We start from the raw sequence: 57,276 nt of genomic DNA, 5'->3' as shown, positions 1-57,276 counted from the left end.
GGTTCCTGGACGGCTTTGCGCCTGCCAAAAACCCGGATATGTGGAGTCAGCATCTGTTCACCGCGATGGCGCGGCTGGCGCGCCCGGGTGCAACGCTCGCTACCTTTACCTCGGCAGGATTTGTCCGCCGGGGGTTGCAGGAAGCGGGCTTTACCATGCAGAAGACCAAAGGTTTTGGCCGCAAGCGCGACATGCTGGTCGGCAGGATGGATCAGACGCTGGACATTCCCGCTCAGGCGCCCTGGTTTGCACGCCGCGCCAGCGCATCGCGCGAAGTGGCGATAGTCGGCGGAGGGATCGCCAGCGCCCTGCTTTCTCTCGCCCTTCTCCACCGGGGCTGGCAGGTGGCACTCTACTGTGCTGACGAGACGCCAGCAAAGGGGGCTTCCGGCAACCGTCAGGGGGCGCTCTATCCCCTTTTAAGCGCTCACGATCCCGCACTGAGTCAGTTTTTCCCGGCAGCCTTTATCTTCGCTCGTCATCTGTATGACGCCCTGCCAGTGGCATTCGACCATGACTGGTGCGGCGTGACGCAGCTCGGCTGGGATGAAAAGAGCCAGCAAAAAATCACGCAGATGCTGTCGCTGGGTCTGCCTGACGAAATTGCCCGCGAGGTAAGTACGCAAGAGGTGGCAGACACCGCTGGCGTGGACACCGGCTGTGGAGGCATTCAGTATCCGCTCGGCGGCTGGCTGTGCCCGGCGGAACTGACCGCGGCGGTCATTGCTCTGGCACAATCACACGGGCTGACGGCACATTATGCTCACAAGGTTGAATCGCTGAGCCGCACAGATCGCTGGAATCTCCGTTTTGCCGATGGCAAAGAGGCAAGCCATGCCAGCGTTGTGCTGGCAAACGGACATAACATCAGCCAGTTTATCCAGACAGAGACGTTGCCGGTTTATCCGGTCGGCGGCCAGGTGAGCCATATCCCGACCGCGCCCGAACTGAGCAAGCTGCGTCAGGTGCTGTGCTATGACGGTTATCTGACGCCACAAAACCCGTCTAACGGCCATCACTGCATCGGCGCCAGCTACCATCGTGGCGAAACGGATATGGACTACAGCGATGCAGATCAGCAGCAAAACCGCCAGCGACTGATTGACTGTTTCCCGGATGCTGCGTGGGCGAAAGAGGTTGACATCAGCGAGGGGGAAGCGCGTTGCGGCGTGCGCTGCGCCACCCGCGACCATCTGCCTATGGCGGGTAACGTACCGGACTATGAAGCAACACTGGAGGCTTATCAGGATCTTGCGGAAAACAAAGATACTGCAGTGAGTGCACCGGTGTATCCGGACCTGTTTATGCTGGGTGGGCTAGGCTCGCGGGGATTATGTTCAGCGCCATTGCTGGCTGAAGTACTGGCCGCGCAAATGAGCGAAGAGCCGATTCCGCTGGACAGGGTTACGCTTGCAGGGCTTAATCCAAACCGACTGTGGGTGCGGAAACTGCTGAAGGGGAAAAAGGTTAAGTAGGCTGTGGTCTGGAGCCCTCTCCCTGCGGGAGAGGGCTGAAAACAATTACTTCGCTTTCGCCTGCTGGAACAAATTGTCCCACATACCCAGCACCAGTGACTGATCGCGCGGAGAGAGTTCTCCTGCCTGAATAGCTTTCTCCAGGCTGCGGGTCACTTCATCATGAACGGCCTCGGCAGTGTGATCGTCCCCGGCCTCCAGCTCAGCAACGGCTAACGTCAGGTGACCACGCAGATAACCGCTGGCGAACAGCTCATCATCACTGGCGTGTTCCACCATGTCATCAATTAACGCCAGAATGCGTGATTCAAATTCTGCGATCATCTTCTTTCCTCAGTTAAAGATCTTCCGGCCAGGGGAAGCATTCCGCCGCGATCGCCGGCGTGTGGTAATAATTCTGTAAAGCCTCGATCAGACGCGCCGGACGTTCCGGAATGCCTTTCTCAAGATATTCCATCACCTGCGCATGAACGCGGCGCTGGAACACGATACGGTCTGGCTCGAAGTCGCCTTCGAGGTTGTCACAGCTCACGTTGAACGGGAAACCCGCCGCGATGCAGAATAACCATTCCAGCGCCTGCGGTTTAACCTCAACATCTTCAAACTGCCCCTGCGTTGCGGCGTCACGTCCGTCCGGGCAGTACCAGTAGCCGAAGTCCACCAGCTCGCGACGCGCTTTTCCGGCGATGCACCAGTGCGAAATCTCGTGCAACCCGCTGGCGTAAAAACCGTGAGCAAAGACGATGCGGTTATACGGCACGTCAGCATCAGCGGGAAGATAGATCGGTTCGTCGTCGCCTTTAATCAGACGGGTATTAAAATCGTCAGCAAAACAGCCGTCAAAAATCTCAATCAGCTGTTCGTATTTATGCGTACTGTTCATGAGTGCATCCCCAGCCAGGTGAGGATCTCCTGTCCATGGCTGTCATAAAGAAGTTTGGCGCTCATTACCGCCGAGACGATAACAATCATTGGGCGGATAAGTTTTTGTCCTTTGCTTAACACCAGACGCGAGCCTGCACGCGCGCCCAGGAACTGCCCCGCCATCATCACAAACCCGGTTGCCCAGATAACCTTGCCCCCGATGATAAACAGCAACAGGCCACCAAGGTTTGAGGTCGCGTTGAGCACTTTGGCATGGGCAGTGGATTTGGCAAGGTTAAACCCGGCTAGCGTCACGAACGCCAGCGCATAAAATGAACCGGCGCCCGGGCCGAAGAAACCGTCGTAAAAACCCACACAGCCACCGGCAATCAGAGCAAATGGCAGACCGTGCAGACGACGCTGGCGATCTTCTTCACCGAGTTTTGGCATCAGCAAGAAGTAAAGCCCGATGCAGATGACCAGAATCGGTAGGATCTGGCGCAAAATATCGGACTGCACGTGCTGGACCAGCAGCGCGCCCGACGTCGAGCCGATAAAGGTCATCAGGATATTGAGCTTCTGATCGGCAAGGCTCACCACCTTACGGCGGATAAAATAGAGCGATGCCGAGAGTGAACCGCCGCAAGCCTGCAGCTTATTCGTGGCCAGAGCCTGAGCCGGGCTCATGCCCGCCGCCAGTAGCGCGGGTACGGTTAACAGCCCGCCGCCGCCCGCAAGAGCATCGATAAAACCGGCCAGCATGGCCACAAAGAACAACACCACCAGCAGCAGCGGCGACACCATAAACAGATCGACGAAATTATCCATTAAAGTACATGCTCATCCAGTAGCGCCTGGCAGGAAGGCGGCAACGGAGGCGGTGTCTTCTTCTCAGGCTTAGAGGTTCCAGGTTTGGCTGGCTCAAACCAGCTTTGCAGTTCATATCCGCAGCCATCGCCCGACGGCGGTAGCGGCTGATCTTCACATTCCAGGCTGTTCGCCGGGCAGCGCAGACGCACGTGCATGTGCGCACGGTGCTGGAACCACGGGCGGACTTTGCGCAGCCAGTCGCGATCGGTTCCGGCATCCAGGCAGAGCTGCTGTTTGATAGCCGGGTTGACGAAAATCCGCGTGACGTCGTTATCTTTTGCCGCCAGCTTGATCAAACTGAACACATCCTGCGACCACAGCGAAGGCACAACGTTTTTTCCGTCGCTTGCCACCAGATCCAGCGCCTGCGGTTTTAGCAGTTGGGCAGAACTCCAGCGCGCCTTCGGAAGTTGCAGGAAGATATCGACATCCAGCCCGGTCTGGTGACTGGCGTGCCCACTGTTAAAACGACCGCCGGCAGGCATCCCCATATCGCCAATCAGCATCGTGCCCAACCCCAGGTTATGCACCTGGTTTCCCAGACGCTGGATGAACAACACCAGATCCGGGTGACCGAAATAACGACGCTGATCGGTACGCATCACCTGGTAGGTATCGGACTGCAGCGGAAGCTCCTGGGCACCGACGATACAGCCGTTCGAAAAGGCACCAATGGACTGCGCGCTCCCCGCCACCGGGTGGGTGATTTTTTGCCATGGCGTCGCGGCCAGACTGGCTCCACTGGCGAGCAGCGCCAGCAGAGCAATTGCGGTCTTTTTCATGTTTACCAGCGTGGAATGGTGGTCGTCACATCCGCATTCTGCGCGCGCTGGCGCAGGAAGTGATCCATCAGCACGATAGCCAGCATCGCCTCGGCGATCGGCACCGCGCGGATCCCCACGCACGGATCGTGACGTCCTTTGGTGATCATCTCAACTTCTTCGCCATCGCGGTTAATCGTATGGCCCGGCACGGTGATGCTGGAGGTCGGCTTCAGTGCGATGTTGGCAACAATCTGCTGCCCGCTGCTGATCCCACCGAGAATGCCACCCGCATGGTTGCTCTGGAAACCAGCTTTCGTAATTTCGTCGCGGTTCTGACTGCCACGAAGCTGAACCACGTCAAAACCGTCGCCAATCTCTACACCCTTCACCGCGTTAATGCTCATCAGCGCGTGGGCGATGTCGGCGTCGAGACGGTCAAATACCGGCTCACCCCAGCCAGCCGGGACGCCGTCCGCCACCACGGTGACTTTCGCACCAATGGAGTCGCCCTCTTTTTTCAGGCCGCGCATCAGTTCGTCCAGCGCCTCCAGCTTGTCGGCATCAGCACAGAAGAACGGGTTCTGTTCAACCTGCTCCCAGTCCTTGATGGCCAGCGGAATGTCGCCCATCTGGGTCAGACAGCCACGGATCACAATGCCAAATTTCTGCTGCAGATATTTCTTGGCAATCGCCCCTGCGGCCACGCGCATCGCGGTTTCACGCGCGGAAGAACGTCCACCGCCGCGATAGTCACGGAAGCCGTATTTTTGCTCGTAGGTGTAGTCGGCATGGCCTGGGCGGAACACGTCCTTGATAGCACCGTAGTCCTGAGAACGCTGATCGGTGTTTTCGATCAGCAGACCAATGCTGGTCCCAGTGGTACGGCCTTCAAAGACGCCGGAGAGAATTTTAACCTGGTCCGGCTCGCGACGCTGCGTGGTGTAGCGAGAAGTGCCCGGACGACGACGGTCGAGGTCGTGCTGTAAATCGGCTTCGGTCAGTTCGATGCCTGGCGGGACGCCGTCAACGATACAACCCAATGCCAGCCCGTGCGATTCACCAAAAGTGGTCACACGGAATAACTGTCCAATACTGTTTCCTGCCATCACGGCTCCGATGTTGTTGTTTGTGTTTGAGCGTTGTGAAACGGGCCGAAGCCCGCTGGATTAATCTTTATAGATACTGAAGTGTTCACGCGCGTCGAGCAGCTGCGCTTTGGTCAGCATAAAGACGCCGTCACCGCCGTTGTCGAACTCAAGCCAAGTGAACGGCACATCCGGGTACTGCTCTATCAGATGTACCATGCTGTTGCCTACTTCACAAATCAGAACACCGTCGTCGGTCAGATAATCCGGCGCGCAGGCCAGGATGCGACGCGTCAGCTTCAGGCCGTCAGAACCTGAAGCCAGACCCAGTTCCGGCTCATGGCGATATTCGTTCGGCAGATCGGACATGTCTTCCGCATCAACGTACGGCGGGTTAGTGACAATGAGATCGTATTGCAACGTTGGCAGGTCGCGGAACAGATCGGAGCGAATTGGCGTAACGTGGTGAATCAAACCATGTTCTTCAATGTTGTGCTCGGTGACAGCCAGCGCGTCGGTGGAGATATCAACTGCGTCCACTTCCGCTTCCGGGAAAGCATACGCGCAGGCGATGGCGATGCAGCCACTGCCGGTACACATATCCAGAATGTGTTGCGGCTGATGGCCGATCAGACCTTCAAAGTGGTTATTAATCAGCTCGCCAATTGGCGAGCGCGGCACCAGCACGCGCTCATCGACATAAAACTCGTGGCCGCAGAACCAGGCTTTGTTAGTCAGGTAGGCGACCGGAATACGCTCGTTCACGCGGCGGATCACACGTTCAACAATGCGGTGTTTTTCGCTTGAGGTCAGGCGCGCGGTGCGCATGTCTTCAGGAATATCCAGCGGCAGATAGAGAGACGGCAGCACCAGCTGAACAGCCTCATCCCACGGGTTATCGGTACCGTGACCGTACCAGATATTGGCGGCGCTGAAGCGGCTAACCGACCAGCGCAACATGTCCTGTATGGTATGCAGCTCGTTTACTGCTTCATCGACAAAAATTTTATCCACTCTTTCCTCCAGGGCATGCTCGCATAATTTTCGGCGGCTAGTTTGCCATGAAGACGGCGATAAATCAGCAATGACGCGTGCCGCTTGAGGTTAAAAAATGCGTTTAGTCGGGTACACTATCGGAAATACGAGATGAGAATGACAAATGAAAAAGAAAACATCGCTCAGCGAGGAGGATCAGGCGCTCTTCCGACAGCTGATGACCGGGACGCGTAAAATCGCGCAGGACACTATTGTCCATCGCCCGCATCGTAAAAAAATCAGCGAAGTACCGGTCAAACGGCTGCTGCAGGAGCAGGCGGATAACAGCCACTATTTTTCAGATGAATTTCAGCCGCTGCTCAATACACAAGGGGCGGTGAAGTATGTACGTGAAGACGTCAGCCATTTTGAGCTGAAGAAATTACGCCGTGGGGATTATTCACCCGAGCTGTTTCTCGATCTGCATGGTTTGACGCAGATGCAGGCGAAGCAAGAGCTGGGAGCTTTAATTGCGGCCTGTCGCCGTGAACATGTTTTTTGCACTTGCGTGATGCACGGCCACGGCAAACATATTCTCAAGCAACAAACACCCCTGTGGCTGGCTCAACATCCGCACGTGATGGCTTTTCATCAGGCACCGAAAGAGTACGGCGGAGATGCCGCATTGCTGGTGTTGATTGAAGTAGAAGAGTGGCAGCCGCCAGAATTGCCCTGACAGAACAGCGGGAAGCATGCTCTGCTCCCCGCTATAGCACACGTCACATCAGATCGCTTTTGCCATCTTCAGGTTGCACGGACTCATCTGCCAGTTGAAGGTACCTCTGCCCGTTTCGTCGAGAGTGACATTGGCAATGGCGGATGTCGTGAACATCGGCGGGGTCTCGCCCGGGCAAAGCTCAGATACCAGATAACCAACCAGTGGCAGGTGGGAAATGACCAGCGCGGAAGCGACACCTTCATTGTACAGCGCCTGAAGATAAGCGCTGACAAGGCCTACATCGCCACACGGGGTGAGTTCAGGGAGAACGTCCACACTGGCAGGCAGGTTCATACACTCCCCTACCACGTCCAGCGTCTGTTCAGCACGCAGGAACGGACTCACCAGAACGCGTTCGATGTCCACTTTTTGACCTTTAAGCCAGGTCGCCATCAGACGAGATTCGTCGCAGCCACAGACGGTCAAAGGACGTACTGAGTCACTGGCGGCATCGAGTGCCGCGTCGCCGTGACGCATGATAAAAACTTGCATATTGCACCGCTTTTGTTAACCAGAATCACCGGCGTTAACTACCCGCGATAACTGCTGAGAGGTAGAAAACCCGATGGCCGGGCATTGTGCCTGATCCATTCGGTGAATGAAACGCTGTTTTTTACCTTAATGGCGTAAGTATAGTCAATCTCTGTTTACAAAATCGCCAGAACAGGTTCATTCACTTCAGGATTTACCCTTCTTTGACCTCAACTTACGAGGACAGTTTCCCTTACAGGCCAAAATGTCTGGCCCTGTTCCGCCATCTGCAATAATTCGTCACACGGTGTAAACCGTGGACCATACTGCGAGGCCAAACGTTGCAGGATAGCAACCACTTCACCCGCACCAAGCGTATCCATGTAACGGAACGGGCCGCCAAGGAACGGCGGGAAACCAATGCCGAATACCGCGCCGATGTCACCATCACGCGCGCTCCTGATAACCTGTTCACCAAAGCAGCGCGCCGCTTCATTGAGCATCATCATCACACACCGTTCAGCACACTGAACGGCAGACAGTTTTCCCTGACCGGCGGTCGAAATAAGCCCATAAACAGAAGGGTCGACCTGTTTCTTGCTTTTACGCCCTTTCGCGCCGTAAAGATAGAAACCGCGTTCATTTTTTCTGCCTTTGCGATCGTCCTTCAAAATTGCAGAAACAATATTTGCAGGCGGGGTAAAACGATCGCCATAAGCGGCTTCCAGCACAGGTATAATTTTAGTTCCGGTGTCTATTCCCACCTCATCCAAAAGTTGGATTGGCCCAACAGGGAAACCAAACTTGACGAGCGCCTCGTCGACGTGCTCGATTTTCTCGCCTTCTGTCAGCAACCGCATGGCTTCATTAATATAGGGAGCCAGAATGCGGTTAACGTAAAAACCGGCTTTGTCCGCCACAACGATCGGTGTCTTACCCTGCATTTTGGCCAGTTTCACCACGGTTGCGATGGTTTGCGGGCTGGTTGTGGCATGCGGGATCACTTCCACCAGCGGCATTTTTTCTACCGGGCTAAAGAAGTGCAGGCCAATCACCTGCTCCGGACGCACGGCTTTCGCCGCGATATCGCCAATCGGCAATGACGACGTGTTTGAGGCAAAAATGGTGTGCGGGGCGCAATGTAGCTCAACGTCTGCCACCATCTGCTGCTTAAGCGCCAGATCCTCAAACACGGCTTCAATCACCAGATCGCGATGCGCAAAACCACTGTAATCCGTCGTACCGGAGATCATCGCCAGGGTTTTATCACGCTCGCTTGCCCTGATATGGCGGCGTTTGACCTTCTGATCAAGGTTCTGCCAGCTATACTGCAGCGCGTGGTTGATCCCTTTCGCAGCGATGTCTTTGATACGTACAGGCAATTTACCTTTGCTTGCGGTAACAAAAGATATTCCGCCGCCCATTAGCCCACCACCCAGTACGCCAACGGCGCGTAGCGGAGCAGGTTTAGCCTCACTGCCCGGATCTTTTTTCACCTCAGTGCTGGCAAAGAAAATGCTGCGTAGTGCCTGCGACTGCGGCGTCATCGCCAGTTCACCGAAGGCTTTTGCCTCAGCGGCATAGCCGCTACTGCTGCCCTGTGATAACCCTGTTTCAATAACCTCAAGAATTCGCTTCGCCGCCGGGTAGTTGCCTTTGGTTTTCTGCTCAGTCTTTTTACCCACCATACTGAACAGCAAAGCACGTCCCAACGGCCCGGCCAGAACGCGTTCACGAACGGGTAGAGGACGTTTAGCCTGGCGTCCTTTCAGAGCCAGTTCGACGGCAGCCTCCAGCAAAATGGAATGAGGAACCACTTCATCAACCAGGCCGGCTTTCAGGGCCTGGCGGGCACGCAGTTGCTTACCCGTCAGGATCATTTCGAGTGCAGTGCTGACCCCCACAAGGCGTGGCAGACGCTGCGTTCCGCCGGAGCCTGGCAGAAGTCCTAACTGCACTTCCGGCAGACCCATAATGGTTTTTGCGTCATCGGTACAGATACGGCTATGACAGGCCAGCGCCAGCTCCAGTCCTCCGCCCAGACATGCGCCGTGGATCGCGGCAATCACCGGGATTGGCAGAGCGTTGATCTCCGCCATCACCTGCTGGCCCTGACGCGCCAGCTCTTCGGCTTCCAGAGCACTTTGCGCACGGGCGATCATGTTAATGTCGGCTCCGGCAATAAAGTTGTCCGGCTTAGCAGAGATAAACACCAGGCCACGAATGGCCTTGTTTTCACGGATCTGCTTTAGCATCGCGCGAACCTGAACACCAAATTCAGCCTTCAGGGTATTCATCTTTTCATCAGGCACATCAATAGTGATAACGGCGACGTTATCGAGGCGAACCGTCAGATTAAATGCGGATGGCATATCCATTATTCGGCCTCCAGAACCATTGCTGCACCAAGGCCACCCGCCGCACAGGCGGTAACAAGGCCAAACCCGCCGCCACGGCGACGTAGCTCGTGTAATGTTTGCGTGATCATCCTCGCCCCTGTGGCGGCAAACGGATGACCATAGGCGATAGAGCCGCCCAGCACGTTGAATTTGCTTTGATCCACTTCACCAGTGGCATGGGCACGGCCCAGCACATCTCGCGCAAAACGCTCGCTTGCCAGTAACTGCACGTTTGCCAGGGTTTGTGCGGCAAAGGCTTCGTGCATATCAATCAGGGTTAAATCAGCCAGCGTCAGCCCTGCGCGATCCAGTGCCAGCGGCGTGGACCAGGCAGGTCCTAACAGCATGTCCTGCCAGACATCAATGGCGGTAAAAGCATAGCTGCGCAAATAGCCCAGGGGGGTGATACCCAGCTCTTTCGCGCGGGATTCGGTCATCAGGATCACCGCAGCAGCGCCGTCCGTCAGTGGCGTACTGTTAGCCGCGGTTACCGTGCCATGTTTGCGGTCAAACGCAGGGCGCAGTTTTGCATAATCCGCCAGCGTCGAGGTGCCGCGGATATTGTTATCTTCCGCAAGCGGTTCTCGATATGGCGGGATATAAGCGGTCATCACTTCATCAGCCAGTTTACCTTCAGACCAGGCTTTCGCTGCCAGCTGATGTGAACGGTGGGCCAGCGCATCCTGCTGCTCGCGGGTAATGCCATAGGTCTTCGCCATCTGCTCGGCGGTATCACCCATGCGTAGACCCGTGGAATATTCCGCAACGGCAGGAGGTACAGGCATGAGATCCCTCAGGCGTAAACGAGAGAAGAGTTTGAGCTTCTGTCCGGTTGTGCGGGCTTTGTTGGCGTCAACCAGGATACGCGCCAGCTTTTTGCTGACCCCGATCGGCAGTACCGAAGAGGAGTCCGCTCCGCCAGCAATACCGGCACGAATAGTGCCCGCCATCAGGCTTTCAGCCACGTTAGCTACAGCCTGGAAGCTGGTCGCGCACGCGCGGCTGACGCTGTAGGCATCAGTATGGACATTCATTCCGGTACCGAGGACGATTTCCCGCGCAATATTGGGTGCTTCAGGCATCTGCACGACCTGACCGAAAACCAGCTGTTCGATGACCTCTGGCGGAATTTCGCTGCGAGCCAGCATCTCCCCCACCACCATTTTCCCCAGGTCAACAGCCGGTATGCCATGAAATGCCGTTGCCTGACGTGCAAATGGCGTACGCAATCCACTGACAATGGCAATGCGATCGCCCTGACGGGTAATAAGCGGTAATGCCTGACTCATAACACTCCCCTGTAAAATTTTTTGCGCAAACATAAAGTGGTCTGACCTGATAATAGTCTTAACCATTTTTTTACATTCAGCCAATCAGGGAAACGAAAAAGTGCGAGCTAAAACACAGAGAAGAAAAAGAAAATGCCCCTGCATGGCAGAGGCATTTGTGAGGAATGACACCGGGCAAAAAAGATTAACGCAGACCCAACTGGAAAATCAGCGTTTCTGCTTCGCAGGCGAACACAAAGTCGATATCCAGCTTCACGCCGCCTTCCACTTCGGTGAGGGTAGACTTAATGTCGCACGGTTCGGATTCCACATCACGCGCACGTTTGCTCAGCGCGGTCAGTGTCTCTTCCGCTTCGGCACGGTTGGTGAATACACGGCTGTAAGAGGCGGTGCAATCGGAGTTGTCCATGATGGTACCAACATCCATACAGCAGCAAACCGGGGTTTCATCAGCACTGCATTTACTCATAGCTCAATTTCCTCTGTATTCGCGCAGGACGCGAGATAAACACGATGCTGATATTTTACGCCCCGACGCTGGCTCTCTCCAGCCGTTAATGGCGTAAAATCGGATAAGTGACCAATATCACACTAAAAAATGATCTAAAACAAAAACCACCCTTTTGGGTGAGTCGCGATGGTCACATTTTTGCCAAGCAGATCTCGTTTCAAGAAACATGTTTGAAAATATTAATAAACAAACTTGCAACATTCTGGCTGGTCAGACCTATACTCTGGCCACTGGTCTGATTTGTCTGTCATACCTCAGACCCTACACTTCGCGCTCCTGTTACGGTATGTAACAATTATTGAATAAAAATAACTCAATGAGGTTATGGTCATGAGCCAGAAAACCCTGTTCAACAAGACTGCGCTGGCAGTCGCAGTGGCACTCGTATCCACTTCCGCATGGTCAGCGGGCTTTCAGTTAAACGAATTTTCTTCCTCTGGCCTTGGCCGCGCATATTCCGGGGAAGGCGCCATCGCTGATGATGCGGGTAACGCGAGCCGTAACCCGGCACTGATTATGATGTTTGACCGCCCAACGTTTTCTGCTGGTGCCGTCTATATTGACCCGGATGTTAATATCTCTGGTAAATCGCCGTCCGGTAAGAGCCTGAATGCGGACAACATCGCCCCAAGCGCCTGGGTTCCAAACGTACATTTTGTTGCACCTATTAACGACCAGTTTGGTTGGGGGGCATCAGTGACCTCTAACTTTGGTCTGGCGACTGAATATGGCGATAACTATGCAGCGGGCACAATGGGCGGTAAAACTGACCTGAAAACCGTAAACCTGAACCTGAGCGGCGCTTATCGCCTGAACGACAACTGGAGCTTTGGTCTTGGTTTTGATGCGGTTTACGCCGATGCTAAAATCGAGCGCTATGCAGGTGACGCCGGTATGCTGGCTGCCGGTCAGATTCTCTCTCAGGTACCAAACCTGCCTGCGGCAGCACGCCCGGCCGCCATCGCCAAAGCCAAACAACTGGCCGCCATCCCTGCCGACACCCAAATTGCACGCCTGAAAGGCAGCGAGTGGGGTTATGGCTGGAACGCGGGTATTCTGTATGAGCTGGATAAAAACAACCGTTGGGGTTTGACCTACCGTTCTGAAGTTAAAATCGACTTCGACGGAGATTACAACAGCAACATGAACACCGCCGTCCCAGGTTTCCCGTATCCAACTGGTGGCAGAACTATTCCGGGATCTCTGACGCTTAACCTGCCAGAAATGTGGGAAGTTTCAGGTTACAACAAGGTTGCGCCACAATGGGCAATTCACTACAGCATGGCTTATACCAGCTGGAGTCAGTTCCAGGAGCTGAAAGCGACCGGCTCTAATGGCCAGACGCTTTTCTATAAGGATGAGAGCTTCAAAGACTCTTATCGTATCGCGCTGGGTACCACCTACTACTACGATACTAACTGGACCTTCCGTACCGGTATTGCCTTTGATGATAGCCCGGTTCCGGCTCAGACCCGTTCCATTTCTATCCCGGATCAGGACCGCTTCTGGCTGAGCGCAGGTGCGACTTATGCGTTCAATAAAGATGCTTCTGTTGACGTAGGTGCCTCTTACATGCACGGTCAGTCCGTGACCATCAAAGAAGGTCCGTACGAGTTCCGTTCTGAAGGTAAAGCCTGGCTGTTCGGTACTAACTTCAACTACGCGTTCTAATCGCGCGGGATCAAAAAAGGTGAGCATCGCTCACCTTTTTTATTTACTGCGAATCAATGTCTTTTAATTCGTTTTCGATGGCCTTCGCGTTTGGATTCTCTTCCGGCTTCAGCTTACCGCCGTTGGCAATAAAGTCATGATTCTGGAAGTACGCTTCACGCACCATAATATACGGGTCAGAAGACTGACGCAGCAGACCATCAGAGTCGAGCAGTTGCGCACGTGTTTCAATCCCTTCCACCGTCCATTTACCAATCGACAGCGGCCAGGTTAGCCACGACAGAACCGGATACAGCGTATCCACCATATCACCGCCATCATCACGGACGGTGAAACTGCCATAGAACGGCAGATGGACATACGGGCCGTAACCTACGCCATAATGCCCCAGAGTACTACCGAAACGGTGCGGTTGTTCACGCTGCAGTTTCGGGTTGGCCATACCTGCAACATCAATGAAGCCCCCCATCCCCAACAGAGAGTTCAGGAAGAAGCGAGTAAAGTGCACCATCCCCTGATACGGGTCACCCTGCAGGAAATAGTTCACCATTACCGCAGGCTCTTCGAGGTTGCTGGTAAAATTGCTTAACCCATTACGCGCGGGTTGCGGAACATAATCGCGCCATGCCACTGCCACCGGGCGAACCACATACGGGTCCAGCACGTTGTAGTTGAAGCTATACATTGAGCGGTTAAATCCTTCGAGAGGATCGGAGCGTCCCGTTTGCTCCCCAGAGCTGGCGCAGCCCACAAGCATCGTCGCACCCAGCGCAAGCGCCGACAGCCGAAGTTTCATAAATATCTCCCTGTTCAGTTTGGCTATCGTTGATTGCCATCCGTAACGGAGCCTTTAATGCTCCGCCTGTAAACATGCAAGCGATTGTAACAGCACGTTTACCGATGTCCATGAGCACAATTACGGGCAGTAACCAGCGTGACTCTGATCTCAGCATAGCCTGGCTTTTGGAATTCGTTTCGCTGGCAATTTTATAATGTGTTTGAAAGAGATGTCTCACCTTTGTTGCTATTGCCACCAATTTAAGAGCTTCCCCACAGGCAGCCCAATAAAAACCGCTACGCTTAGAAGAAAATCAACCTGCGGGAGTAATTATGAAAGAAGTAGGCGAAGAAAAAGTGGGAGAAAGTAATGAGAAGATTGAAATTGAGAGCGAAGAGAAAGCCCGCGGCGAGAAGATAGAAGTTGACGAAGATCGCCTCCCCTCCCGCGCGATGGCGATCCACGAGCATATTCGCCAGGATGGCGAAAAAGAGATGGAACGTGATGCCATGGCCCTTTTCTGGTCAGCTATCGCTGCCGGGCTTTCAATGGGGGCTTCTCTGCTTGCTAAAGGCATCTTTCATGTGCAACTGGAAGGTGTGCCCGGCGGGTTTTTACTCGAGAATCTCGGCTATACCTTCGGCTTCATTATCGTCATCATGGCGCGGCAGCAGCTGTTTACGGAAAACACCGTTACCGCCGTTCTGCCAGTAATGCAAAACCCTACCCTCGGTAATTTCGGTTTACTGATGCGTCTGTGGAGCGTGGTCCTGCTGGGCAATATCATCGGTACAGGCGTCGCGGCCTGGGCATTTGAATATATGCCGATATTTGATGAACCCACCCGCGATGCGTTTGTGAAAATTGGCATGGATGTGATGAAAAATACGCCAGCTGAAATGTTCTCCAATGCCATCATCTCCGGCTGGATTATCGCCACGATGGTCTGGATGTTTCCTTCAGCCGGCAGCGCTAAAATTGTGGTAATCATCTTGATGACCTGGCTGATTGCGCTGGCTGACACGACGCATATCGTGGTGGGTAGCGTTGAAATACTCTATCTGGTCTTTAATGGCACGCTTCACTGGAGCGATTTTTTCTGGCCATTCGCCCTGCCGACGCTTGCGGGCAACATCTGCGGCGGGACGTTCATCTTCGCGCTGTTGAGCCATGCGCAAATCCGTAACGACATGTCGAACAAACGCAAAGCAGAGCTTAAGGCACGGGAAAATGATGATAAATCGACAAAAAAATCGGCATGAATGGTGACTCTTTGAGCAGTCAGGCGGCAATGCGCTTAACGCAAAGTGTAAATAACGTTATACTCGTGCCGCCTCGTCCCCTTAGTTAAATGGATATAACGAGCCCCTCCTAAGGGCTAGTTGCAGGTTCGATTCCTGCAGGGGACACCATGACGCGCTCTCAGCAAGCCCAGCACACCTCATAACCAACTAATTTTCAAAAATCGTTTCTCAGGTATAAATATTAACCAAAGATAACTTTATGAGACGTAACGATAAACCGGTACACGACGGGTCGTGCCCGTCAGATTTTCAAATACCCATGTTTCATCCGTTGCGATCCTCATTCCCGCTTTTCTCAGACGCGACACCTCGGCTGCAATTCGTTGGATGCCAAACCAAAAAAGCGCATCAAGCGCAGTAACGTCCAGCCCACTCAGCAACGCCCGCTTCAGACGTTCAGCTGGCAGCTTAATTTCTTTGGCAATTTGCAAAAAGGGTTCGGCCGTGTGTGTGGTCGGGCTAATCCGCCGTATGCGGGTAGACAGACGGTATTGATAATTATCAGGGACGTCATTGAGATCCGTTTTAACACTCCAGACACAACCGAAGCGTTTACCGTTAAAAATGACATTTTTCTGGCTGAGTTCCAGCTCGTTACGTATCACGGCTATAAGCTGGGGTGTGCGCACTAGCAGCAGACGAAAAGGGAGCTCGAAACTGGTCACGTAATCGACATTGAGCAAGGCAATACGTAAACGCTCTTCGGCACCGGCTTTGCTCTCCCTGCATTCGCTCAAAACATCATCCCACTGCTTTGTCAGTCGGGAAGGTTCATTCGCTTCTGTAAACCTGTACTTTTCAATCTGGTAATCGATTTGTTCAGTCACCCGATTCTTCCTGTCAGTCACGTTTTAGCCGATAAAACAGACTTTATCAGCACCCATAATTATGCTCCAGAAATGAAGTGATACATCTTTAATTTGTCGATAAAAACCACAAAATCAACCACCTTTCTCATTGCCGCTTTTTTAATCAAAAACGAGTAATAGCACATATCGTATAACGGTGCTACATTACGCCGCCCACCCAAATCAGCAGTGGCCAGGTAACGCCGTAAAGTTCGGTAAAGCCTGCAACCATCACCTTGAAGAACGGTCTTATCGGCACGTCGTATCGCACACTCTGCGCTACCTTTACAGGCTTCACATAGGTTTTACTATTTTGTCTCAATCCCAATTTCAACGTGCGTTTTTACACCCGCGTTACTGGTTTACATGGTTTGGTCTTGGCGTTCTTTGGCTGATGGTTCAGCTTCCCTACCCCGTACTGCGTTTGCTGGGGTCTAAACTGGGGAGTGCATCCCGCTATTTCCTGAAACGACGTGAATCCATCGCGCGTAAAAATATCGAGCTTTGCTTCCCACAGTACAATGCCGAAGAGCGCGAGAAACTCATCGCTGAAAACTTCAAATCTATCGGCATGGCACTGCTTGAAACCGGCATGGCCTGGTTCTGGCCGGATGAACGCGTCCGTAAGTGGTTTGATGTGGAAGGTCTGGATAACCTTAAACGTGCCCAGATGCAAAATCGTGGGGTGATGGTTGTCGGGGTTCACTTTATGTCGCTGGAGTTGGGTGGTCGTGTGATGGGGCTTTGCCAGCCAATGATGGCAACCTATCGTCCTCACAACAGCCCGCTGATGGAATGGGTACAGACGCGGGGTCGTATGCGTTCCAATAAGGCGATGATCAGCCGTAATAACCTGCGCGGTATGGTCGGTGCCCTGAAGAAAGGTGAAGCCGTCTGGTTTGCACCCGATCAGGATTACGGTCGTAAGGGCAGCAGCTTTGCCCCCTTCTTTGCGGTTAAAGACGTTGCAACGACCAACGGTACATTTGTCATTTCGCGTCTGTCTGGTGCAGCCATGTTGACCGTGACGATGGTAAGGAAAGCAGATAAATCAGGCTATCGTCTGCATATCTCCCCTGAAATGGCTAACTATCCGGAAAACGAATGCGAAGCGGCAGCGTTCATCAATAAAATTATCGAAACCGAAATCATGCGTGCACCAGAGCAGTACCTCTGGATGCATCGCCGTTTCAAAACGCGTCCCCTTGGCGAAGCCTCGCTCTATATTTAAGCCCTTCATGAAGGTTAGTTTCGCCAGGAAACTAACCTTTTCAATCACCTGTAATCACTCTGGACAATTGTTTTTCTGCGCGTCGCTAAAAGTGAATTTATTGCGCTCTGAAATCAAACTGTCGCCGTTCCACGACACTCGTAAGTAACGGAAATTATTTAAGAAAATCCCTCTTGCCACCCCTCATTTTTAAGCGTACATTAGCGCCGTCTGGCAACAGGAAAGCACAGAATTCTGAGCTGGAGTTGACGGCGTAACGGGAAAATCTCTTTTCCGTTTTGACCGGATTTCAGCTCTCTATAATCAGGTGGACTCTGTTTTTAATGCGTACCACAAGATACGCGGAGCGATGAAACGTGAAATATTTCTTTATGGGCATTTCGGTGATTGTTTTAGTCTGGGCCGGAACCTTTGCCCTGATGATCTAGTGAAGAACATGCAGTCAAAAAAACAGGAGCCATCGGCTCCTGTTTTTTATGTCATGACGACGCGGGATTTTCAGCAATATTTTTTGATGAAAGCAGCCCGTCAGCACGGAACATACTCTTAATGCCCCTCACTGCCTGACGAATACGGTCGCTATTTTCAATCAGGGCGAATCGCACATGGGTGTCGCCATAGTCGCCAAAGCCAATGCCAGGTGACACACACACCTTTGCATCCTGCAGCAGCTTTTTGGCAAACTCCAGGGAACCCATCGCCGCATACGGTTCAGGAATTTTCGCCCAGACGTACATGGACGCTTTCGGCATTTCTACCATCCAGCCCGCTTCATGTAACCCTTTCACCAGCACATCGCGACGACGTTTATACTGGGCCGCAATCTCATGAACACACTGCTGATCGCCCTCAAGAGCCGCAATAGCCGCGACCTGTAGCGGCGTAAAAGTGCCGTAGTCGTGGTAACTCTTGATTCGCGCCAGTGCACTCACCAGCGTTTTGTTACCCACCATAAAGCCAATTCGCCAGCCTGCCATGTTGTAGCTTTTAGACAGGGTAAAGAACTCTACTGCCACATCGCGCGCGCCCGGAACCTGCATAATCGACGGGGCTTTCCAGCCGTCGTAGACGATGTCTGCATAGGCTAAATCATGAACCACCAGTACGTCATAACGCTTAGCCAGGGCTACAACTTTCTCGAAGAAATCAAGCTCCACGCACTGCGCCGTTGGGTTCGACGGGAAACCAAGGATCATCATCTTCGGTTTCGGGTAACTTTCGCGAATCGCACGTTCCAGTTCGTTGAAGAAATCGACACCTTCCACCAGCGGCACAGAACGTACCTGCGCCCCGGCAATCACCGCACCATAGATATGGATCGGGTAGCTTGGATTCGGAACCAGGACCGTATCACCGTGATCCAGCGTCGCCAGCATCAGGTGTGCCAGGCCCTCTTTCGAGCCAATGGTCACAATGGCTTCACTTTCAGGATCGATATCAACCTGGTAGCGATCCTGATACCAGCGCGAGATCGCGCGACGTAACCGAGGAATACCGCGAGACGTTGAGTAGCCGTGCGTATCAGGACGCTGGGCAACCGTGCAGAGTTTCTCAACAATATGCGGTGGAGTTGGGCCGTCAGGGTTCCCCATACTGAAATCAATGATGTCTTCGCCACGACGACGTGCAGCCATCTTCAGTTCAGCGGTGATATTGAAAACATAAGGGGGGAGACGATCGATGCGCGTAAAACGGCGTTCAGGACTGAATTCAGCCATAGATTCCTCAGATTAACGTTAGCGCCCGGACCGTCCGAGCGACGCTGCCACGCATGTGGCGTGCTTAGAAAATAACCTGAAAAAAATCATGCTGTCGAGAGGGAAATGAAAAAAAAGCGATCGCGCTAAAACCGGAACCCTGCTGTGTTAAAAAGCGGAAGCACCAAAGGGGAATTCGGCTGTCTGATAGCTGTTTTTTAACACAATGATATCAAAGCAGTTACCTGTCGATACGTCGATAATAAAAAATCGGGACATGTCAGCACACACCGGATAATCCCCTTTGTAAACTATGGTTTTTCCTCATTTGATAAACCTGACGGATAGCTGGTCAATACGCGCCAGGTTTTTTATCATGGTTCTTTCCCGTTACCCCAGGTCTACTCGTGCACGAAATATTCACTATGCTGTTGGCGGTTTTTGACCGGGCGGCATTAATGCTGATTTGCCTGTTCTTCCTTATTCGCATTCGCTTGTTTCGCGAGCTTTTGCATAAGTCTGCACACTCCCCCAAAGAGCTACTGGCTGTTACCGCCATCTTTTCACTGTTTGCGCTGTTCAGCACCTGGTCCGGCGTGCCGGTTGAGGGGTCGCTGGTTAACGTGCGGATTATTGCCGTCATGTCCGGCGGAATTTTGTTTGGCCCGTGGGTGGGCGTCATCACCGGCATGATTGCCGGCACCCATCGCTACCTGATTGATATTGGTGGCGTGACGGCTGTGCCGTGCTTTATCACCAGCATTATTGCCGGGGTACTTTCCGGGTGGATTAACCGCAAGATCCCGAAAAAGCAACGCTGGCGCGCCGGGATCATTGCGGGCATGGTGTGCGAAACGCTGACCATGATCCTGGTCGTGGTGTGGGCTCCCACCACCGCACTGGGGCTGGATATCGTCTCGAAAATTGGTATTCCAATGATCCTGGGCAGCGTCTGTATCGGTTTTATCGTGCTGCTGGTGCAAAGTGTCGAAGGGGAAAAGGAGGCAAGTGCTGCCCGTCAGGCCAAGCTGGCGCTCGATATTGCCAACAAAACCCTGCCGCTATTCCGCCACGTTAACGCGGAATCACTGCGTCAGGTCTGCGAGATTATCCGCCACGATATTCACGCTGATGCCGTCGCCATCACCAACATCGACCACGTGCTAGCCTACGTCGGTGTTGGGGAGCACAACTATCACGACAACGATGACACCATCAGCCCGACCACCAGACAGGCGATTAACTACGGCAAAATCATTATCAAAAACAATGATGAAGCCCACCGGACGCCGGAAATCCACTCCATGCTGGTGATCCCGTTATGGGAAAAAGGTGTCGTGACGGGCACGCTGAAAATTTATTACTGCCACGCGCATCAGATCACCTCCTCACTTCAGGAGATGGCCATCGGTCTGTCGCAAATTATCTCCACGCAACTGGAAGTTTCCCGGGCAGAACAGCTGCGTGAAATGGCAAATAAGGCAGAGTTACGCGCACTGCAGAGCAAAATCAATCCCCATTTCCTGTTTAACGCGCTGAACGCGATTTCCTCGTCCATTCGTCTTAATCCGGACACCGCGCGCCAGCTGATTTTTAACCTGTCCCGCTATCTGCGCTACAACATCGAGCTGAAAGATGACGAGCAGATCGACATCAAAAAAGAGCTGTACCAGATTAAAGACTACATCGCGATTGAGCAGGCACGCTTTGGCGACAAACTCACGGTCATTTACGATATTGATGAAGAGGTCAACTGCGTGATCCCGAGCCTGCTTATCCAGCCGCTGGTCGAAAACGCGATTGTTCACGGTATTCAGCCCTGTAAAGGCAAAGGTGTCGTCACTATCAGCGTCACCGAAAGCGGCAACCGGGTGCGCATTGCCGTGCGCGATACCGGCCACGGTATTGATCCCAAAGTTATTGAGCGCGTGGAATCTAACGAGATGCCCGGGAATAAAATCGGGCTGCTGAACGTGCACCATCGGGTCAAACTGCTCTACGGCGACGGGCTGCATATTCATCGCCTTGAACCGGGTACCGAAATCGCTTTTTACGTTCCGAATGAACGTTCATCCGTTCATGCGGCAACATCCCTGTTACCCCTGGTGGAGTGACCTATGAAAGTCATCATCGTAGAAGATGAAATTCTGGCTCAACAGGAGCTAACCTGGCTTATCAAAACCCACAGCCAGATGGAGATTGTGGGTACCTTTGACGATGGTCTGGATGTGCTGAAGTTTCTGCAGCACAACCGGGTCGACGCTATTTTTCTGGATATTAATATTCCGTCGCTGGATGGCGTATTGCTGGCGCAAAACATCAATCAGTTTGCCCATAAGCCGTTCATTGTTTTCGTCACCGCCTGGAAAGAGCACGCCGTGGAGGCCTTCGAGCTGGAGGCATTTGACTATATTCTTAAGCCTTACCAGGAGTCGCGTATTATCAGCATGCTGCAAAAGCTGGAAGCCGCATGGCAGCAGCAGACTGCTCCCGCTAGCGCCACCCCCACGGTACGTGAAAATGACACCATTAATCTGGTCAAAGATGAACGTATCATTGTGACGCCAGTCAACGATATTTATTACGCCGAAGCGCATGAAAAGATGACGTTTGTCTATACGCGTCGAGAATCTTATGTGATGGCGATGAACATCACCGAGTTCTGCAGCAAGCTGCCTGCGGCACACTTTTTCCGCTGTCACCGTTCGTTCTGCGTGAATTTAAATAAGATCCGCGAGATCGAACCCTGGTTTAACAACACCTACATTTTGCGTCTGAAGGATCTGGATTTTCAGGTGCCGGTGAGCCGCAGCAAGGTGAAAGAGTTTCGTCAGTTGATGCATCTGTAAAGCGCCCCCTCACGCAGGAGAGGGCAATGTCGTCAAAGGATTTGACCGAGAACCTGACGCAGATGGGCTCCCGAGCCAAGAAGACCAGGGTTATCGTGCACGATGAGGTAGACAGGGATGTCCTGCACGTAGCTTCTGAAACGCCCTTTATCTTCAAACCCACCGCGGAAACCAGAGGCTTTAAAGAAATCGAGGAAACGCGGCACGATCCCGCCCGCAATATAAACACCACCGAATGTGCCCAACGTCAGTGCCAGGTTGCCGCCGAAACGACCCATGATCACGCAGAACAGCGACAGTGCACGGCGGCAGTCAATGCAGCTGTCCGCCAGCGCACGTTCGGTCACGTCTTTCGGCTGCAGGTTTTCCGGCAGACGACCGTCCGATTTCACAATCGCACGGTACAGGTTCACCAGCCCGGGGCCGGAAAGGACGCGCTCAGCGGAGACGTGTCCAATCTCTGCGCGCAACTCTTCAAGGATAATGCCCTCTTCTTCGCTGTTTGGCGCAAAGTCAACATGCCCCCCCTCGCCCGGCAGGCTTACCCAGCGCTGAGCAACGTGCACCAGATGCGATACCCCCAGACCGGTTCCTGCGCCATAGACGGCTATCGGTTTGCCTTCGACTGGCTCCGCACCGCCAAACTGAATCAGATGCTCAGGCTTCAGCATCGGGATCGCCATCGAAACCGCAGTGAAATCATTGATGATTTCAAGATGCGCAAAACGGAGATTTTTTTTCATCTCCGCGATGGAAAATGCCCAGGTATGGTTTGTCATCGCAACCCAGTCACCCGTAATCGGGCAGGCAATGGCAATGCAGCCATCTTCGACGCTCACCTGATGCTCTTCCAGATAGACGCGGACAACGGCCTCAAGGCTTGGGTAATCCAGCCCTGAGTAGGTTTTCGCTTGAGAAATCTCCCCCGTGTTTACATCGCAGAGAGCAAGACGTGCGTTAGTCCCACCCACATCACCTACTAAAGCATACTTTGTCATTCTTCTACTGCTCCGCTAAAGTCAGAATAAATCTTTGGGACACTGTAAATTCAAGGCTGGATAACAACAACGACCTGAAGGCAGCCACCCCAGGATTATCGATCTTCGTCACAGAATAACTTTACCGTTTCAGCACCTTTTGCACTATTGCCATAAAGCTGATTGTGCAAAGTAACGTAATACCGTTTTGTACAAGGAAATCATCATGCTCCACCCGCGAGCCAGAACCATGCTCCTGCTGGCAATTCCGGCGTTAATTATTGGCGTTGCCTCAAGTCTGGTGCTCATTGTCGTGATGAAAGTCGCGTCGGTGCTGCAAACGATGTTATGGGCAGCGCTTCCTGCAAAGCTGGGGGTCAACGTTGATTCTCCTGCATGGGTTATTTTGATGCTGACGTTAACCGGTATTGCGGTGGGGCTGGTGATCCGTTTCAGTCCCGGACATGCCGGGCCCGACCCGGCGCAGGAACCCTTGATCGGTGCTCCGGTTCCCCCTTCGGCGCTGCCGGGGTTGATCATCGCGTTGATTCTGGGTCTGGCGGGCGGTGTCAGTCTTGGGCCGGAACATCCGATCATGGCGGTTAACATCGGACTGGCAGTTTTCCTCGGTGCACGCATTTTGCCCCGTGTTGGCGCACTGGACTGGACTATCCTTGCCTCCGCAGGCACCATCGGAGCGCTTTTTGGCACGCCCGTTGCCGCAGCACTGATCTTTTCGCAGACGCTCAGCAGCAACAACGATGTCCCGCTGTGGGATAAACTCTTTGCGCCGCTGATGGCCGCTGCTGCCGGCGCATTGACGACCAGCCTGTTTTTCCATCCCCATTTTTCACTCACCCTTCCCCACTATGGCCAGATGCAGATAGCCGATATCTTCAGCGGTGCCATCGTCGCCGCCATCGCCATTGCGCTGGGAATGGTGGCGGTATGGTGTCTTCCACGTCTTCACCGACTGATGCATAAGCTTAAGCACCCGGTATTCATTCTGGGAGTGGGTGGTTTCATCCTTGGTATTTTAGGGGCCATCGGCGGGGCGGTGACGTTGTTCAAAGGTCTGGATGAGATGCAGCAACTGGCCTTCAGTCAGGTGTTTAGCGTTTCAGATTATCTGCTGTTTGCGGTGATCAAACTGGCGGCGCTGGTAGTGGCTTCAGCCTGTGGTTTTCGCGGTGGGCGTATTTTCCCGGCGGTGTTTGTCGGTGTGGCGCTGGGGCTGATGCTGCACGGGCATGTGGATGCCGTCCCGGCGGCCATTACCGTATCCTGTTCGATTCTGGGGCTGGTTCTGGTGGTCACGCGCGATGCGTGGTTAAGTTTGTTTATGGCGGCAGTCGTCGTGCCGGATTCGACGCTTTTTCCTCTGCTCTGCATCGTGATGTTGCCCGCCTGGCTCCTGCTGGCGGGCAAACCCATGATGATGGCATGGCGTAACGATAAGTAATCAGGCGTTATTACGCGCTTCCAGCGCTTTAGTAATGGCCCCCAGCAGCGGCGGGATGTCTGCTTTCGGCAACATCACCTCAATCAGCGAGAGCCGCTCGTGGTGGGCCACTTTTTCAAGCACGTCCACCAGCTGTTCCGCTTCACTGACCCGCCAGCACTGAGCCTGAGGATCAAGGCTCAGTGCCTGTGGAATTTGCGTCCAGTTCCACAACGCAATGTCGTTGTACCGCTGTTCCGGCCCGTGGATCGCTCGTTCAACCGTGTACCCTTCATTGTTAAGCACAAGGATGATGGGGTGCTGTTTATCACGCAACATCGATCCAAGCTCCTGAATAGTCAGCTGAGCCGCACCATCCCCTGTCAGGACAATCACGCGCCGGTTCGGACATGCCGTTTGCGCACCGAATGCTGCCGCCAGCGTATAACCAATCGACCCCCATAGCGGCTGGACGATAAAATTCACGTCTGCCGGTAGACGAAGGTCAATCGCGCCGAAGGCCGAGGTGCCCTGATCCGCAAGAATGATATCTCCCGGGCGAATGAACGTTTGCAACGTTCGCCAGAAATTGTCCTGGGTAAGTGAGCCATCTGGCTGCGGGTAGGCCATTGCGCCATGAGAAGACGGTACAGGCTTATCGTGCACGTGCTGTTTGCACAGCTCCACCAGCGTCTCAATCGCCTGAAGCATCGGAATACCGGTAAACCAGATATCGCCGACGCGAGCGGCATGAGGCTGGACTTCTATCGTTTGCGCCGGGGTTAACTGATGGGTGAACCCCGCCGTCAGGGTATCGGTAAAACGCGTGCCGATGCACAACACCGTGTCCGCCCCTTCAATCGCCTCTTTTACCGCGCCAGCGCTGGCTGAACCACTGTACGTGCCGTAAAAACCAGTGTGACGTTCATCGAATATGCCTTTGCCCATCAGCATGGTGGCATGCGCCATCGGTACGTCCTTCACCCATTTTTGTAATGCATGTTTAAGGCCATGACGCAGGACCAGGAAATCCGCCAGGAGTGCAGTACGCTTGCTTCTGGCCAGCTTGCTCTCTGCAGCATCGCGAAACGCCTTCAGGCACGCACTATCGGCATGAGCATGCTTTAGGGTGAGAGCGTTTACAGGGGGTGTAGCCGCTTTTTTTGCCACATCGGCAGGCAACATCAGGTAGCCGGGACGGCGTTCACGGAGCATCGTGGTCAGCACCCGGTCTATCTCATAACAGGCATTTTGTTCGGTCAGGATCGCCTGTGCGACAGTGATCGGTTCGCTCATATGGTAAAAATGACGAAACTCGCCATCACCCAATGTATGATGCAGCAACTCCCCTCTTTGCTGCGACGCCGTACCCGGCGCCCCCACAATATGTAGTACCGGCACGTGCTCAGCATAGCTGCCAGCGATACCGTTCATGGCACTTAATTCTCCAACGCCGAATGTCGTCAGCAGCGCGGCAAAACCCTTACATCGGGCGTATCCGTCAGCGGCATAAGATGCATTTAACTCGTTGGCACAGCCCACCCAACAGATATCCGGGCTGTCTATCACATGGTCGAGAAACTGCAGGTTATAGTCGCCCGGCACGCCAAACAGATGATCGGCTCCACAATCTGTAAGACGGTCCAGCAGGTAATCGGCGACGCAGTATGGGGTACGCATGACAGGTATCCTTCTTATGTTGACCTCACTTTGAGTATTAAAGAAGCGTGATGGCTGTCCAGAATTAGCAGCAAGAAGAGCATGGAAAGAATGCTTTACAAAAATGGCTGCGTTATTCTCCTTTTCTTCACGGTAGTGTAAACGCATACACTGATTTTTCTTTTCAGCGCCAGAGGTCATGAGAATGGGTTATCAGCCGGACAAAAATCGTTATCAGACAATGCAGTACCGTCGCTGTGGACAGAGCGGCCTGAAATTGCCAGCCATCTCCCTTGGGCTTTGGCATAACTTCGGTGACGCCACGCTTATCGATAACAGCCGTCAACTTTTACAGCGCGCCTTCGATCTGGGCATCACACATTTCGACCTTGCTAATAACTATGGCCCCCCCCCGGGATCGGCTGAACGTAATTTCGGACGTATTTTGCAGGAGGAATTCCTGCCATGGCGCGACGAATTGATCATCTCAACCAAAGCGGGCTATACCATGTGGGAAGGCCCTTACGGTGACTGGGGGTCACGCAAATATCTGCTGGCAAGCCTGGATCAAAGCCTGAAACGCATGGGACTGGAGTATGTTGATATCTTCTACCATCATCGTCCTGACCCACACACGCCGCTGCAGGAAACAATGAAAGCGCTTGACCATGTCGTGCGTCAGGGAAAAGCGCTGTATGTCGGGTTATCCAACTATCCCGCTGAACTGGCTCGTAAAGCGATAGATATCCTTGAAGACCTTGGTACGCCCTGCCTGATCCACCAGCCGAAATACTCTATGTTTGAACGCGCGCCGGAAGAGGGTTTGCTGGATGTACTGCTGGAAAAAGGGGTCGGGTGTATTCCCTTCTCGCCACTGGCAGGAGGTCAACTGACCAACCGCTATCTAAACGGTATACCTGCAGACTCACGTGCGGCGAGTGGCAGTCAGTTTCTTAATCCTGACCAGATCACTGAAGAGAAGCTGGTTAAGGTCAGAAAACTGAACGCCCTTGCGGAAAGCCGCAGCCAGAAGCTGTCTCAGATGGCGCTGGCATGGATCTTACGCCATGAATCGGTGACATCTGTACTTATTGGGGCAAGCAAGGCCGCCCAAATTGATGACGCCGTGGGCATGCTGGAAAACCGCCATTTTTCAGATGAAGAACTGAACATAATTGAAGGGATCCTTGGCAGTTCAAATTAAAAGCACTTTTAGCAAAAAGTGCTCTCATTCATGAATTCGGAGTTCAGGCGATGAAACGAGGCTTTACCAACTCGTAATATTGAGTTAACAGGCCCAATGAAGGCCCCGATCGTGAAGGAGAAAGAGTATGTTCAGGTCACTGATTCTTGCAGCGGTATTACTGGCTTCGGCCCCGCTGATCGCCACTGCGGGCGAAATCACCCTGTTGCCATCCGTAAAATTACAAATTGGCGATCGTGACGATTACGGCAGATACTGGGACGGCGGCTATTGGCGCGACCGTGACTACTGGCATCGTCATTATGAGTGGCGTGGAGATCGCTGGTGGAAACATGATAACGGCAGACACCGTGGCTGGTATAAAGATAATGCCTATGAGCGCGGTTACCGTGAAGGCTGGAACGATCGTGACGACCACCGTGGCGGCTGGGGTCGCGGTAAAGGTCACGGCCATGGCCATCATTAATGCAAAAAGGAGCCTCACGGCTCCTTTTTCTTAATTAAACCTTACAGACCTAACACTGTTCCAATCAACAACCACAGGTTCAGCGCCACCACCACCACGACTATGGCCCAGCCGGTTCTTTTCACCAGCGTTGTGTTGACCAGGTCGCCCATCAGGGTTTTATTGCTGGTAAAGATCAGTAGCGGCACCAGCGCCAGCGCGATACCAAAACTCAACAAAACCTGGCTCATGACCAGGATCCTCGTTGGATCGAGCCCCATCAGAATCACGATAAATGACGGCAGCATCGTGACAGAGCGGCGCACCCACAGTGGAATATGGAAACGAACAAACCCCTGCATGACCACCTGCCCTGCCAGCGTCCCCACAACCGTAGATGAGAGACCAGCGGCCACCAGACTCAGACCAAATATCGTGGCAGCAGCATGGCTCAGTAACGGCTCCAGTGTGAGATAAGCCTGATCGAGATCGGCAATACCGGTGTGGCCGTTAAAGTGGAAAGCGGCCGCGGCAGTCGCCATCATCGCCAGATTCACAAAACCAGCAATTGTCATGGCGATAGCCACATCCCATTTGGTCGCGGAGTAACGTTCTTTACGCGTGCCGCCGTGGAGGTGCTGAGTCAGCGAAGAGTGCAGATAAATGACATGCGGCATGATGGTCGCCCCCAGCACACCGGCGGCCAGAAATACGGCTTCAGAGGTTGGCAGACTTGGGATCACCATCCCTTTACCGAGCTGAGCCAGATTGGGTTGTGAGAAAATCAGCTCGACAATATAGGCCGCAGCGACAAACAACAGCAGACCGCCAATAACTTTCTCCAGCGGTTTTTGCCCCCGACGCTGTAACATCAAAATCAGGAAGGTGGCAATCCCGGTCAGTACCGCCCCCTGCAACAGCGACACACCCAGAATCAATTTAAAGCCGATCGCCGCACCGATAAATTCAGCGAGATCGGTCGCCATGGCGATGATTTCGGCCTGAACCCAGTAGAGCCAGACCGCCGGGCGCGGGTAATGGTCACGAATTTGCTCAGCCAGGTTTTTACCCGTGGCAATCCCAAGCTTTGCGGAGAGCATCTGAATCAGCATCGCCATCAGGTTAGCCCAGACGACCACCCACAGCAGTTTATAGCCAAAGCTCGCCCCGGCCTGAATATTGGTCGCAAAATTGCCCGGATCGATATAGCCAATGGCAGCAATGAACGCAGGTCCCATTAATGCGAACCGCAACTTGCGCGCTGCTCTGCCACTGCTACCCTCTACGCGACTGTTTGTCATTTCTGCCTCTGAAAATATAGCCTTTGCTATGTTTAATGCTATCAAAATGAGAATGATTATCAAGCTCATTTGTGAAGTTTACAGTGATTTCTCTGATAGCTTTGGACGATAGACAGGCGGGTAAGCTGAGGGCGACCTGACAAAAACTGAAATCGCGCGCTCTTTTGTGAAGACTAGCACACAAACTTAACTTTTCACTCATTTACCTAACATAACAAAAATGTATTGTGGATCACTAATTTTGAGACTCGTCACAGGATGTAACTATAGTGTGCCCTTGATCTCGTTTTCTTTTCCTTCGTTACATAGAATGTGCAAGAAAATTAAACCTGCCTCAAATTTGGAGCAAATATGGACCGCGTCCTTCATTTTGTCCTGGCACTTGTTGTCGTTACTGCACTTGCATTGCTGGTCAGCACAGACCGCAAAAAAATTCGTATTCGTTATGTTGTCCAACTGCTGGTCATTGAAGTTTTACTCGCCTGGTTCTTCCTGAACTCCAACGTGGGGCTTGGCTTCGTAAAAGGCTTCTCCGAAATGTTCGAAAAACTGCTCGGGTTTGCCAACGAAGGGACGAACTTCGTCTTCGGTAAAATGAACGACGAAGGTCTGGCGTTCTTCTTCCTGAAGGTGCTGTGCCCAATCGTCTTCATCTCTGCGCTGATCGGTATTCTGCAGCACATCCGTGTTCTGCCGTTTATTATTCGTGGAATTGGTTTCCTGTTATCCAAAGTAAACGGCATGGGTAAGCTGGAATCATTCAACGCCGTCAGTTCCCTGATCCTCGGTCAGTCTGAGAACTTCATCGCGTATAAAGATATTCTCGGTAAGATGTCCCGCAACCGCATGTACACCATGGCGGCAACCGCAATGTCTACCGTTTCCATGTCTATCGTGGGCGCGTATATGACCATGCTGGAGCCAAAATACGTGGTTGCTGCACTGGTTCTGAACATGTTCAGCACCTTTATCGTTCTGTCACTGATCAACCCGTACCGCGTTGATGCCAGCGAAGAGAACATCCAGATGTCAAACCTGCACGAAGGTCAGAGCTTCTTCGAAATGCTGGGTGAGTACATTCTGGCAGGTTTCAAAGTGGCGATTATCGTTGCCGCCATGCTGATCGGCTTCATTGCCCTGATTTCTGGCCTGAACGCCCTGTTCGCTGCGGTTCTGGGCATCTCCTTCCAGGGTATTCTGGGCTACATCTTCTACCCTATTGCATGGGTGATGGGTGTTCCGGCTCACGAAGCACTGCAGGTGGGCAGTATTATGGCGACTAAACTGGTGTCTAACGAATTCGTTGCGATGATGGATCTGCAGAAGATTGCCAGCACCCTTTCTCCACGCGCGGAAGGCATTCTGTCCGTGTTCCTGGTTTCATTCGCTAACTTCTCATCCATCGGTATTATCGCCGGTGCGATTAAAGGTTTGAACGAAGAACAGGGTAACGTGGTTTCTCGCTTTGGCCTGAAACTGGTTTACGGCTCTACGCTGGTAAGCGTCCTGTCTGCTTCTATCGCAGCACTGGTACTGTAAGGTTTACTGTTAAAACACAAACCGGGAGCATGGCTCCCGGTTTTTTTATTCCCGCAATTCTTCCAGCGGTGTAGGTTTGCCTATCAGGTAGCCCTGCAGGTAATCCACGCCGAAGCTTAGCAGCATCTCGCGCTGAGCTGGTGTTTCCACATATTCAGCCACCACACACAGAGATTTTGTCTTCGCCAGATTACACATCGACTGGACGATCATCGCATCCATGTCGTCAGTACAAATATCTTTTACAAAGCAGCCCTCAATCTTAATGATGTCTGCCTGCAGACGTCTGAGACGCTCATAGTTCGCGTAACCCGTACCAAAGTCATCAATGGCAATCCGGAAACCGTAATCCCGCAACTGTTGGATATTGTTGATACTGCTTCCTGAATTCGAAAAGGCCTGCTCCTCAGTGATTTCGATAATGACGGCCTGAGGGGCTATACCATACCGTTCGAAGAGGGCGCAAATCTCACTGGCCACCTCTTTTTGCATCAGCGTCAACGGCATCAGATTGACAGAAAAACGGGCACCGGCATGCGTCGCAGGGTGATCGCGCAGCCACACCAGTAACTTTTCCATTACACACATATCAAACCGATGACTGAGGTTGAATTGGGCAATCAACGGAATAAAGCGATCGGGAGTAATGATCTCCCCTTCGCTTTCCATCCGCGCCAGAATTTCGTAGTACCCACTCCCGTCAGCCTTCTGGATAGGCTGCGCGTATAAATGAAACTGGCCCGCGTCCAGGGCGTGTTTAATGCGCGCTAACATCAGAACACGTTCTGTCGTTTGTCCGGATACCGCTTCAAGACTATTCGTGAGCGCAAGAACGTTATGCGCGCCGCAGGATTGCTCTGCCAGCCAGCTCAGTTGCCCCAGCGTGTGGTGTAACTTTTCGCCGTTTTCGACCATCCCCCAGGACGCGCCAAATTCAATATCCAGCCCGGTGTTGTTCCAGTAAATCTTACGACTGTTCAGCCGATCAACCATATGCTGAAGGCGCTCAGCGGTTCCCGGGCCCAGCAATACCAGTACCAGCTCGCTGCCAGGTAACTGGAAGAGGGACTCATCTTTCTGCAGAAGTGGCTGAAGCGACGTGGCGATCGTTCGTTTGCAATGGACCCGCATGAGCATCCCGTAGTGGCGGCTCAAAAATTCCAGGTTATCCATACGCAGAATGCTAACTTTTGCATCAGGATGATTCTCAAGATAATCCTCCAGCGCACGAATATTGGGCAAACCCGTCAGCGGATCGGTCAGCGCCCGGCCCTGCCAGCCCCGTTTTAACCACTCGCTGCGCTGATAAATGCGCGACATGTAAAGCAAACAGATGGCGAAAGAGATAAGCACGGAGAGGATAAAGGAGAGCGAATGGCCCGATTCAACCCCATTAAGGAAGTTATAGTTGTAGGTCAACAGCAGGAGTGCAGATACGGCCCAGAGCAAAGAGATAAGCGCATAGGTCAGGCGACTTATCGCTAACGTAAAAAGAATAAAAATCAGCGGCATCAAATAGCCCGCAATGACGGGAGATTCAAAAGGTCCACATAAAATGACGAGAATGAAACTTAAAAACATCAGCCAGACAAAAATATATAATGAATTTTTGTGAAGAAACACAGGCTTCACGCTTCGCCGCCAGAACGTGATGGCATAGCGAGGATTAATTATCATTCTTAATGGGTAATAGAACATCATGGTAAAAATCAACGCCGCGCAGATCAGACTTTGAATATCCACCACATTGTAAATTACCGTTCCTTCGCCGAAGAAGGTTGAAATTGTCACCGGGAAATCAAACAAATAGCCTGCCATATACATCGACAGCTTAATACCTATTGGCACGATAAAACCGAGCCAGAATATACGTAAACCGATGTGCTTGTTAGGGATACTGTAACGCCAACGCTTGCCCAGCATGAGGCGTAGCAGACCGCACGCTGCGAACAACGCGAAGGTCTGACAAAACAGTAAAACTGAATATTGTAGTGGCGCTAAATTAACATAAAATAAATTAGTGACAGTAAAACCTAACAAAACAGGAAGAATTGCCCTGCGTCCAAATAACAGAATTACCGCCAGCATAACGCTTAGCGGTAACCATGCTAAATAAACGTCATGACCATTAACAATTGCGCGCGGAGAGAGGAAACGGGAGAAAGGTACCGCAATCAGGCAAAGCGCCAGGGCAATCATAAATATCTTTACGTTATTGTAAGTTTTTCTATTCATTAAGCTGATGAGTATATTATCCGTTCGTATCATTGACCGGATGGATAATATGTTTATTAATTGCGCGAAGCAAGTTCAAGTCTAATTATGGACGGGTTTATTGCTTTCGATTGAGGTGAGGTACAGGAATATATCTATTTTTATAACAAAATGTAGTAGTGAGTGTTACAAGCGCATAAAAAAAGCCCTCGTCTTTTGACGAGGGCTTAAAATTTTGGTGGAGCTAAGCGGGATCGAACCGCTGACCTCTTGCATGCCATGCAAGCGCTCTCCCAGCTGAGCTATAGCCCCACATGTTACTTTACTGACCGCACTCTGTTGGGTTCAGAGTTTGGTGGAGCTAAGCGGGATCGAACCGCTGACCTCTTGCATGCCATGCAAGCGCTCTCCCAGCTGAGCTATAGCCCCATCGTAAAGCTGTCATGTTGACGGGCGGCATAATATGAATTCCGCTGCGGAGTGTCAACGGCAAAATCAATGACCGCCGCTCAATCGCCGAAAAATCATGCAAATGAATCACTTTGCGAGCTTGCTCGCAGTCATGAGTTAAGCCTGTCACGTTTTCACGTAAAACGGTGCTATAAAATGAACCGTTAATTATCCCTACAAATATTCAGGAAATTGCATGATCAAGGAACGAATGACGCCAGAAGAGTTAGCCTTGCTCACTGGCTATAGCCGCCAGACCATCAATAAATGGGTACGTAAAGAGGGTTGGATTACATCACCAAAACCGGGAGTCCAGGGTGGGAAAGCGCGTCTGGTACATGTGAACGAAAAAGTACGTGACTTTATCCGCAGCGCACGCCGGGCAACTGAAACGTCTGATATACCAGAAGGTGCCAACCAGGATGGTTCGCTTCACAACCTACTCCTGACGCTGGCCAATGAAATGACACCGGAAGAGCAGAAGCAAATGACATCGCTGTTACTGCGGGAAGGGATAACCGGATTGTTGCAACGTTTAGGGATTCGCGACCAGAACTAATATGAAAAGATTACGTAGTAAAATGACCACGGAAGAGCTGGCGGAGAGTTTGGGTGTTGCCCGACAGACCATTAATCGTTGGATACGTCAACAGGGTTGGAAAACCGAAGGGCTCAATGGCGTAAAAGGCGGTCGGGCGCGGCTAATCCATATTGATGCGCGCGTGAAGGAACATATTATGAGCCTCCCGGCAATCCGTACTCGTCAGGCGGTTTACCATCTGGCAGAAGTCCCCTCATCATACAGCGCCCCCTCTTCAAACCTGCGTTCGGGCATTATCGAAACGCTGGAGAGTATGACCCAGCTAGAGCAGAAGCGTCTGGACACATTATTGAAACGTGAAGGTATTCGCGGATTTCTTACACGCCTGGGTATTGCTGAATCAAATACATAAAAAAACGGCAGGTTACCCTGCCGTTTCTCGTCCTGAAGACTTAATTACTGCTGACTTTCGCGTTCAGAGATAAAGTCCAGTGCCTTGTTAATACGCGCTACACTGCGCGACTTGCCGATGGCATGGACAGTCACATCCAGCGCCGGGGACTGGCCCGCACCGGTCACCGCAACGCGCAATGGCATGCCTACTTTCCCCATGCCGACTTCCAGCTCATCAGCAGTTGCCTGAATAGCGTGATGCACATTTTCCGCAGTCCATTCGGTAAGAGCCGCCAGCTTGTCACGCACCACTTCCAGCGGCTGACGCGCAACCGGGCGCAGATGTTTCTTCGCGGCGTCCGCATCGAACTCATCAAACTCTTCATAGAAGTAACGGCAGCTTTCAGCGATCTCTTTCAGAGTTTTGCAACGCTCGCCGAGCAGTTTCACCAGGTCCGCCAGCTCTGGGCCAGTGCGGGTATCAATATTTGCCTGCTCAATGTGCCACTGCAGATATGTCGCGACATATTCAGGCGGCATGGTATTGATGTAATGGTGGTTCAGCCACAGCAGCTTGTCGGTATTAAATGCACTCGCCGATTTGCTCACAGAGCTCAGAGAGAACAGATTGATCATCTCTTCGCGACTGAAGATCTCCTGGTCACCGTGAGCCCAGCCCAGTCGCACCAGGTAGTTCAGCAGCGCTTCCGGCAGATAACCATCGTCACGGTACTGCATGACACTGACCGCGCCATGGCGTTTAGACAGCTTTTTACCGTCGTCGCCATTGATCATGGAGACGTGCGCATAAACAGGCACTGGTGCGTTCAGCGCCTTCAGAATGTTGATCTGACGCGGGGTGTTGTTGATATGGTCTTCACCACGAACAACGTGCGTAATTTCCATATCCCAGTCATCAACCACTACGCAGAAGTTATAGGTTGGAGAACCGTCGGTACGGCGGATGATCAGGTCGTCCAGCTCCTGATTGCTGAATTCGATCGGGCCACGGATCTGGTCGTCGAAGATCACTGAACCCTCTTGCGGGTTAGCAAAACGCACCACGCATGGCTCATCAGCAGCATGTTCGCTATGGTCATGGCGGCAACGACCGTCATAACGTGGCTTCTCACCGTTCGCCATCTGCTCTTCACGCAGCGCGTCCAGACGTTCTTTGGAGCAATAGCACTTATACGCCGTGCCCGCGACCAGCATCTCATCAATCACAGCGTTATAGCGGTCGAAACGTTTGGTCTGGAAATACGGGCCTTCATCCCATTCCAGATTCAACCAGTTCATACCATCCATGATGGCTTCAATTGCTTCCGGCGTAGAGCGCTCAAGATCGGTATCTTCAATACGCAGGACGAACTCACCTTTGTTGTGACGAGCAAAAAGCCAGGAATAGAGAGCAGTACGAGCACCACCGACGTGCAGATAGCCTGTCGGGCTCGGCGCGAAGCGAGTTTTGATTTTCATGAAATGGCCTTACGTTATAAAGATGCCGGTATTCGGCAAATCCTGGGGAAAAAACGATGGGCAATATTCTATCACTGTGGGGGGATTCCTCAATGTTGATCCCTTTATCGTGACCGAGTTTGCTATTTTTGTTTAGAAATCATGCTCCACCGCCCATTTCGCGATCGTTTTGTTTAATTTTACGACGAACGAATAAAAACTTTAGAAAATGCGTTGACTCATTTTCAACTCTCCCTATAATGCGACTCCACACAGCGGGGGTGATTAGCTCAGTTGGTAGAGCATCTCCTTTACACGGAGGGGGTCGGCGGTTCGAGCCCGTCATCACCCACCATCTACTTCACGTAGACTCGCAGTGTAGATAAGAATTGAGAATGGGCGATTAGCTCAGTTGGTAGAGCATCTCCTTTACACGGAGGGGGTCGGCGGTTCGAGCCCGTCATCGCCCACCATTCTCACCTTATCAAAGCAGTTCCGAAATGGGCGATTAGCTCAGTTGGTAGAGCATCTCCTTTACACGGAGGGGGTCGGCGGTTCGAGCCCGTCATCGCCCACCATTTCGGGTCGTTAGCTCAGTTGGTAGAGCAGTTGACTTTTAATCAATTGGTCGCAGGTTCGAATCCTGCACGACCCACCAATGTAAAAAAGCGCCCTAAAGGCGCTTTTTTGCTATCTGCGATTTACATCATCGTTAAAGTTGCAATCAACCTTTCTACTGCGGGTGTTGCCTGCTTCGCGTCATATACCACATACAGATCAGCCGGTATGCGCTCGCGCAAAGGGCGGAAGACCACGCCTGGCCACTGCATTTGCGCGTAACTGTCAGCGGCAAGCGTAATCCCCATCCCCATACTAATCATCGCCAGTACCGTCTGTGGTTCAACAGCTTCGCGTACAATCATCGGCGAGAACCCGGCCTGCTGACATACGCGATGTAAAAATGCCCAGTCAGAATGTGCTGAAGGCATGGTGACAAAATACTCATCCTGTAGCTCTGAGAGCGTAATAGATGATTCGCTGACCAGTCGGTGATCTTCCGGCATTGCAACAAGAAAAGCGGCATCACGCAATCGCACGCTGGTAAACCCGGCGGTGGGTTCAGTTGCCATTCGCCAGATCCCGACATCCAGCTCACGACGTTCAAGCAAAGCCATTTGCATGACCGGCGATTTTTCGCGAAAAACAACATCAACATTCGGATGCTCTTTCAGGAAAGCGCGCATGACCGTGCGCACCTCGCTCCACATGGCGGTACCGACAATCCCCAGCTCAATGCGCCCCGCCTCACCCCGGCCAATTTGCTCGACGCGAGCCAGCGCCTGGTTTGCACTGGCGAGCAGCCGACGGGACTCTTCCATCAGCACTTTACCGGCATGCGTCAACGCGACACTCCGCGAGTGGCGAATAAACAGTAACGTCCCCAGTTGGCTTTCCAGCTCTTTAATATGCAGGCTTAACGGCGGCTGGGACATATTAAGACGGGCCGCAGCCCGCCCAAAATGCAATTCTTCCGCCACGGCAAGAAAATAACGCAGCAGCTTGAGATCGGTCCGATAGACGCGTTCCATCAAAACATATCCTGGCGATAACATTTAAGCGTCTACCTTAAAGCCTTTCATCGTCCACAGGAAAAATTTAGTGCGCAACTGTGCGCATCTCGCTGTTTTTACTGATGTGGTGATAGTGAAAGCTGAAATAAAACACCACCGCAAGCACCAGCGCATAGGCCGCAAACACCAGCCAGATGGTCTGCCAGTCCTTAACCCCATCCACCGAGAAGTAATCGACTGCCATACCGCTTAACACGGACCCGAAATAAGCACCAATACCGTTAACGGTGGTCATAAACAGCCCTTGCGCGCTGGCACGGATATCAGAGCTCACCTCCTGCTCAACAAACACCGAGCCGGAAATATTGAAGAAGTCGAACGCGCAGCCGTAGACAATCATTGACAGCATGAGCAACGCAAAGCCTGTTGCGGACGGATCGCCAAAGGCAAACAGCCCAAACCGCAACATCCAGGCCACCATGCTCATCAGCATGACGGTTTTAATACCAAATCGTCTGAGGAAGTATGGAATAGTCAGAATGAAGAATACTTCTGACATCTGCGAGACGGAGAGCAAAATGGACGGGTATTTAACGATAAAGCTCTCCGCATACGCCGGATTACGTGCAAAATCATGCAGAAAAGGACTGCCAAACGTGTTGGTTATCTGCAGCACGGCGCCCAGCAGCATCGCGAATAAAAAGAACACCGCCATGCGGGGTTGTTTAAACAGGATAAATGCATTGAGGCCCAGTTTACTTGCCAGAGACGGAGACGTTTTTGTCGTCGCAACCGGAGTGGCCGGTAGCGTCAGAGAGTAGATTGCCAGCAGCAGGGATGCAGCAGCTGCTATATAGAGCTGCACGTTGCTGAGCTCCGCCCCCATCAGGCTGATGGCCCACATCGCGGCAATAAATCCCACGGTGCCATACACCCTCACTTGCGGAAAATGGCTTACCGTATCCAGCCCTGACTGTTCAAGGCAGGAGTAAGAAATCGTGTTCGACAACGCAATCGTGGGCATAAAGGCCATCGCATTCACCAGCATGACCCAGAACATTAACCCGGGTTCATTGACCTGCGCGGCATAACAGAGGGCAACGGCACAGACGAGGTGGCAAATCACGTATGCACGGTCTGCTCGCAGCCATTTGTCGGCAATAATCCCCACCAGAGATGGCATAACAATTGCGGCCAGCCCCTTGGAGCTGTAAACCATCCCCACGTCGGAGCCGGTAAAATGTAGAGTGTTAATCATGTAAGCGCCGAGGGTAACCAGCCAACTCCCCCAGATAAAATATTGCATAAAGGACATTATCTTTAAGCGAGTCGTGATGTTCATATTCCATTCCTTATAGCAGTGTGGTCCTCACGGGCCACTTTATTGTTTTAATCAGGCAATATGGCGAAGAAAACCGCAGATAAGGTTGATGAAGTTCTGGCGGGAAAGCTCAGCAGCAGCCAGTGTTTGTTCGTGTGAGAGTTTTACCTCGCCCAGACCTTCAGCAAGATTCGTAATTGCAGAAACGGCCACCACTTTCAGGTTACAGTGACGTGCAGAGATCACTTCCGGCACCACGGACATGCCCACCACGTCGCCACCAATAATTTGCATCATGCGGATCTCCGCCGCAGTCTCGAAGTTGGGGCCAGGATAAGAGACAAACACGCCTTCATGCAGAGGGAAGCCCTCCTTCGCGGCCACGGTTTGCAAAACGGCACGGTAGTTTGCGTCGTAAGCATTAGCCAGCGAGAAGAAGCGATCACCAAAACGTTCATCGTTTAGCCCCACCATCGGCGTTCCCGGCATGGTGTTGATATGGTCACTCAACGCAACCAGGCTTCCGGGCTTAACGTCTTTACGCAATGAGCCCGCAGCATTGGTGCTAAACAGCAGCTCGCAACCCAGCAGTTTGAACGTGCGGATCGCATCGGTCATGACGGTCATCCCGCGGCCTTCATAGAAGTGACCCCGCCCTTTCATACAGGCAACAGGTACACCGGCAAGATGTCCCAGGACCAGCTCACCGGCATGACCGTGAACCTTACTCACAGGGAAACCCGGCAGCTTTTCGTAGCTCAGAGAAACGGCGTCTTCAATCTGGTCGGCTAGTGCGCCAAGGCCAGAACCGAGAATGAACGCAACGCGCGGCGTGAAATTCGGTTTAGCGGTGCGGATGATGTCAGCGCAGTACCATGGGTTATTTGAGAGGGTCATAAAGGCTCCTTGAGAATTAAGATCGCGATATCACGGATCGCATGACCTTAGTCTTATATCTGGAGCCTGCGGTTTACCTCCAATACACTTTCACAGCACCATCAATACTGATTGTGTATCAATGCAAATCCCTGCCAGATATGGCAGTTTTGCTCAAGCTAATCCCGTCGGTGCCGATACCTCTGTTTTATAACGCGAGGAAATACGATGACGACCATTCAGGCTTCAACCCAAATGATTCAAACCAGCAGCGGTGGGAAAGGTGCTTCTGGCGGGAGCGACATCTCTTCCCAGATCAGCAGTATTATTGACAAGATCAAAAAGCTGACTCAGCAGTTAAAAGAGCTGGCAAACAGCACCGGCAGCGCGGATGAGAAGAAGAAGCAGCAGGAACTTATTCAGACCCAGATCAAAGTACTTCAGGCGCAGCTTGCCGCGCTGCAGCGCCAGCAGGCCGAAGAAGCCCAGAAGAAACAAGATCAAAAGCTGGGTAAAGTGGAAGGTGTGAATAGCCCGTCAGATAATCATCAGATTGATATCTACATCTAATCTTCTGATGCGTTAAACAGTGGGTCGCGTATGCGGGCCTCGGTTAATCGTTGCGCCTGGATACGCACCACTTCCCAGATGGCCTGTGCCGCCCCCGAGAGTGAACGATTTTTTCGCCGCACCAGCATCAGCTTTCGCTCGACAACAGGCACCAATCGCTTCACGGACAGCCGACTTCCCTGTGGCAGGGGAAGTGCCAGGGCGGGCAACACGCTGATACCAATGCCAGCTTCCACCATAGGAAACAGCGTCGCCGGGTGACCAATCTCCTGCACGATCGTTGCCTTTACTCCCTGAGTCACCAGCGCAGAATCAATCAGCGGACGGCTGCCCGAGGCATAATCCTGCAATACCAGGTTCGCTTCCTGAAGGGACTGCCAGCTGACTACCGGTAAAGTTGCCAGCGGATCGTCGTCCCGGCAGAGCAGCAAAAAGGGCTCAGAAAGTACGCTTTCGCACGCCAGATCGCTCACCTGACCGGGATCGATCACAATCCCAAAATCCACATCCCCCTGTCGGATGCTTTCCAGCACCCACTGTTGCGGTCTGTCATGTAAAACAAAATCAATATCCGGGTAGCGGTGGTTTCCCTCGGCAATACACTGCGGGATAAGGTGGGCAGAGATCGTCTGGCTGGCAGCAACCCGCACCGTACCCGAAAGTTGCTGTCCCAACCGCCCAACATCCCTGAGCGTACTGTTCAATTCATCAAGTAACCGCTCGAGGCGCAAGGCCAGCTGCTGCCCGGCTTCAGTCAACACAACTTCGCGCGTGGTGCGGTCAAGTAACCGCACACCCGTTTGACTCTCCAGCTCTTTCACACTGTGACTCACCGCCGACTGGCTCAGGCCAATCATCTCCCCTGCCCGGCTGAAGCTACGGGCGTTTGCCACGGTGACGAATATGCGAAGCTGACGTAAGGAATAATTCATCTTTTTAATTCATAAATGGATGCAATAAATCAATTTTATTTCTCAAATGGAAAAAAGCACAATAGCGACATCTGTTTTCAGGAGTCATTATGAAACTATTTCGTATTGTTGATCCGTTTACGCTTACCCTGGTTGCTACCGTTTTACTGGCCTCGTTCTTCCCCGCTCGCGGGGGATTTGTTCCGTTTTTTGAGGGGCTAACGACGGCCGCCATCGCACTGCTGTTCTTTATGCACGGCGCAAAACTCTCCCGCGAAGCCATTATCGCTGGTGGTAGCCACTGGCGATTGCACCTCTGGGTGATGTGCAGCACGTTCATTCTGTTCCCCATTCTCGGCGTGCTGTTTGCGTGGTGGGCTCCGGTTAACGTCGACCCGGCGCTCTACACCGGTTTCCTGTATCTGTGCATTCTGCCAGCCACCGTGCAGTCCGCCATTGCCTTCACCTCGCTGGCAGGCGGTAACGTCGCGGCCGCAGTCTGTTCGGCGTCGGCATCCAGCCTGTTAGGGATTTTCGTCTCCCCATTGCTGGTGGGTTTGCTGATGAACATGCACGGCGCGGAAGGTAACCTTGAGCAAGTGGGTAAAATCTGTCTGCAGCTGCTGCTGCCGTTTGTCCTGGGGCATCTCTCGCGTCCGTGGACGGGCGCGTTTGTGGCAAAGCACAAAAAATGGATCTCAAAAACCGATCAGTCGTCAATTCTGCTGGTGGTCTATTCCGCTTTCAGTGAAGCGGTGGTAAATGGGATCTGGCATAAGGTCGGCGCAGGCTCACTGCTGTTTATCGTGGTGGTCAGCCTCGTCCTGCTGGCGATTGTAATTGCGGTTAACGTCTTTGTGGCACGCAAGTGCGGCTTCAACAAAGCGGATGAAATTACGATTGTGTTCTGCGGTTCGAAAAAGAGCCTGGCGAACGGTATCCCGATGGCCAACATTCTGTTCCCGACCTCGGTGATTGGGATGATGGTGCTGCCGCTGATGATTTTCCATCAGATCCAGCTTATGGTCTGCGCGGTGCTGGCGCGTCGTTACAAGCGCCAGACTGAAAAACTGGCGCAGGAAGAGACCCGCGCCGCTAAAGCTTAAGTGCGTTTCAGGGGCTGAACCAGCTGGGTCAGCCCCTCAGTTTTGATCAGTAACGTGATAGCCATCAACTCACCCAGCCGCCCTGCCGGGAATTCATCCTTACGGGCAAACCACAGCAGATACTCTTCCGGCAAATCGATCAGCCTGCGGCCTTTATATTTACCGAACGGCATCTCGGTGTTGGCGATCTCAACGAGTTGCTCTTTCTCCACGTTATTCTCCTAACAGACGCATCATTTCCGCTTCGTCGATCACCGCAATGCCGAGCTCCTGAGCTTTCGCCAGCTTCGAACCCGCCGCCTCTCCGGCAATCACCAAATCGGTTTTCTTCGACACGCTGCCCGCCACTTTGGCCCCCAGCGCCACCAGACGCGCTTTCGCATCGTCACGTGAAAGCTGGCTCAGGCTGCCGGTCAGCACCACCGTTTTACCGGCGAACGGACTGTCGATCTCTTCGGCATTAACCACCACCGGTGCGGGCCATTTGATACCCTCTTCCAGCAGCTTGCCGATAACTTCACGGTTGCTCTCTTCAGCAAAGAAGTTAAAGACGTGAGTGGCGACAACAATCCCGACATCCGGGACTTTTTGCAACTCGTCGATGCTCGCTTTTTCCAGCGCATCCAGCGTACCAAAGTACGCCGCTAGCCCCGCTGCAGTCGCTTCGCCGACTTCACGAATACCCAGCGCGTAAAGGAAGCGTGCGAAGGTCGTCTCTTTAGCGGCTTCCAGAGCATTGACAACATTCTGCGCTGACTTAGGCCCCATGCGATCAAGCCCCGTCAGTTTACCCGCAGTCAGTTTGAAAAGATCTGCTGGCGTATGGACGTACTCTTTCTCAACCAGCTGATCGATAATCTTGTCGCCCATACCGTCGACGTCCATCGCCCGACGGGAGACGAAGTGTTTCAGAGATTCTTTACGCTGCGCACCACAGATTAAGCCACCCGTACAGCGCGCCACCGCTTCACCTTCAACACGTTCAACGTCCGAGCCGCATACCGGGCAATGGGTCGGGAAAATAATCTCGCGCGTATCATCAGGACGTTCTGACTCAACAACGTTAACCACCTGTGGAATAACATCGCCCGCGCGGCGAATGACCACTTTGTCGCCAATACGCAGACCAAGACGCTCAATTTCATCGGCGTTATGCAGCGTGGCATTACTCACCAGCACGCCCGCCACCTGCACCGGCTCCAGACGAGCAACCGGAGTAATGGCACCGGTGCGACCAACCTGGAACTCCACGTCGCGGACAAAGGTCATCTGCTCCTGAGCAGGAAACTTAAACGCCACCGCCCAGCGTGGTGCGCGCGCAACAAAGCCCAACTGCTCCTGAAGCGCTAATGAGTTAACCTTAATGACAACGCCATCAATATCAAAGCCGAGCGTTGGACGGTCCTCTTCCACCTTGTGGTAGAAGGCCAGTACTGCTTCCGGGGAGTCGCAAAGCTGAACACGGTTGCTCACCGGCAGGCCCCACGCTTTAAACTGCAGCAGACGTCCGAGGTGCGTATCCGGTAGCTCGCCCCCCTCCAGAATCCCTACGCCGTAGCAGAAGAAAGTAAGCGGTCGCTTCGCGGTGATGCGTGGATCAAGCTGGCGCAGAGAGCCTGCCGCCGCATTACGCGGGTTAGCAAACACTTTCCCACCAGTGCGGCGCGCTTCGTCATTGATTTTCTCGAAGCCCGCCTGGGGCAGGAACACTTCACCGCGCACTTCCAGTCGCGCAGGAATGTTCTCACCCTGCAGTTTCAGCGGGATCGCGCGGATAGTGCGCACGTTGGTGGTGATGTCTTCCCCGGTGGTACCATCACCACGAGTTGCCGCACGCACCAGCACGCCGTTTTCGTAAAGAAGGCTGACCGCAAGGCCGTCCAGCTTCAGCTCACAGCACCAGGTAAGGGTATCGCTACTTTTAAGACGATCCTGCACACGCTTATTAAACGCGAGAAAACTCTCTTCATCGAAGACGTTGTCCAGTGACAGCATCGGCACTTCATGACGCACCTGGCTGAAAGCCCCCAGCGGCTCAGCGCCGACGCGTTGGGTGGGTGAATCGAGTGTGATGAGTTCCGGATGCTGCGCCTCTAATTCGCGGAGTTCGCGCATCAGACGGTCATACTCCGCATCCGGTAATTCCGGCGCGTCCATAACATGATAGAGATATTCATGATGGCGAAGCGTGGTTCGCAGTTCAGTGAGTTGTTGTTCGATTGAGTCCATATCGCACCATCAATGAGAAAAAACCCCCGACATGCGGGGGTTGAGGAGGAGTCGAAGTAAACGCGACGATTACGCGTTGGCTTCCTTAACTTCGCGGATGCGGTCCTGATACTCGCGCAGCTTCTGCGGGGTCATCATTCGACGCTGATCGTCGAGCACCACACCACCCACTTCATCAGCGATGTGCTGAGCGGATTGCAGCATCAGCTTAAAGTTCTGCAGTTCGTCACCATAGGACGGCACCTGCATAAAGATTGTGACACCCGGCGTCACGAAATCACCGGTCATTTCCGGGTCAAAGGTGCCAGGATTGACCATATTGGCCAGGCTGAACAGCGCCGGGCCGCTACCGTCTGGGCTCAGGTGGCGATGGAAAATATTCATGTCGCCAAACTTGAAGCCTGCCTGCTGAATACTGTTAAGCAGCACGTCACCGTTGAGATGGCTGCCGTGATGTGCGGCAACGTTCATGATGATCACCGCTTCTTTGCGCTGCGGTTTTTCAACAACCGGTTCTGGCTCGACGACGGGCTCTGGCTCAACATGCGGGGCCGGAGCGGGCTGCGGCGCAGGCTGCACATGCACAGGCTGCTGCGGTTGTTGTACCGGTTGCACTGGCTGTTGCACAGGTTGCTGTTGAACCGGCTGAGGTGCAGCAGGCTGCTGATGGACAGGCTGTTGCGGCGGCTGGCGCACCGGCTCTTCCACTGGCTGAGGCGCTGGCTGGCGCGGCTGTGCGGAAGCATACGGCGGTTGATACTGGTGCTGCGCAGTACGGGTCGCTTCATGCTCCCCATGAGCCGCGCCGGGGGCAGTATTGACCCGATGAACACGAACTTCACCCACGCCGTCGTCGTCGCTTCCATCGATGTCATCTTCACTGTCATCGTCGTCACGACTGGACTTCATGCGCTTCAGTGGGCGATCGCGAAACATCGAGGAACGCTCTTTACGGCTGGTCCAGAAACCATGTACCAGTAAAGCGATTATGGCGATCGCGCCAACAATGATTAATATCAGACGCAAATCCTGCATCATTATATTCTCTGTTGTTCTAACACCTTGCCACCACGGCAAACATTTACTCACTAAGAGTATTTGCCGTTTACGTCAAGTGCAAGTGTGTGCAGAGCATTCACAGCATAAAGATGAAGGAAATCGTGCTTTTTGCTGGTTTTTCGAACATTTCCTAACTGGTCATTGGTCCGTAAGTGGATAATATAGGCGGGCAATTCCACTGGTTGTGAAAAAAGGAGTACAGCCTGGTTATGGTTTCAACATCTTCTTCCCCCCCTCGCAGCGGCGTCTGGTATTTTTCTCAGGGCTGGAAACTGGTCTCATTGCCGGGTATTCGACGCTTCGTCATCCTGCCTCTGTTGATCAACATTATTCTGATGGGCGGTGCGTTCTGGTGGCTGTTCACAAAGCTGGAAAGCTGGATCCCCTCGCTGATGAGCCATGTTCCTGAGTGGCTGCAGTGGCTGAACTACCTGCTCTGGCCGGTTGTGGTCATCTCGGTGCTGCTGGTATTCGGTTACTTCTTTTCAACGATCGCGAACTGGATAGCCGCGCCCTTTAACGGCCTGCTGGCGGAACAGCTGGAGGCACGGCTTACCGGCGCAACGCCACCGGACACGGGCGTGCTGGGGATCATGAAAGACATTCCACGCATCATGAAGCGCGAGTGGCAGAAATTTGCCTGGTACCTGCCCCGTGCGGTTGTGCTGCTTATCCTCTATTTCGTGCCCGGTATCGGTCAAACGGTGGCTCCGGTGCTGTGGTTCCTGTTTAGCGCATGGATGCTGGCGATCCAGTACTGCGACTATCCGTTCGATAACCACAAAGTACCGTTTAAAGCGATGCGCACAGCCCTGCGTACCCAGAAGGTTGCCAATATGCAATTTGGCGCACTGACCAGCCTGTTCACGATGATTCCGTTCCTCAATCTTTTCATCATGCCCGTTGCGGTGTGTGGCGCGACGGCAATGTGGGTTGACTGCTACCGTGCTAAGCACGCGTTATGGAAGTAATGCAAAAATGTGTAAACAAGGGGTGGCTTATGCCGCCCCTTATTCCATACTGATCCCCATTATTTCCTTGCAGTATATAGATATGCGAATTCCTTACTTCCCCCTACCTGCTCAACAGGTATGCTGGGACGGTATCCCAATTTCATACAGTTAAGGACAGGCCATGAGTAAGATTTATGAAGACAACTCGCTGACTATCGGTCATACGCCCCTGGTTCGACTGAACCGTATCGGTAATGGACGCATTCTGGCGAAGGTCGAATCACGTAACCCGAGCTTCAGCGTAAAATGCCGTATTGGTGCAAACATGATTTGGGATGCTGAAAAACGTGGCGTACTGAAACCAGGCGTTGAGCTGGTGGAACCAACCAGCGGCAACACCGGTATTGCACTGGCCTACGTTGCGGCCGCGCGCGGCTACAAACTGACGCTGACCATGCCTGAAACCATGAGTATGGAACGTCGCAAGCTGCTGAAAGCGCTGGGCGCAAACCTGGTTCTGACCGAAGGCGCTAAAGGCATGAAAGGTGCCATCCAGAAAGCCGAAGAAATTGTTGCCAGCGATCCGGCGAAATATCTTCTGCTTCAGCAGTTTAGCAACCCGGCCAACCCTGAAATTCACGAAAAAACCACCGGCCCGGAAATCTGGGAAGATACTGACGGTCAGGTTGACGTGTTTATCTCCGGCGTGGGTACCGGCGGTACGCTGACTGGTGTGTCACGCTATATTAAAGGCACGAAAGGTAAAAAAGATCTGATTACTGTTGCCGTTGAACCAACCGACTCACCGGTTATCACTCAGGCACTGGCGGGTGAAGAGCTCAAGCCAGGCCCACATAAAATTCAGGGCATTGGTGCTGGCTTCATTCCGGGTAACCTGGACCTGAAGCTTATCGATAAAGTGGTCACTATCACTAACGAAGAAGCCATCTCTACCGCGCGTCGTTTGATGGATGAAGAAGGCATTCTGGCGGGTATCTCTTCCGGTGCGGCTGTTGCGGCAGCGCTCAAACTTCAGGAAGACGAAGCCTTTACCAACAAGAATATTGTGGTTATCCTTCCATCCTCGGGTGAGCGTTACTTAAGCACTGCACTGTTTGCCGATCTCTTCACTGAGAAAGAACTGCAACAGTGATGCCAGCATGTTAAAAACGCGTAAAAAAGCACCTTTTCGGGTGCTTTTTTGTGGCCTGCTTCAAAGTTTTACCCCTCCTGGCATTGATTCACCCCGTTGGGTCTGGTATTTAAACCAGCAATTATTTTGATGCGTGAAATTAATCAGTGAATGAAATAGCCTTGCTGAATCGATTTTATGATTTGGTTCAAGTCTTGCTTTCGCTGCATAATGTTTAATGACGATCGAAACGTCAGCGCTAACAATACAGGCTAAAGTTCAGTCGCCAGGCTAGACTTTAGTTCCACAACACTAAACCTATAAGTTGGGGAAATACAATGTTCCAGCAAGAAGTTACCATTACCGCTCCGAACGGTCTGCACACCCGCCCTGCTGCTCAGTTTGTTAAAGAAGCGAAAGGCTTCACTTCTGAAATCACTGTGACTTCCAACGGCAAAAGCGCTAGCGCAAAAAGCCTGTTCAAACTGCAGACTCTGGGCCTGACTCAGGGCACTGTTGTCACCATCTCTGCAGAAGGTGAAGACGAGCAGAAAGCAGTTGAGCATCTGGTAAAACTGATGGCTGAGCTCGAGTAAGTTTCCGGGTTCTTTTAAATATCAGTCACAAGTAAGGTAGGGTTATGATTTCAGGCATTTTAGCATCCCCGGGTATCGCTTTCGGCAAAGCACTGCTGCTGAAAGAAGACGAGATCGTCATTGACCGGAAAAAAATTTCTGCCGACAAGGTTGATCAGGAAGTTGAACGTTTTCTGAGCGGTCGTGCCAAGGCATCTGCGCAACTGGAAGCAATCAAAACTAAAGCTGGCGAAACTTTCGGTGAAGAAAAAGAAGCCATCTTCGAAGGGCACATCATGCTGCTCGAAGATGAGGAGCTGGAGCAGGAAATCATAGCCCTGATTAAAGATAAAGGCATGACAGCCGACGCGGCTGCACATGAAGTTATCGAAGGTCAGGCGACTGCCCTGGAAGAACTGGATGACGAATACCTGAAAGAGCGTGCGGCTGACGTACGTGACATCGGTAAGCGCCTGCTGCGCAACATCCTGGGTCTGGCCATCATCGATCTGAGCGCAATTCAGGATGAAGTTATTCTGGTTGCTGCCGACCTGACCCCGTCAGAAACCGCTCAGTTGAACCTGAAAAAGGTTCTCGGTTTCATCACCGACGCAGGCGGCCGTACTTCCCACACCTCAATCATGGCGCGTTCTCTGGAACTGCCAGCCATCGTGGGCACCGGTAGCGTCACCTCTCAGGTGAAAAACGGCGACTATTTGATTCTGGATGCCGTAAACAATCTGGTTTACGTCAACCCAACGAATGAAGAGATCGAAAAACTGCGCGCGGTCCAGGAGCAAGTTGCGACTGAAAAAGCGGAACTCGCTAAGCTGAAAGACCTGCCAGCAATCACCCTGGACGGTCATCAGGTAGAAGTGTGCGCAAACATCGGTACCGTACGTGACGTTGATGGCGCTGAGCGCAACGGTGCGGAAGGTGTCGGTCTCTATCGTACAGAATTCCTGTTCATGGACCGTGACGCGCTGCCTACTGAAGAAGAGCAGTTTGCTGCATACAAAGCCGTGGCTGAAGCCTGTGGCTCTCAGGCGGTTATCGTCCGTACCATGGACATCGGTGGCGACAAAGAGCTGCCGTATATGAACTTCCCGAAAGAAGAGAACCCGTTCCTGGGCTGGCGTGCAGTACGTATCGCGATGGATCGTAAAGAGATCCTGCGCGATCAGGTACGTGCTATCCTGCGTGCGTCTGCTTTCGGTAAACTGCGCATCATGTTCCCGATGATCATCTCTGTTGAAGAAGTGCGTGCACTGAAGAAAGAGATCGAAATCTACAAACAGGAACTGCGTGACGAAGGTAAAGCATTTGACGAGTCAATCGAGATCGGCGTGATGGTGGAAACACCGGCTGCGGCGACAATTGCGCGTCATTTAGCCAAAGAAGTTGATTTCTTTAGTATCGGTACCAATGATTTAACGCAGTACACCCTGGCAGTTGACCGTGGTAATGATATGATTTCACATCTCTACCAGCCAATGTCACCGTCCGTACTGACGCTTATTAAGCAAGTTATTGATGCTTCTCATGCAGAAGGTAAATGGACTGGCATGTGTGGTGAGCTTGCAGGCGACGAACGTGCTACACTTCTGTTGCTGGGTATGGGTCTGGACGAATTCTCTATGAGCGCCATTTCCATCCCGCGCATTAAGAAGATTATCCGTAACACGAACTTCGAAGATGCGAAGGTGTTAGCAGAGCAGGCTCTTGCTCAACCGACAACGGACGAGTTAATGACGCTGGTTAACAAGTTCATTGAAGAAAAAACAATCTGCTAATCCACGAGATGCGGCCCAATTTACTGCTTAGGAGAAGATCATGGGTTTGTTCGATAAACTGAAATCTCTGGTTTCTGATGATAAGAAAGACTCCGGAACTATTGAGATTGTTGCTCCGCTCTCCGGCGAGATCGTCAACATCGAAGACGTGCCGGATGTAGTGTTTGCTGAGAAAATCGTTGGTGATGGCATTGCTATCAAACCAACTGGCAACAAAATGGTTGCTCCAGTTGACGGCACCATCGGTAAAATTTTTGAAACCAACCATGCGTTCTCTATCGAATCTGATAGCGGTATCGAACTGTTCGTTCACTTCGGTATCGACACCGTTGAACTGAAAGGCGAAGGCTTCAAACGTATCGCGGAAGAAGGCCAGCGTGTTAAAGTTGGCGACCCAGTGATTGAATTCGATCTGCCACTGCTGGAAGAAAAAGCCAAGTCTACCCTGACTCCGGTTGTTATCTCCAACATGGACGAAATCAAAGAACTGATCAAACTGTCTGGCAGCGTCACCGTGGGTGAAACCCCGGTTATCCGCATCAAGAAGTAATTCTTGCCGCACAGAAAAATGGCGCCTTCAGGCGCCATTTTTGTTTATGCGGGCAGAATAAGCTCATCGTAACCTTTCGACTGCGTGTAAATCATCACATCCGTCACCCGATCGCCGGCCATGCGAATGGCATCGGCAACGGTTTTGCCCTCAACAATTCCGCTTACCAGCTCTGAACAAAACAGATCGCCCGTCCCTTTCAGGTCCGTTTCAACACGCGGGTGTGCGCTGACGGTCACGCCTTCATTCGTCACCAGCACCACGTGAATGTTTTGCGGGTCGTCAGCGACCGGCGCACTGGTGATCGCCACCCATTTCAGGCTGTCGGAGAGCAATCCCTGTGCCGCCGCGATGGCGCTTTCTGGCGTACGGCACGGCTTGCCGCTTAACACTTCCAGCTCATAGACGTTTGGTGTGATCCCCTGCGCCAGCGGCAGCAGGTGCTCCCGATACGCTTGCGGGATCTCGGGCTTCACGTACATCCCGCTGTCGATATCGCCGATGACCGGGTCGACCAGCACCAGCAGGTCCGGGTGCCGTACTTTGATGACCCTGAGCCATTGTGCGAGCAATTTAATCTGGCTGGCGCTACCCATATAGCCAGTAGTCACCGCCTTCAGCTCACGAAGGATGTCGCGCTCTTCCAGCGCTTTCAGATAACCGCTGAACCACTCATCCGGGATCACGCCGCCGTAGAAGGTGTCATAGTGCGGCGTGTTGCTAAACAACACCGTCGGTACGGCGGTGACGCTCAGCTGATGGGTACGAATATTCGGTACCGCAATGCTGTTCCCCACGCTGCCATATACCACCTGCGACTGCACCGCGACAATATCGGTTTGTTGCGCCCGGGTGTTATCCCGGAAAAGAATCATCTCCATGATGCTTAAATCCCTGCCCCCTGCGAATAACTCTCTTCACCAAAGACGCCGGTAGACAGATAACGATCGCCGCGATCGCAGATTATTGCCACGACCACTGCACCCGGGTTTGCCTTTGCAACCCGAATCGCACCCGCTACCGCGCCGCCCGAACTGACGCCACAGAAGATACCTTCACGGACGGCCAGCTCGCGCATGGTATTTTCCGCCTCGCGCTGATGAATATCCAGCACCTGGTCCACAAGCTGCGCATTAAAGATCCCGGGCATGTATTCCGCAGGCCAGCGGCGAATGCCCGGAATGCTGCTCCCCTCTTCCGGCTGCAGACCAACGATAGTGACGGCTTTTTCCTGCTCGCGCAGAAAACGCGATACGCCGGTAATGGTGCCCGTGGTGCCCATGCTGGAGACAAAATGGGTGATCCGTCCTTCAGTTTGCTGCCAGATTTCCGGGCCGGTGGTGGTGTAGTGCGCGTACGGGTTATCCGGGTTGTTGAACTGATCGAGCAACTTGCCTTCACCGCGTTCAGCCATCTCCAGCGCTAAGTCACGCGCCCCTTCCATCCCCTGCTCTTTGGTCACCAGAATCAGTTCCGCACCGTAAGCTCGCATGGCGGCGCGGCGCTCCTGACTCATGTTGTCCGGCATCAGCAGCTTCATGCGGTAGCCTTTCAGCGCCGCAATCATTGCCAGCGCGATACCGGTGTTGCCGCTGGTCGCCTCAATCAGCACGTCACCGGGCTTAATTTCTCCGCGCTTTTCGGCCTGGACAATCATCGACAGCGCCGCGCGGTCTTTTACCGAACCCGCAGGGTTATTGCCTTCGAGTTTGACCCAGATTTCGCTGCCGTTGGCACACCCCATACGCTGAAGCTTGACCAGAGGGGTGTTGCCGATGGTGTGTTCGAGTGTATTCACGATTTTTACTCAATAAAAAAGCCGGGGGCGCGCAGCGATCCCGGCCTACAAGACACAGTGATAACTGTAGGCCCGGTCAGCACAGCGCCACCGGGCGATAAACATTCTACTAACCTATCAGGCTGACTCCGCCAGAGCAATATCCTCGCGCGTCTCAATACGTTTCTTCCCGTGATAAATACGCGCATGCTGCAGACCGACAAACAGGCGTTCTCCCCGGTGCGGTGGCTCCTCATCGCGCATGACCACGGTTAGCGGCTCGGTATACCAGCCCAGCGGTTGTACCACCAGTTGGGTGTAGTGCCCTTTAGGGCTCGCTTCCAGCACCTGCACCGGCAGCGGTGAGTCAAGGCTGGTGCGACGGCTCACATCCACTTCCCACGGACGCAGGAACAGGTCGACCGCCCCCTGGTGCGCGGAGGTATAGCCCAGCGGCCAGCGGTGCGCGCCCACGTGGAACTGACCGCCGCGAATGGTACCCTGAAGACGGTTTACCTCGCCCATAAACTCCAGCACGAAGCGGGTCGCCGGTTCACGCCAGAGCTGCTCCGGCTCGTCAACCTGCTCAATATTACCCTGGCTCATGACCACCACACGGTCCGCGACTTCCATCGCCTCTTCCTGATCGTGGGTCACGAAGACGCTTGTAAATTTAAGCTCTTCATGAAGCTGACGCAGCCAGCGACGCAGCTCTTTTCGCACCTGCGCATCCAGCGCACCGAACGGCTCATCCAGCAGAAGAATTTGCGGTTCAACGGCTAGCGCACGCGCCAGCGCCACACGCTGTTTCTGACCACCGGACAGCTGGGCCGGGAAACGGTCCGCAAGATGGGCAAGCTGAACCATTTCCAGCAGTTTGGTCACTTTCGCTTTAATGGTTGCCGCATCCGGGCGCTCGCGACGTGGCAGCACGGTCAGGCCAAATGCGATGTTATCGAATACGGTCATGTGGCGGAACAACGCGTAGTGCTGGAACACAAAACCTACTTTACGATCGCGGGCATGCAGGCGGCTCACGTCGGTACCGTGGAAGCGGATATGCCCGCTGGTCTGATGCTCAAGCCCGGCAATAATACGCAGCAGCGTGGTTTTACCCGAACCAGACGGCCCCAGCAGCGCCACCATTTGTCCGGAAGGGATATCCAGCGAGATATCATTCAGCACCTGGGTGCGACCAAAAGACTTCTTAATATTGGCAATCTCAATGCTCATGATTTCCCTCCTGATGCTGACGTTTTTCCTGATTTTCTAAACGCCACTGCACCACACTCTTCAAAAACAGGGTCAAAATAGCCATCAGCGTCAGCAACGCTGCGGCAGTAAACGAACCGATGGTGTTGTAATCCTGCTGCAGCAGCTCAATCTGTAGCGGCAGCGACAGCGTTTCACCGCGAATAGAACCGGAGACGACGGAAACGGCGCCGAACTCACCAATCGCACGGGCGTTGGTCAGCACCACGCCGTAAAGCAGCGCCCAGCGGATATTCGGTAGCGTCACGCGACGGAACATCTGCCAGCCTGACGCGCCCAGCAGCACCGCCGCTTCGTCTTCGTTACTCCCCTGACTCAACATCACCGGCACCAGTTCACGCACCACAAACGGACAGGTCACGAAGATGGTGACCAGCACCATGCCCGGCCAGGCGAACATGATCTGCAGGTTATGCTCATCCAGCCAGCCGCCCAACGGGCCGTTGGAGCCGTAAAAGAGCAGGTACACCAGACCCGCCACAACCGGCGACACGGCGAAAGGAATGTCCAGCAGGGTCAACAGCAGCTGACGTCCCGGGAAGTTAAAGCGCGTCACCAGCCACGCCAGCAGGGTACCGAACACGAGGTTCACCGGCACGGTGATCAAGGCAATCAGCACGGTCAGCCAGATGGCGTGCAGCATATCCGGGTTCGCCAGGTTTTCCAGTGCGGGCATCAGGCCCTTACTGAACGCCTGAACGAAAATATAAATCGTCGGCACGACGAGAATGAGGGCGGAAACCAGCACCCCCGCCCCAATCAGAAACCATTTACCCCAGTTGATGCGGGGTGCATCGTATCGCTTCAATTGCGTAACTTCCGCCATCAGTGACCTACCACACGTCGACCAAAGCGACTTTGCAGAGTGTTAATCGAGTACAGCAGCAGCAGCGAGGCCGCCAGGATCACCGAGGCAATAGCGCTCGCCGCAGGATAATCAAACTCCTGCAAACGGATGAAAATCATCAGCGAGGTGACTTCTGTTTTCCAGGCGATGTTTCCGGCGATAAAAATTACCGCGCCGAACTCACCGAGGCTGCGGGTAAAGGACAGCGCGACACCCGCCATCAGCGCCGGAGACAGCTCCGGCAGAACCACCTTGCGGAAGCTCTGCCAGCGCGTGGCGCCCAGCGTTTCCGCCGCTTCTTCGTATTCCGGACCTAACTCTTCCAGCACCGGCTGCACGGTACGCACCACAAACGGGATGCTGGTAAAGGCCATCGCCACCGCGATACCGAGCCAGGTGTAGGTCACTTTGATGTCAAATTTCGCCAGCCACTCGCCGTACAGCCCGTTCACGGAGAAGAGCGACGCGAGGGTTAAGCCCGCCACCGCCGTCGGCAGCGCAAACGGTAAATCCATTAACGCGTCGAGCAACGTACGGCCCGGAAAACGGTAGCGGGTTAAGATCCACGCCATCAGCAGGCCAAACACGCCGTTAAAAATGGAGGCGACAAATGCCGACAGCAACGTCACTTTATAGGCCGCTACCACTTGCGGGTTGGTGACCACGTCCCAGTACTGTGCCCAGCTCATCTGAGCAAGCTGCATTACCAGCGCGCTGAGCGGTAACAGCAAAATCAGACAGACGAACAGCAGGCTGGTCCCGAGGCTTAAGGTAAAGCCAGGCAGCACACGTCTGGAGGAAACTGCAAACATTACTTACGCCCCGCCGCCAGCAATTTATCTAACTCACCGCCGCTGGCAAAATGCGTTTTCATCACATCAGGCCAGGAGCCAAAATGGTCTTCCACGCGGAACAGTTCGGTCTGCGGGAATTTATCTTTCAGTTTGTTCATCACATCCGGGTTATTCACGCGGTAGTAATAATCGGTAATGACGGTCTGCGCCTGAGGGCTGTACAGGTAGTTGAGATAGGCTTTTGCCGCTTTCTCGGTACCGTTCGCCTGCACGTTTTTATCCACCCACGCCACCGGGAACTCGGCCAGGATGTTGGTTTTCGGGATAACGACCTCGAAGCCCTGCGCTTCATACTGTTTACGGATGTTATTCACTTCCGATTCAAAGCTGATCAGTACATCGCCGAGACCACGTTCAGCGAAGGTCGTGGTCGCCCCACGGCCGCCGGTATCAAACACTTCGACGTTTTTCAGGAACTGGGTCATGAACTGCTCGGTTTTCGCTTTATCGTTACCGTCAGCCTTGTCTGCCGCGCCCCACGCGGCTAAATAGGTATAGCGAGCGTTACCGGAGGTTTTCGGGTTCGGGAAAATCAGCTTCACGTCAGAACGCACCAGGTCGCTCCAGTCGTGAATATTTTTCGGGTTGCCCTTGCGCACCAGGAAGCCCATGGTGGAGTAGAACGGCGAGCTGTTGTTCGGCAAACGGCTCTGCCAGTCCGCCGGGATCAGCTTGCCCTTGTCGTGCAGGATCTGCACGTCAGTGACCTGGTTGTAGGTCACCACATCCGCTTTCAGCCCCTGGAGGATCGCCAGCGCCTGCTTGGACGAACCGGCGTGAGACTGCTTGATGGTCAGCTTATCGCCATTGTTTTCTTTCGCCCACTGCTGTTCAAACGGTGGATTAAGGGCGGCAAACAGCTCGCGTGAGACGTCATACGAACTGTTTAACAGTTCAGTCGCCTGCGCCTGTGCCACCAGCAGTAAACCTGCCAGCGCCAGAGTTCCTTTTTTCAGTACAGTAACGGCCATTGCGCACCCTTATAAATGTGATGACTATCTTATAGTCATAATATTTATAACGAGGACGAAAGGAGTAACGGTTTTATATACCGTTTGGTGATTTAGAAGCAGAAAAGGGAATAAGGGTGCGGGAGAAATTGCCGGGTGGCGCTAACGCTTACCCGGCCTACGCGTGGAGAGCGGTTTTACAGCGCCAGCAGACGCTCAACGGACGGCGCGAAGTAGTAGCCGCCGGTCACCGGTTTGGTGAAACGCAGCATGGCGTCACGCTTGCCGTCGGTATCACCAAACATGCTCAGCAGCTGCTGCTCAATATTATGCAGGCGCGCGCAGTACGCGCAGAAATAAAGGCCGTGTGTGCCGCTTGCCGTGCCATACGGCAGGCTCTGGCGAACAATCTTCAGGCCTTTGCCATCTTCTTTGAGGTCAACGCGGGTCAGATGAGAGGTAGCAGGACGCTCGTCGCCGTCAATCTCTTCGTTGGCTTCTTTGGTACGGCCGATCATCATCTCCTGGTCGTGTACGCTCATGCGGTTAAGCTGCTTGAGGTTGTGCTCCCAGCGCTGGACGAATACATAGCTGCCGCCCGCGTCCACACCGTCTTTGATCACCGCGACGTCATGACGCGTCTCTTCACCTGCCGGGTTTTCAGTACCGTCGACAAAACCGCTCAGATCGCGCTCTTCCACCCAACGGAAGCCATGAACTTCTTCCTGTACCTCAATGCTGTCGCCAAACGCCGCGACCGCCGCCTGGGCAACCGAGAAATTCACATCATGACGTAAAGAGAGAATGTGGATCAGCACGTCGTATTGTGTCGCTGGCGCAAGACCTTTGCCGTAAGGGATAAAGTCCTTCAGCTCCTCAGCCCCTTCGCCACCGCTCAACTGACGCCAGACGTTGTTGCCAAAGGCGACAACGGCACCGAGGTGGGCATCCGGGAATTTGGCCTGGAAGGTAGTCAGTTTATCGACGAATACTTTACTGGCCGCACGCAGGGCATCCACGTCCCCTTTAACATTGGCTTCAATCCAAATCGCCGCGCGGCAGTGTTCTGGCAAAATGCCACTCTGAACCTGAGACATCGCTCCTCCTGAAATAAAGATGCCACGTCAGCGTGGCATTGATGGCGGCTATTATACCCTGATTTCAGCGAGGCTGTTTGTTCCGGCGCAAATTACTGCTTCCAGAGTATTTTGCTCACTTTCCAGCTCTTCAGCGTGTCGTCAGACGGCATCAATCCTTCCGGACCGCTCCAGGTACCAGTGAAGACGTAACTGATGTGCTGGCTACCCTCAGCTTTACATTCCACAGCCACGCCATCGTCAGAAGAGGCGTTTGCACAGTTGCCGAAGGCCTGTTTATAGAGATCGCTAAACGGTGTACCGACCTTCACCCCACTTGCCGTGGGAATAGCGTCATCCAGCACCGCAATGC

The 57,276-nt window shown here is 53.2% G+C and carries 54 protein-coding genes and 7 tRNA genes (2 of these 61 cut by a window edge); 26 read left to right on the top strand and 35 right to left on the bottom strand.

Annotated elements, in window-relative coordinates; genetic code table 11:
- Positions 1-1,475 carry the 3' portion of a bifunctional tRNA (5-methylaminomethyl-2-thiouridine)(34)-methyltransferase MnmC2/FAD-dependent 5-carboxymethylaminomethyl-2-thiouridine(34) oxidoreductase MnmC1 gene (gene mnmC, locus AC0XWG_RS14200; protein WP_128347381.1) on the top strand. The gene continues 523 nt to the left of window position 1, outside the view, so only the last 1,475 of its 1,998 coding nucleotides appear in the window; the start codon falls outside the window, past its left edge; its stop codon occupies positions 1,473-1,475.
- Positions 1,476-1,520: 45 nt separating this feature from the next.
- On the opposite strand, the gene AC0XWG_RS14195 is transcribed toward mnmC, so the two are convergent.
- Genes AC0XWG_RS14195 through prmB form a run of 6 tightly spaced genes read right to left on the bottom strand, consistent with a single transcriptional unit; the run spans position 1,521 to position 6,072 of the window.
- Positions 1,521-1,799, bottom strand: coding sequence for a YfcL family protein (locus AC0XWG_RS14195; RefSeq protein WP_028016205.1), 279 nt, complete (start codon positions 1,797-1,799; stop codon positions 1,521-1,523).
- A gap of 13 nt (positions 1,800-1,812) precedes the next feature.
- Positions 1,813-2,358, bottom strand: a complete 546-nt coding sequence (locus AC0XWG_RS14190; protein WP_049005892.1) for an elongation factor P hydroxylase — start codon at positions 2,356-2,358, stop codon at positions 1,813-1,815.
- Complete coding sequence (locus AC0XWG_RS14185) at positions 2,355-3,167, bottom strand: sulfite exporter TauE/SafE family protein (RefSeq protein WP_028016203.1); 813 nt, start codon at positions 3,165-3,167, stop codon at positions 2,355-2,357. Before AC0XWG_RS14185 ends, AC0XWG_RS14190 begins: the two co-directional genes overlap by 4 nt.
- A complete protein-coding gene (gene mepA / locus AC0XWG_RS14180; protein WP_028016202.1) occupies positions 3,167-3,991 on the bottom strand; it encodes a penicillin-insensitive murein endopeptidase in 825 nt (274 codons plus the stop codon). Before mepA ends, AC0XWG_RS14185 begins: the two co-directional genes overlap by 1 nt.
- Before the next feature lie 2 nt (positions 3,992-3,993).
- Positions 3,994-5,079: a chorismate synthase gene (aroC, locus tag AC0XWG_RS14175; RefSeq protein WP_047174231.1), complete on the bottom strand. Its 1,086-nt coding sequence runs from the start codon at positions 5,077-5,079 to the stop codon at positions 3,994-3,996.
- 60 nt (positions 5,080-5,139) lie between these two features.
- On the bottom strand, positions 5,140-6,072 hold the full coding sequence (gene prmB, locus AC0XWG_RS14170; protein ID WP_008502612.1) for a 50S ribosomal protein L3 N(5)-glutamine methyltransferase: 933 nt from the start codon (positions 6,070-6,072) through the stop codon (positions 5,140-5,142).
- Positions 6,073-6,217: 145 nt separating this feature from the next.
- Between prmB and smrB the strand changes: the two genes are divergently transcribed.
- The gene (gene smrB, locus AC0XWG_RS14165; protein ID WP_128347379.1) at positions 6,218-6,769 is read left to right on the top strand and encodes an endonuclease SmrB; all 552 of its coding nucleotides are present in this window, start codon (positions 6,218-6,220) and stop codon (positions 6,767-6,769) included.
- A gap of 48 nt (positions 6,770-6,817) precedes the next feature.
- Here the strand turns inward: smrB and sixA are convergent, their stop codons facing one another.
- From sixA to AC0XWG_RS14145, 4 genes are all read right to left on the bottom strand, one after another.
- A complete protein-coding gene (gene sixA, locus AC0XWG_RS14160; protein ID WP_028016199.1) occupies positions 6,818-7,303 on the bottom strand; it encodes a phosphohistidine phosphatase SixA in 486 nt (161 codons plus the stop codon).
- A gap of 209 nt (positions 7,304-7,512) precedes the next feature.
- On the bottom strand, positions 7,513-9,660 hold the full coding sequence (gene fadJ, locus AC0XWG_RS14155) for a fatty acid oxidation complex subunit alpha FadJ (protein WP_128347378.1): 2,148 nt from the start codon (positions 9,658-9,660) through the stop codon (positions 7,513-7,515).
- Positions 9,660-10,970 carry an acetyl-CoA C-acyltransferase FadI gene (fadI, locus tag AC0XWG_RS14150; protein WP_028016197.1) on the bottom strand — a complete coding sequence of 437 codons (1,311 nt, stop codon included), beginning with the start codon at positions 10,968-10,970 and terminating at the stop codon, positions 9,660-9,662. Before fadI ends, fadJ begins: the two co-directional genes overlap by 1 nt.
- Positions 10,971-11,154: 184 nt before the next feature.
- Positions 11,155-11,439 (bottom strand): YfcZ/YiiS family protein, encoded by a 285-nt coding sequence (locus AC0XWG_RS14145; RefSeq protein ID WP_028016196.1) that lies wholly within the window; start codon positions 11,437-11,439, stop codon positions 11,155-11,157.
- A 372-nt stretch (positions 11,440-11,811) separates the two neighbouring features.
- Here AC0XWG_RS14145 and fadL point away from each other — a divergent pair, with 372 nt between their 5' ends.
- A complete protein-coding gene (gene fadL, locus AC0XWG_RS14140; RefSeq protein WP_080357350.1) occupies positions 11,812-13,152 on the top strand; it encodes a long-chain fatty acid transporter FadL in 1,341 nt (446 codons plus the stop codon).
- A 43-nt stretch (positions 13,153-13,195) separates the two neighbouring features.
- On the opposite strand, the gene mlaA is transcribed toward fadL, so the two are convergent.
- A complete protein-coding gene (mlaA, locus tag AC0XWG_RS14135) occupies positions 13,196-13,948 on the bottom strand; it encodes a phospholipid-binding lipoprotein MlaA (protein ID WP_028016194.1) in 753 nt (250 codons plus the stop codon).
- A gap of 314 nt (positions 13,949-14,262) precedes the next feature.
- On the opposite strand from mlaA, the gene AC0XWG_RS14130 reads away from it, so the two are divergent.
- Positions 14,263-15,192, top strand: coding sequence for a formate/nitrite transporter family protein (locus AC0XWG_RS14130; protein WP_028016193.1), 930 nt, complete (start codon positions 14,263-14,265; stop codon positions 15,190-15,192).
- 75 nt (positions 15,193-15,267) lie between these two features.
- Positions 15,268-15,342, top strand: a tRNA-Arg gene (locus AC0XWG_RS14125).
- Between the two features lie 89 nt (positions 15,343-15,431).
- Here AC0XWG_RS14125 and AC0XWG_RS14120 read toward each other — a convergent pair.
- Positions 15,432-16,061, bottom strand: coding sequence for an ECs1377 family protein (locus AC0XWG_RS14120; RefSeq protein ID WP_128347996.1), 630 nt, complete (start codon positions 16,059-16,061; stop codon positions 15,432-15,434).
- Between the two features lie 331 nt (positions 16,062-16,392).
- On the opposite strand from AC0XWG_RS14120, the gene lpxP reads away from it, so the two are divergent.
- Complete coding sequence (gene lpxP, locus AC0XWG_RS14115; protein WP_028016191.1) at positions 16,393-17,313, top strand: kdo(2)-lipid IV(A) palmitoleoyltransferase; 921 nt, start codon at positions 16,393-16,395, stop codon at positions 17,311-17,313.
- A gap of 356 nt (positions 17,314-17,669) precedes the next feature.
- Entirely contained in the window at positions 17,670-17,741 is a 72-nt protein-coding gene (ypdK, locus tag AC0XWG_RS14110) for a membrane protein YpdK (protein ID WP_099458937.1), read from the top strand.
- A gap of 51 nt (positions 17,742-17,792) precedes the next feature.
- On the opposite strand, the gene alaC is transcribed toward ypdK, so the two are convergent.
- On the bottom strand, positions 17,793-19,031 hold the full coding sequence (alaC, locus tag AC0XWG_RS14105; protein WP_128347997.1) for an alanine transaminase: 1,239 nt from the start codon (positions 19,029-19,031) through the stop codon (positions 17,793-17,795).
- Between the two features lie 386 nt (positions 19,032-19,417).
- On the opposite strand from alaC, the gene AC0XWG_RS14100 reads away from it, so the two are divergent.
- On the top strand, positions 19,418-21,124 hold the full coding sequence (locus AC0XWG_RS14100; protein WP_108090849.1) for a sensor histidine kinase: 1,707 nt from the start codon (positions 19,418-19,420) through the stop codon (positions 21,122-21,124).
- Between the two features lie 3 nt (positions 21,125-21,127).
- Positions 21,128-21,859 (top strand): LytR/AlgR family response regulator transcription factor, encoded by a 732-nt coding sequence (locus AC0XWG_RS14095; protein WP_028016188.1) that lies wholly within the window; start codon positions 21,128-21,130, stop codon positions 21,857-21,859.
- A 32-nt stretch (positions 21,860-21,891) separates the two neighbouring features.
- Here AC0XWG_RS14095 and glk read toward each other — a convergent pair whose 3' ends face one another.
- Positions 21,892-22,857, bottom strand: a complete 966-nt coding sequence (gene glk / locus AC0XWG_RS14090; RefSeq protein ID WP_028016187.1) for a glucokinase — start codon at positions 22,855-22,857, stop codon at positions 21,892-21,894.
- A 205-nt stretch (positions 22,858-23,062) separates the two neighbouring features.
- On the opposite strand from glk, the gene AC0XWG_RS14085 reads away from it, so the two are divergent.
- Positions 23,063-24,298 carry an ion channel protein gene (locus AC0XWG_RS14085; RefSeq protein ID WP_028016186.1) on the top strand — a complete coding sequence of 412 codons (1,236 nt, stop codon included), beginning with the start codon at positions 23,063-23,065 and terminating at the stop codon, positions 24,296-24,298.
- Here the strand turns inward: AC0XWG_RS14085 and ipdC are convergent, their stop codons facing one another.
- Positions 24,299-25,957 (bottom strand): indolepyruvate decarboxylase, encoded by a 1,659-nt coding sequence (ipdC, locus tag AC0XWG_RS14080; RefSeq protein WP_128347998.1) that lies wholly within the window; start codon positions 25,955-25,957, stop codon positions 24,299-24,301.
- Between the two features lie 184 nt (positions 25,958-26,141).
- Between ipdC and mgrA the strand changes: the two genes are divergently transcribed.
- Entirely contained in the window at positions 26,142-27,140 is a 999-nt protein-coding gene (mgrA, locus tag AC0XWG_RS14075; RefSeq protein ID WP_128347999.1) for an L-glyceraldehyde 3-phosphate reductase, read from the top strand.
- A 127-nt stretch (positions 27,141-27,267) separates the two neighbouring features.
- Positions 27,268-27,606, top strand: a complete 339-nt coding sequence (locus AC0XWG_RS14070; protein WP_028016183.1) for a DUF2502 domain-containing protein — start codon at positions 27,268-27,270, stop codon at positions 27,604-27,606.
- A 41-nt stretch (positions 27,607-27,647) separates the two neighbouring features.
- Here the strand turns inward: AC0XWG_RS14070 and AC0XWG_RS14065 are convergent, their stop codons facing one another.
- Entirely contained in the window at positions 27,648-28,886 is a 1,239-nt protein-coding gene (locus AC0XWG_RS14065; RefSeq protein ID WP_128348000.1) for an Nramp family divalent metal transporter, read from the bottom strand.
- A 351-nt stretch (positions 28,887-29,237) separates the two neighbouring features.
- On the opposite strand from AC0XWG_RS14065, the gene nupC reads away from it, so the two are divergent.
- Positions 29,238-30,425, top strand: a complete 1,188-nt coding sequence (nupC, locus tag AC0XWG_RS14060; RefSeq protein WP_028016181.1) for a nucleoside permease NupC — start codon at positions 29,238-29,240, stop codon at positions 30,423-30,425.
- A 45-nt stretch (positions 30,426-30,470) separates the two neighbouring features.
- Here the strand turns inward: nupC and AC0XWG_RS14055 are convergent, their stop codons facing one another.
- The 3 genes from AC0XWG_RS14055 to AC0XWG_RS14045 all read right to left on the bottom strand — a co-directional run bounded on the left by AC0XWG_RS14055 (position 30,471) and on the right by AC0XWG_RS14045 (position 33,068).
- A complete protein-coding gene (locus AC0XWG_RS14055) occupies positions 30,471-32,660 on the bottom strand; it encodes a sensor domain-containing phosphodiesterase (RefSeq protein WP_475680727.1) in 2,190 nt (729 codons plus the stop codon).
- Between the two features lie 215 nt (positions 32,661-32,875).
- Positions 32,876-32,951 (bottom strand) — tRNA-Ala (locus tag AC0XWG_RS14050).
- A gap of 41 nt (positions 32,952-32,992) precedes the next feature.
- A tRNA-Ala gene (locus AC0XWG_RS14045) sits at positions 32,993-33,068 on the bottom strand.
- Positions 33,069-33,285: 217 nt separating this feature from the next.
- On the opposite strand from AC0XWG_RS14045, the gene AC0XWG_RS14040 reads away from it, so the two are divergent.
- A complete protein-coding gene (locus AC0XWG_RS14040) occupies positions 33,286-33,648 on the top strand; it encodes a YfeC-like transcriptional regulator (protein ID WP_028016179.1) in 363 nt (120 codons plus the stop codon).
- A 1-nt stretch (position 33,649) separates the two neighbouring features.
- Positions 33,650-34,042 (top strand): YfeC-like transcriptional regulator, encoded by a 393-nt coding sequence (locus AC0XWG_RS14035; RefSeq protein WP_128348003.1) that lies wholly within the window; start codon positions 33,650-33,652, stop codon positions 34,040-34,042.
- 44 nt (positions 34,043-34,086) lie between these two features.
- Here the strand turns inward: AC0XWG_RS14035 and gltX are convergent, their stop codons facing one another.
- Positions 34,087-35,502 (bottom strand): glutamate--tRNA ligase, encoded by a 1,416-nt coding sequence (gltX, locus tag AC0XWG_RS14030; protein WP_257247455.1) that lies wholly within the window; start codon positions 35,500-35,502, stop codon positions 34,087-34,089.
- 258 nt (positions 35,503-35,760) lie between these two features.
- Between gltX and AC0XWG_RS14025 the strand changes: the two genes are divergently transcribed.
- The 4 genes from AC0XWG_RS14025 to AC0XWG_RS14010 all read left to right on the top strand — a co-directional run bounded on the left by AC0XWG_RS14025 (position 35,761) and on the right by AC0XWG_RS14010 (position 36,139).
- A tRNA-Val gene (locus AC0XWG_RS14025) sits at positions 35,761-35,836 on the top strand.
- Between the two features lie 42 nt (positions 35,837-35,878).
- A tRNA-Val gene (locus AC0XWG_RS14020) sits at positions 35,879-35,954 on the top strand.
- 29 nt (positions 35,955-35,983) lie between these two features.
- Positions 35,984-36,059, top strand: a tRNA-Val gene (locus tag AC0XWG_RS14015).
- A gap of 4 nt (positions 36,060-36,063) precedes the next feature.
- Positions 36,064-36,139 (top strand) — tRNA-Lys (locus tag AC0XWG_RS14010).
- Positions 36,140-36,182: 43 nt separating this feature from the next.
- On the opposite strand, the gene AC0XWG_RS14005 is transcribed toward AC0XWG_RS14010, so the two are convergent.
- The 3 genes from AC0XWG_RS14005 to xapA all read right to left on the bottom strand — a co-directional run bounded on the left by AC0XWG_RS14005 (position 36,183) and on the right by xapA (position 39,270).
- Positions 36,183-37,070: a LysR family transcriptional regulator gene (locus AC0XWG_RS14005; protein WP_128348005.1), complete on the bottom strand. Its 888-nt coding sequence runs from the start codon at positions 37,068-37,070 to the stop codon at positions 36,183-36,185.
- A gap of 67 nt (positions 37,071-37,137) precedes the next feature.
- Complete coding sequence (locus AC0XWG_RS14000; RefSeq protein ID WP_475680726.1) at positions 37,138-38,394, bottom strand: nucleoside permease; 1,257 nt, start codon at positions 38,392-38,394, stop codon at positions 37,138-37,140.
- 51 nt (positions 38,395-38,445) lie between these two features.
- On the bottom strand, positions 38,446-39,270 hold the full coding sequence (xapA, locus tag AC0XWG_RS13995) for a xanthosine phosphorylase (protein WP_475680725.1): 825 nt from the start codon (positions 39,268-39,270) through the stop codon (positions 38,446-38,448).
- 207 nt (positions 39,271-39,477) lie between these two features.
- Here xapA and AC0XWG_RS13990 point away from each other — a divergent pair, with 207 nt between their 5' ends.
- On the top strand, positions 39,478-39,819 hold the full coding sequence (locus tag AC0XWG_RS13990) for a FlxA-like family protein (protein WP_128348006.1): 342 nt from the start codon (positions 39,478-39,480) through the stop codon (positions 39,817-39,819).
- On the opposite strand, the gene AC0XWG_RS13985 is transcribed toward AC0XWG_RS13990, so the two are convergent.
- Positions 39,816-40,751 carry a LysR family transcriptional regulator gene (locus tag AC0XWG_RS13985; RefSeq protein ID WP_128348007.1) on the bottom strand — a complete coding sequence of 312 codons (936 nt, stop codon included), beginning with the start codon at positions 40,749-40,751 and terminating at the stop codon, positions 39,816-39,818. The two genes, AC0XWG_RS13990 and AC0XWG_RS13985, sit on opposite strands and share 4 nt — an antisense overlap.
- A gap of 89 nt (positions 40,752-40,840) precedes the next feature.
- On the opposite strand from AC0XWG_RS13985, the gene AC0XWG_RS13980 reads away from it, so the two are divergent.
- A complete protein-coding gene (locus AC0XWG_RS13980) occupies positions 40,841-41,836 on the top strand; it encodes a bile acid:sodium symporter family protein (RefSeq protein WP_028016171.1) in 996 nt (331 codons plus the stop codon).
- Here AC0XWG_RS13980 and AC0XWG_RS13975 read toward each other — a convergent pair.
- From AC0XWG_RS13975 to zipA, 3 genes are all read right to left on the bottom strand, one after another.
- On the bottom strand, positions 41,833-42,048 hold the full coding sequence (locus AC0XWG_RS13975; protein ID WP_128348008.1) for a DUF3820 family protein: 216 nt from the start codon (positions 42,046-42,048) through the stop codon (positions 41,833-41,835). The genes AC0XWG_RS13980 and AC0XWG_RS13975 overlap by 4 nt on opposite strands.
- A 1-nt stretch (position 42,049) precedes the next feature.
- Positions 42,050-44,065, bottom strand: a complete 2,016-nt coding sequence (gene ligA / locus AC0XWG_RS13970) for an NAD-dependent DNA ligase LigA (protein ID WP_128348009.1) — start codon at positions 44,063-44,065, stop codon at positions 42,050-42,052.
- A gap of 69 nt (positions 44,066-44,134) precedes the next feature.
- A complete protein-coding gene (zipA, locus tag AC0XWG_RS13965; RefSeq protein ID WP_028016169.1) occupies positions 44,135-45,103 on the bottom strand; it encodes a cell division protein ZipA in 969 nt (322 codons plus the stop codon).
- A gap of 230 nt (positions 45,104-45,333) precedes the next feature.
- On the opposite strand from zipA, the gene cysZ reads away from it, so the two are divergent.
- The 5 genes from cysZ to crr all read left to right on the top strand — a co-directional run bounded on the left by cysZ (position 45,334) and on the right by crr (position 50,127).
- Complete coding sequence (gene cysZ, locus AC0XWG_RS13960) at positions 45,334-46,095, top strand: sulfate transporter CysZ (RefSeq protein WP_028016168.1); 762 nt, start codon at positions 45,334-45,336, stop codon at positions 46,093-46,095.
- Between the two features lie 163 nt (positions 46,096-46,258).
- On the top strand, positions 46,259-47,230 hold the full coding sequence (gene cysK, locus AC0XWG_RS13955; protein ID WP_475680724.1) for a cysteine synthase A: 972 nt from the start codon (positions 46,259-46,261) through the stop codon (positions 47,228-47,230).
- A gap of 317 nt (positions 47,231-47,547) precedes the next feature.
- Positions 47,548-47,805: a phosphocarrier protein Hpr gene (gene ptsH, locus AC0XWG_RS13950; RefSeq protein WP_000487600.1), complete on the top strand. Its 258-nt coding sequence runs from the start codon at positions 47,548-47,550 to the stop codon at positions 47,803-47,805.
- A gap of 44 nt (positions 47,806-47,849) precedes the next feature.
- Positions 47,850-49,577: a phosphoenolpyruvate-protein phosphotransferase PtsI gene (ptsI, locus tag AC0XWG_RS13945; RefSeq protein WP_028016167.1), complete on the top strand. Its 1,728-nt coding sequence runs from the start codon at positions 47,850-47,852 to the stop codon at positions 49,575-49,577.
- Positions 49,578-49,617: 40 nt separating this feature from the next.
- On the top strand, positions 49,618-50,127 hold the full coding sequence (crr, locus tag AC0XWG_RS13940) for a PTS glucose transporter subunit IIA (RefSeq protein WP_003861316.1): 510 nt from the start codon (positions 49,618-49,620) through the stop codon (positions 50,125-50,127).
- Between the two features lie 44 nt (positions 50,128-50,171).
- On the opposite strand, the gene pdxK is transcribed toward crr, so the two are convergent.
- The 8 genes from pdxK to AC0XWG_RS13900 all read right to left on the bottom strand — a co-directional run.
- Entirely contained in the window at positions 50,172-51,008 is an 837-nt protein-coding gene (gene pdxK, locus AC0XWG_RS13935; protein WP_108090854.1) for a pyridoxine/pyridoxal/pyridoxamine kinase, read from the bottom strand.
- 5 nt (positions 51,009-51,013) lie between these two features.
- Positions 51,014-51,925, bottom strand: a complete 912-nt coding sequence (cysM, locus tag AC0XWG_RS13930) for a cysteine synthase CysM (protein WP_128348010.1) — start codon at positions 51,923-51,925, stop codon at positions 51,014-51,016.
- A gap of 117 nt (positions 51,926-52,042) precedes the next feature.
- Positions 52,043-53,137 carry a sulfate/thiosulfate ABC transporter ATP-binding protein CysA gene (gene cysA / locus AC0XWG_RS13925; RefSeq protein ID WP_475680723.1) on the bottom strand — a complete coding sequence of 365 codons (1,095 nt, stop codon included), beginning with the start codon at positions 53,135-53,137 and terminating at the stop codon, positions 52,043-52,045.
- Complete coding sequence (gene cysW, locus AC0XWG_RS13920) at positions 53,127-54,002, bottom strand: sulfate/thiosulfate ABC transporter permease CysW (RefSeq protein WP_028016163.1); 876 nt, start codon at positions 54,000-54,002, stop codon at positions 53,127-53,129. Before cysW ends, cysA begins: the two co-directional genes overlap by 11 nt.
- A complete protein-coding gene (cysT, locus tag AC0XWG_RS13915; protein ID WP_028016162.1) occupies positions 54,002-54,835 on the bottom strand; it encodes a sulfate/thiosulfate ABC transporter permease CysT in 834 nt (277 codons plus the stop codon). Before cysT ends, cysW begins: the two co-directional genes overlap by 1 nt.
- A complete protein-coding gene (locus tag AC0XWG_RS13910; RefSeq protein ID WP_028016161.1) occupies positions 54,835-55,848 on the bottom strand; it encodes a sulfate ABC transporter substrate-binding protein in 1,014 nt (337 codons plus the stop codon). The genes cysT and AC0XWG_RS13910 overlap by 1 nt, the downstream gene beginning before the upstream one ends.
- A 176-nt stretch (positions 55,849-56,024) precedes the next feature.
- Entirely contained in the window at positions 56,025-56,924 is a 900-nt protein-coding gene (locus AC0XWG_RS13905) for a Dyp-type peroxidase (protein ID WP_475680722.1), read from the bottom strand.
- 92 nt (positions 56,925-57,016) lie between these two features.
- Positions 57,017-57,276 carry the final stretch of an RpoE-regulated lipoprotein gene (locus AC0XWG_RS13900; RefSeq protein ID WP_108090857.1) on the bottom strand. Its footprint extends 316 nt past the window's final position, so only the last 260 of its 576 coding nucleotides appear in the window; its start codon lies off the right edge, out of view; it ends in the stop codon at positions 57,017-57,019.

The organism is Enterobacter sp. DVT3837 (assembly GCF_056238685.1).
The sequence above is the reverse complement of the archived record's forward strand: the minus strand, read 5'-3'. Positions and strand labels throughout refer to the sequence as shown.

Coding starts and splice junctions, on each gene's coding strand:
- AC0XWG_RS14195 (WP_028016205.1), bottom strand. CDS start 1,799: ATGATCGCAGAATTTGAATCACGCATTCTGGCGTTAATTGATGACATG.
- AC0XWG_RS14190 (WP_049005892.1), bottom strand. CDS start 2,358: ATGAACAGTACGCATAAATACGAACAGCTGATTGAGATTTTTGACGGC.
- AC0XWG_RS14185 (WP_028016203.1), bottom strand. CDS start 3,167: ATGGATAATTTCGTCGATCTGTTTATGGTGTCGCCGCTGCTGCTGGTG.
- mepA (WP_028016202.1), bottom strand. CDS start 3,991: ATGAAAAAGACCGCAATTGCTCTGCTGGCGCTGCTCGCCAGTGGAGCC.
- aroC (WP_047174231.1), bottom strand. CDS start 5,079: ATGGCAGGAAACAGTATTGGACAGTTATTCCGTGTGACCACTTTTGGT.
- smrB (WP_128347379.1), top strand. CDS start 6,218: ATGAAAAAGAAAACATCGCTCAGCGAGGAGGATCAGGCGCTCTTCCGA.
- sixA (WP_028016199.1), bottom strand. CDS start 7,303: ATGCAAGTTTTTATCATGCGTCACGGCGACGCGGCACTCGATGCCGCC.
- fadJ (WP_128347378.1), bottom strand. CDS start 9,660: ATGGATATGCCATCCGCATTTAATCTGACGGTTCGCCTCGATAACGTC.
- fadI (WP_028016197.1), bottom strand. CDS start 10,970: ATGAGTCAGGCATTACCGCTTATTACCCGTCAGGGCGATCGCATTGCC.
- AC0XWG_RS14145 (WP_028016196.1), bottom strand. CDS start 11,439: ATGAGTAAATGCAGTGCTGATGAAACCCCGGTTTGCTGCTGTATGGAT.
- fadL (WP_080357350.1), top strand. CDS start 11,812: ATGAGCCAGAAAACCCTGTTCAACAAGACTGCGCTGGCAGTCGCAGTG.
- mlaA (WP_028016194.1), bottom strand. CDS start 13,948: ATGAAACTTCGGCTGTCGGCGCTTGCGCTGGGTGCGACGATGCTTGTG.
- AC0XWG_RS14130 (WP_028016193.1), top strand. CDS start 14,263: ATGAAAGAAGTAGGCGAAGAAAAAGTGGGAGAAAGTAATGAGAAGATT.
- alaC (WP_128347997.1), bottom strand. CDS start 19,031: ATGGCTGAATTCAGTCCTGAACGCCGTTTTACGCGCATCGATCGTCTC.
- AC0XWG_RS14095 (WP_028016188.1), top strand. CDS start 21,128: ATGAAAGTCATCATCGTAGAAGATGAAATTCTGGCTCAACAGGAGCTA.
- glk (WP_028016187.1), bottom strand. CDS start 22,857: ATGACAAAGTATGCTTTAGTAGGTGATGTGGGTGGGACTAACGCACGT.
- AC0XWG_RS14085 (WP_028016186.1), top strand. CDS start 23,063: ATGCTCCACCCGCGAGCCAGAACCATGCTCCTGCTGGCAATTCCGGCG.
- ipdC (WP_128347998.1), bottom strand. CDS start 25,957: ATGCGTACCCCATACTGCGTCGCCGATTACCTGCTGGACCGTCTTACA.
- mgrA (WP_128347999.1), top strand. CDS start 26,142: ATGGGTTATCAGCCGGACAAAAATCGTTATCAGACAATGCAGTACCGT.
- AC0XWG_RS14070 (WP_028016183.1), top strand. CDS start 27,268: ATGTTCAGGTCACTGATTCTTGCAGCGGTATTACTGGCTTCGGCCCCG.
- AC0XWG_RS14065 (WP_128348000.1), bottom strand. CDS start 28,886: ATGACAAACAGTCGCGTAGAGGGTAGCAGTGGCAGAGCAGCGCGCAAG.
- nupC (WP_028016181.1), top strand. CDS start 29,238: ATGGACCGCGTCCTTCATTTTGTCCTGGCACTTGTTGTCGTTACTGCA.
- AC0XWG_RS14055 (WP_475680727.1), bottom strand. CDS start 32,660: ATGAATAGAAAAACTTACAATAACGTAAAGATATTTATGATTGCCCTG.
- AC0XWG_RS14040 (WP_028016179.1), top strand. CDS start 33,286: ATGATCAAGGAACGAATGACGCCAGAAGAGTTAGCCTTGCTCACTGGC.
- AC0XWG_RS14035 (WP_128348003.1), top strand. CDS start 33,650: ATGAAAAGATTACGTAGTAAAATGACCACGGAAGAGCTGGCGGAGAGT.
- gltX (WP_257247455.1), bottom strand. CDS start 35,502: ATGAAAATCAAAACTCGCTTCGCGCCGAGCCCGACAGGCTATCTGCAC.
- AC0XWG_RS14005 (WP_128348005.1), bottom strand. CDS start 37,070: ATGGAACGCGTCTATCGGACCGATCTCAAGCTGCTGCGTTATTTTCTT.
- AC0XWG_RS14000 (WP_475680726.1), bottom strand. CDS start 38,394: ATGAACATCACGACTCGCTTAAAGATAATGTCCTTTATGCAATATTTT.
- xapA (WP_475680725.1), bottom strand. CDS start 39,270: ATGACCCTCTCAAATAACCCATGGTACTGCGCTGACATCATCCGCACC.
- AC0XWG_RS13990 (WP_128348006.1), top strand. CDS start 39,478: ATGACGACCATTCAGGCTTCAACCCAAATGATTCAAACCAGCAGCGGT.
- AC0XWG_RS13985 (WP_128348007.1), bottom strand. CDS start 40,751: ATGAATTATTCCTTACGTCAGCTTCGCATATTCGTCACCGTGGCAAAC.
- AC0XWG_RS13980 (WP_028016171.1), top strand. CDS start 40,841: ATGAAACTATTTCGTATTGTTGATCCGTTTACGCTTACCCTGGTTGCT.
- ligA (WP_128348009.1), bottom strand. CDS start 44,065: ATGGACTCAATCGAACAACAACTCACTGAACTGCGAACCACGCTTCGC.
- zipA (WP_028016169.1), bottom strand. CDS start 45,103: ATGATGCAGGATTTGCGTCTGATATTAATCATTGTTGGCGCGATCGCC.
- cysZ (WP_028016168.1), top strand. CDS start 45,334: ATGGTTTCAACATCTTCTTCCCCCCCTCGCAGCGGCGTCTGGTATTTT.
- cysK (WP_475680724.1), top strand. CDS start 46,259: ATGAGTAAGATTTATGAAGACAACTCGCTGACTATCGGTCATACGCCC.
- ptsH (WP_000487600.1), top strand. CDS start 47,548: ATGTTCCAGCAAGAAGTTACCATTACCGCTCCGAACGGTCTGCACACC.
- ptsI (WP_028016167.1), top strand. CDS start 47,850: ATGATTTCAGGCATTTTAGCATCCCCGGGTATCGCTTTCGGCAAAGCA.
- crr (WP_003861316.1), top strand. CDS start 49,618: ATGGGTTTGTTCGATAAACTGAAATCTCTGGTTTCTGATGATAAGAAA.
- pdxK (WP_108090854.1), bottom strand. CDS start 51,008: ATGGAGATGATTCTTTTCCGGGATAACACCCGGGCGCAACAAACCGAT.
- cysA (WP_475680723.1), bottom strand. CDS start 53,137: ATGAGCATTGAGATTGCCAATATTAAGAAGTCTTTTGGTCGCACCCAG.
- cysW (WP_028016163.1), bottom strand. CDS start 54,002: ATGGCGGAAGTTACGCAATTGAAGCGATACGATGCACCCCGCATCAAC.
- cysT (WP_028016162.1), bottom strand. CDS start 54,835: ATGTTTGCAGTTTCCTCCAGACGTGTGCTGCCTGGCTTTACCTTAAGC.
- AC0XWG_RS13910 (WP_028016161.1), bottom strand. CDS start 55,848: ATGGCCGTTACTGTACTGAAAAAAGGAACTCTGGCGCTGGCAGGTTTA.
- AC0XWG_RS13905 (WP_475680722.1), bottom strand. CDS start 56,924: ATGTCTCAGGTTCAGAGTGGCATTTTGCCAGAACACTGCCGCGCGGCG.